The following is a 54,476-nucleotide window of genomic DNA, read 5'->3' as shown; positions in this document are numbered from 1 at the left end:
GATGTAGATGGCGTGTTGAATACGCAAGGCTATTGTAAACATACCATAAAAGGAAAAACGCAGGAATGCATAGTGATACATGTACCCGGCAGACCGCTGGATCTACGCACAGAAGGTGTACAGCTGGAGGTAAAACTAGATAGAGAAGAAACCGCCCAGATCACAGAAGGTGATGGCGATGAACCATTTTAAACCCTTGAGATATGGAACATTTTAATGATCAAGCAAACCGCGAGTTATGTGAAGCGCATGGCATCACGATCTATCCCATAGATATTGCCTGGCATACCTACATAGAGGTTGACAACAATGGCAAGAAAAAGACGGGGACACAACGCTGGTTGCAATACACCATGATGATAAGAGGCAAATGGGTGAAGGGTTATGAAGATAGAATTAAAGAAATGTATGCCTTTTACGCGTCAAAAATTAAAAAGCAGCTTCGTAAAAAGGAGCTGCAGGCCGCTGCCTTTTTACCCCTGCTACAACACAAGCCGTTGGGAGACTGGTTTTATGTTACCGCACTATTTGTAAGTATATGTGCCATAGTAGCATTAATCCTCCTGGTTGCCGTGTTGATAGTAAAAATTGTAAACCTGAATTCAAAACGCAAAAATCTATAAACATGCATGTTATCAAAGCTTTACTCATTGTTATTGCCGCATTGATCGCATTGATGGCCCTGTTGTATCACTTTAGCAAGTGGTATGTGCGGTGGTATATCGAAAAGAAAAAACAAAACGATGAAAAGAAACTAGGGTATGAGCGCTATGAAATAGGGCTGGCAGATCATCATACCATTATAAAAAGTAGAACCGGTGCGCGAGCTGCAAAACGGTTTTATATAAAAGCAAGAAAAAGAGGAGACTACGGGCGGGATAAAATGAATTTTAATCTTAAAAATGAAAAGCTATGCTGCAAAAAACTGAATTAAGACCGCTACCGTACAACCCTACTAAAACAGAGTTGAAAAAGATGTTCCCTAAGGTTAATCATTGCACACTTATGGATGAAGTAAACGCTGCAATGAAAGAACATCGTGGTGAGCGCTTCAACGCGCATGATCGCATATTGTTTAAACCTGAGTTTGAAAAGGTGATCGCTTTATATGGTTACCCTAAGGGCTATGAAAAAGAGTTTAGGGAATGAAATTATTAGTTCCTATTAGTGGTGGTAAAGACAGTCAAGCAACTTTATTATGGTGCATTGAAAAATATGGTGTTGAAAATCTTACTGCTATTTTCTGCGATACTAAATGGGAGCATCAGATTACGTATGATCATATTGAATATTTAGTAAGTAAATCTGGTGTTTCATTTAGAACACTTAAATCCAAAAAGTACGATGGATTTGTAGATCTGTGTAAAAAGAAAAAGCGGTTTCCTTCATTTACGACAGGCTTTTGTACGGAAGAACTGAAGATAAAACCTATGATCGACTACTTGCTGAAGATCAAGGACCACGTTACAATTTTTCAGGGTATCAGAAGGGATGAAAGTGAGAACAGGAAAAATGCTAATGAGCAATGTAGATACTTCAAATATTATTTTGAACCCTACGCATCTAATAACCTCACCATTCAAAAATACTTTTATAGACGTCATAAGATTTCCCATAAGCAAAAGGAAAAATTGAGAAAGGCAGTGCAGAGATTGAAGCTTGGTAAAAAGGATGAAAAGTTCTTTACATACCGTAAAAAGGAAGTTTTTGAGTGGTGTAAGAATTACGCAGATGATATTATGAGACCATTTGTATATAGCTCAGCTGAAGACGTTTTGTATTATAGTTTAAACAGAGGATATAATATTAATCCACTTTATTTTATGGGGGCTTCACGTGTCGGCTGTTTTCCTTGCAAGAATGCTCGTCAGGATGAATTGAAGATGATCATTAACAATTTTCCTAAAACAATAGACAGGATTAGGACTGCTGAAAAATATGTAGGAGGAACATTCTTTGCACCAGATAAAATACCACTAAGATACAGAACTGGTTTAGATCCAAAAAGCGGTAAAAGGTTAGCGACTATGGATGATGTGGTGAAATATTTGGCCGATAAGAATGCTCAATTTGATTTAATGTATGGTTTAGGCCTAGAATCAAAATGTAAATCAGTCTATAGCATTTGTGAATAGAAAGGAAACTTCCCTTTTTGAGTTAAAACAGGTAAATTAGTAAGGTAACTATTTAATTTTCAAGGTATGGACTTTACTGTTTTTATTAAGAGCCTCTCAAAAAATGAGAAAAATGAACTGCTTACAGCGCTGCTTAAAGACGCTGGTCATGAGGTGGAATACTTAACATCCATTAGAAGTTTTTATAAAGCACACAGGGATAAAGCCTCTGTACGATTGCTCAATATTTTGCATCACAATTTTGATAATGAAGATATGGCATTTATAGAGCTGGTGGCCCGCAGTGACTTTATGACACTTAGAAATGCAGGTCAAAAGACTTGGGAAGAGTTTTGCGCGTTGCGAGGCTCATAATCTTAAATAGTAATCAAAATCAACATACCATGAAAAAGTACAAATTCAAGATCAACAATTTCTTTAAAAAGATTTTTGAAGCCAGTAATTATAAGCTGGCGCTAAAACTAGCAAACGACTGGCGCGATCAACACGCTCCCGGTGGCAGTGTAGAACTTATAGAAGAAGTAATTTAAAAACCAGTTGTATGAAATCGCTAGAATTTATTTACCAGGAAACCCAGATCCATTTTCTTGTTAACCCGCTTGATAAAAATGTAATGGTCAACGCTACTGAAATGGCAAAGATATTTGACAGAAAAACTGCAAAATTTTTAAGGACAGCTCATGCAAAGGCTTTTATTGAAGTCGCTAAACGAGACCCAAAAGGGTCTCAAATAATTGACGATAGAGGGCGAAATGGGATATATTTCAATAAACGCCTAGCTTTAAAATTTGCTGCTTGGCTAAGCCCTGAATTTGAATATTGGGTGTATTCTACCATTGATGAAATTGTCTTTGGTAACTACAAGAAACATTGGGAAGCCCACGCGTTGCAAGAAGCGGCAAAAGAAGAAATGAAAGCCTTAAAAAAGCAACTACTTACTAAACCTACCGTGGAGGCTACGCAACAATACTTTGAGGCAGAGCAACGCGTTAAACAGGCTAAAAGCGCAAAACTCACCGCCATACGTGGCCAGTATAAATTGTTTAAAGAGCTGTAGCGCATATCCCGCAATGCGTAAGTAAAAACACGCGATCCTGCACGGTCTAATATATTGGTGTATTTTAGCGCACAATGAGATTAGAGGGCATGTTGAGTATAATCCTTTGAATTTCAAAAATTAAACGTATATTCGTTAACGACAAACCTATCTGTGACCAATCACAGATTTATATTTATTAACGATAAGGGGCAATCCTATGGTGGCCGCATAGCAGTAGCTGTGTACCGAAAGGTATGGCGACTCTATCTCAGATAGGTTTGTCACACCTAAGGGGTTGCCCCGCGTTTAATTTTGGAGTCATGACAAACTCAAAAGAATTCGAGCCGCAACACGCGGCATTAACACCAGCCCAGCTGGAGCTTATAGATTTTTGCTGCCATCTGGACATTCCCTCAATTGTAGAAGCTGTAGAAACCACGTTGAAACAAGCAGCTTTCTTTAACAAGGAGGACATTACCCCGCTTATGGCTGAAAAATTTCAGCACACAGATTATTTGCTTGAGATCCTCAAGCGCATACAAAGTGAAGGCAGTAGTCCGCTACTCGCCACCGCTTAAAAACAAGAAACCCCCGCAACACGTTACGGGGGTTTTTTTATGAAGCAATGCTTTTTCTTGATTTTTTGGATTTATAGATTATCTCATTGGAAGTCTTTTTGCGTTTTAATTTAAAAAAGAGTGGATTCCAATCGGGAATATCTGGCTTATGTATGTTGTCACTAAAGAATAGAATTTCTTTGCCTTCTCTCACTTTATAGGCTGTATGTTTAAACTCAAATTCTTTCTTACTACAATCTGAATATAATTCTTTTATCTGCTTAACATTATCATATGAAACAATCCATTTAATATTGTCTATAGCTTTAATTTTATCACTTACAACCTTATGATTTTTATCTTTATAATGATTAAGATATAGACTGTTAGCTTTTAAATAATATGGAGGGTCAAAATAAAAAATAACATTGTTATTTTGAGATTCAAGTTGAATTTGATCAATTAAATCAATTGCATCTTTTTGATAAAGATTAATATTACTTTTCTTTTTTTCAATTTTTCTTATTCGATCAATTAAATCTGGTTTATTAAACCTACAATCCATTAAGTAATTTCCTGTTTGCTTAATTCCGCCTATAACTCCTGCATTTATAATACCTGATCTATTTGTCCTATTTAAATAAAAGGTAGAAAAACCTAAGGTTAGTAAATCAATAGATTCTTTTTGGCTTTGGATTTTTTTTTGTTTGTTCCATTCATCAATTGATAATTCAGCACTATCAATCATTGAACATAGTTCGTCAGTCCTATTTAATACAGAATACCAGAAAGCATAAATTGATCTATCCTTGTCATTAATTGTGATATTTTCTACAAAGCCTTCTAATAATAAGAAAAGAGCAACAGATGCACCGCCAGAATATGGCTCAACATAGTGGCCATTTATATCATTATCAATGCAAATTTTTGCAATGAATGCTGAAAGTTTGTTTTTACCTCCTGGATATCTTAATGGTGAATAAAGCATTATTCCTGAGTATAAATATTATTACTTAATATGTCAAAAAGAGGTTCTAAATGTATCCAAGCTCTTTTATTGTGAGATAAGTCTACTATCGTTTCGATATTGTGAACTGCCAAATCTAAACCATCTTTAATTCTTTCAATATAATGTTTCAAATTTCTAAGTTTTTGTGAGTCGAGATGGTTTTCTAATTCATTATTTTTCACGTAATCCAGCATTATTTTAAGTGATGCATTTGAATAATCCTTGGTGCTATTAAAGCGGAGAATACTCATTATTTCTGATGACTCAATTTCATCTTTAACATGGTGCTTTTTCTTTATATATTGAATTAGGGTTTGTACTTTTCTGAGGCTGTTCTTGTTAGCTTCTGAATTAGTTTTATGACTTAAATCTTCAAACAACTTCTTTTCTTTAAGATAAAAGTATAAAGATTGTTCTAGATAAGTTCGTAATAAAATTGCAAAAGAATATACTTTATCAATGGGCAAATGCTTCAATTCAGCAAAGAGGTAATCTAATTTTTCGTTATCAAAGATTATCTCTTTATCCGGTGCAATTATACGATTCTCATAGGCTTTCTTTCGTGAAGTTTTTCGTCGTCGTGTAACCTTCTTTTTTTGAGCCTCTAGATCTGATTTTTTCTTGGAAGTTTTGCTTTTAGTTTTTTCCTTTTTATTGGCAGAGAAATCAAATTTTGGATCATTATTTAAGCGATCTACAAACTTTTTTTTGTCTTCATCTTTATTAAAATCACGAGAAAAGCGTTCAGCATCTATTAAAATTTTGAATAATTCTAATAGGCGCTTTTCAAATTCCTCTTGCTCTAGATCTATGATTAATTCACCACTTTCGTTATCAAACTCAATTCCTAAAAATTTTCTAGCTGGTTCGTAAGAATAAAATCTTTCGAGATTAGTAATTTCAAATTCAGTAATTTCGATAATGATTCCTTCTTCTTTTTCAAGTATATCCTTTCCTTCAAGAAAAAGGTTATATGCTTTTAAAGGTTTGAGAATTTTAGCTCTACTTTCATTTAGGACTTCACCAATATCCTCGACAGATAAACCATCTTCGTAATACATTTCTGCAACGAAAGCATATTGATTTCCTGTTTTCCACCTTTTTAAGGTTTCTCCATTATGTCTTTCATATATAATAGGGTTTGCTAAAAGACGATTAGGAGCTATATAGCATCTTAATTTTCGGTCAACGGGAAAATTGTTTTTCAAAATATTTTGAAGAAGAGTATTTGCTTTAGATGTTGATAGATACTTTTTTGGATTTTGTAATAATTTTAATGCAGCGGTTCTTCTATTTCCTTCTAGAACAACTTTTTTGTTATTTTCAATGCAAATAATAGGTTCCTCACCTACAAAAAATCCTTCTTCTGAAATTTTCTTGGCTAACTCATAAACTTTTTCATTTTTGATGAGAAACTTTAAAATCTGTGTTTGATTAAGTGTATTACCTCTATACTTTATTCTAGGATTGTTTAAATCAAGTTGGAGGGTTTTGATACTATATTCAAATGTTTCCCATGAGGCGTAATCTATATACATAATTTATTGGTTGGATGGTATTAAAGCTAACATGGAAATATAGAAAAATGATTTTAAATTATAAAACAATTACTTTGTTATCAGTTATTTATGGTTTTCCGTAATTTGAAGGGCAACAGGCGTGTTGGGTGAGGAGTTTTTTGGCGTAAGCCTTAACGAAAAAAAGGCAAGACCCTACATCTTGCCTTTCTAACATACCTAAAACCTTAAGGGGTGAAAGCATGTCGACCAACACGTTAAATGTAACCATTTAATTTAAAGTACTTTAAAATAATTGTTGTTAATTAGAGAAATGCAGATTGCCAACTAAAAAAGAAAAACCTCGCGTGTTGCGAGGCTTAGCCTTAAACAAATTCATAACTTAAAAAAAGCGTGAACGCTTTAAATGCAGTAGAGCAGATCTTACCCCTAAGAAAACCACTCAATATATTAGTTGAAGAGATACAATTAACACTTAGTATCTTTTCTATCGATAAAACACCCCTGCTAAACCGATAGATCAAATGTAGGGGGTTAGTTCTTCATACATAGAGGTGTTTTCACCCGTTTTGTCTTCAAAATTTAACATTTGGTAATTATAGCAACGGGTTAAAATATTTTGCAACACGCTAAGCATTATTGCAATACGTTGAAAATCCTGTGCCTTTCATTTCTGCTTAATCTTTGTCATCACGATTCTTTGATGTATTGATTGGATGGATGATAAAACCCTTATTTCTCAGGCCCTGCACCGGCCGGTTGTTAGTAAATCTAAATATGCCCGCTATATGCAGGGTACCGCTTGTGCGGTTACTGATCTGGGAGAGGGAGATACATTCTACACGGTAGAGAATATGCAAGACTGGGTTATGCAGCATGTGCACCACACCCAGAAACTTGCCCCACTACTTAAGGGCAACACGCTAAAGCAAACGGCAGATAATGTGTATCAATTTTTATATGATCACTTGCAATATGTAGCTGATGGTGAGTTACAAAACCTTTTAAGCCCTGGTTGTGCCTGGGCAAAACGTTTTGAGGGTGCAGATTGTAAGACCTTCAGCATTTTTGCCAGTTCAATACTTGTTAATCTAGGCATACAACATGCGATCAGGCAAGTAACACAACCCGGCTACTACCCGGATGATTTTACCCACGTGTATGTCGTGATTCCTGCAAATCAAAAAACCAAAGAGATCAAGAAAAATGATGTAGTCTATGTTATAGACGGCACAAGGCATCACAACGATGAAGTGATCTATTTAAAAAAACACGATACGCTTATGCTTAGCCATCAAGGACTTTCTAGCCCCAGACCCACTAAAAGTATGCGCACCATGAGCGGCAGGCAACAGGCGCGTTGCCGTGGTCTCAACGCGGCAGCAACAGGTCACACTGAGCTTGTTGAAAATCTCAATTTATTTGTAAACGTATTGCATAGTTTCTCAAATGTACCGCTGGCAACATGCCAGGCGATACAAGCGGAAGCGATGTATTATATCAATCAAGGTGTAGAGCCGCGCTTTAATATCAATATGCGTGGTGTAACGGTAGGTTCTAAGTTCTTTCCGTACAATCAATCTTCACTTAACGCACCTGGTCTGGGTATCGCTTTTACTGCAATAGCGGGCATGGCGAGCACTGTTTTAAGCAGTGGTAATGGTGAAGGTGGTGGATGGATGAGTAATGTTTTGGGCGGCCTTAATCTTAAAGAGAATATCTCTCTAGTAAAAGAGTTTGGTCTTAACAGTTGGGGTGCCAGCGGTAGTCCTAGCAAAGCTCAACAGGAATTTGCAGATACTACAGCGCAGCCATTACAGCAGCTGGTAGATAAAATTAAAACCGCTAGCGATTTGGGTAAGGCACTTACAGATGTAGGCGTTTTTCTTGATGTGGTGTATTTAAAGGCCGTTGATGGTTTGAATAACCATAGTAAGGCAAACAGCACCAAAGAGGCTAACAAATGGCGTATGCAGAATGCTAAAGATCTAAAGGCAGAATACGTTGATAAGATAGTTAGTCTAGTTAAGAGCAAAGGTGCAATTGTGCAAGAAACAAAAGTGCCGCTTAGTTCTTTTTCTTACCGTGTGCCTACGCACCCTACACAAACATGGACACAAAGCAACCCGGTACCTGGTGGGCAAAATCACTATGTCACGCAATATACGGTTCAATTACCGCCAAACGTACAAATACCATCTTCTCCTAGTGTAGATTCTACACAGCCCAAAAACAACCAGCAACAGGGAAGCAACACGGGTTATACAATAACCAGTACGCCCACTTACACGGCTACGCCAGATAATACAAACACCTATCAGCCCACAAGTGCAGCACAGCCGCAAAAGGCAGGTTTTGGAATGGTACCAGCAATCTTATTAGTAGGTGGTGCGGCCACAGCATATTTCGTAAACAAGAAAAAGAAAAAATAGTGAAGCTGGGCGCACAACATATCGCAACATTGATCAATAGCCTATCTAGTCTTAATCTAGGGCTTTTAACTACTAGCCTAGGTAATAGTATTAAGCCTATTGCTTTAAATCTTAAAGGCAATGCACTAGAGTATATTGACAGCCAGTTTTTACCAGAGGTTTTAAATGATCTGCGTAAAAATTTACAAGCCTTGCCAGCTGTTACTTCAGTGGCACAGCTTACAAGTGCAGATTATGTGGGCGCGATCAATAAACTGATAGAACGTTACTCGGTTGCGCATAAATTTTACTGTACACAATCTAAGAGTACAACAGGCAATCAACAGGTTACGGCTTTCGCCAAAAAAGCAATCATTGCACATATTCTTAACTGGATTAATAAAGCCTATGTGATGGCTCTTAAAAGTGCCGGTGCAGCTGGTGTAAGTGTAGTAGATCGTCAGATCAATGCTGCGCAGTATGGAAATGGGTTAGAACCTTATAAATGGGATTTTGAAACCTTACCAGTAACCGTTAGCCTTTTTGGCCTTACCCAGACAGGGCAAAACGCCCCGTTGAACATTGGTGATACTTCACTTGTAATATCAGAAATACCAGTTGATGATATTGATTTTGAAAGTTTGATCAACTCTTTTGAAATAGCTGGTAAAGATCAGATCGCAGATAAAGTGAAGGGGGGGATTGATCAAGTAGCTAAAAATCCAAATATTCTTATGTGGATCGTTGGCGCGGCCGTGGGCGGTTATGCCTTGGCTAAAATGAAATAGCATGTAATTTAATTTTAAATAAAACCATGAAGACAAAAAAGTTGAACAAAAAGAACACCATTGATGCCCTTGTCACAGTTGGCGGCGTGATCGTAGGTGTTATGGTATCTGGAGCCGTTAAAGCCCTTGTGCCAAATGACAAAAAGAAGCTGGCCAGTTTGGGAATTACAGGTGCAGGTACGGCAGGAGCTATTTTCCTTCCTTCAACTGACCCACTTTCCACAGCGTTAAGAAGTGTATCACTGGGTATGGCTGCAAAAGAAGGTTATGAGCTTTCTCGTGAGCAGCTGGCTAAAATAGTTAACCCTGATGCAACCAGTGAAGAAACTGGTCAAAAGCTGATCAGTGGTGCGCTAGGTCTTAGATGTCCTAACATGCCATTGCGCGCGCCAGAATTTACAAGATCAATCGCCTTGCCTCGTGTTCCTGCCAGAACAGTAGAAACACAGTGGGATGAAAACAGTCAGGCATTTGAGCCAGTAAAAGAGAGCGCGAAATCTGCCGCGTAAAAGAGCAGTAAACTCAATTATTCAGTACAAACAAAACATTTTTTAACACTAATTATTTAATTATGGAAACTTGGAATAAAGCAATTTTCTTCATAGCATTTTCCTTCTTGAGTCAGATGGCACAACTAGGTAGATTTTCGCCAGGGCTTAACTCAGAAATTCAAGCGGGCAACGTGTATCTCGATGATCACACCATGATGATTCGTAAGAATATCTCTGGTGCTGGTGGTATCTATGATATAATTGATGAAACCACAAAAAAGGTAAGTGGTATTAGTACCCTTAACGAAAATAAACTGCCTAGTGGTCAGGGCTTCATCTTTGATCGACTTTCAGTTTCTTATGCTAAAGGTGCATTGGCGAATGGAGAAAAAGATCAGTCTTATGGAACTGGTGCCGTGCCTCAAGAATTAAGGAATTCTTTCTTGGTGATTCGTCAAAAAGGGCGTGAAATTCTTAATGAGCCGGTGGCAAACTTTATTAAAGGCGATGCAACGGCAAGTGCAGCCGATAATTTTGTGGAGCTCTTAGGGTATAAAGTACTTCAAGATGAAGAGGCTATTACCATGCAGTTGGTTACCCCTAACGGTGTTTCAATTGATGCAGCTGATGCAGCAAACAACCATTTCTTAGAGATCAGGTTGAAAGGAGCAAAGACCACTCGTAAAGCATAATCTCATTATCAATGAAATTTAAAAAGCCTTGCTTTCTTAAGGAAGGCAGGGCTTTTTTTCATTCTCAAAAATCTAGACGATGAATAAACCCGAAATAAAAACGGTAAGAATGAATCTGGCAGCGGCTGCAACAATAGCAACTGGCAGTATTAAGATACCGGCTGCAGCACAGGTTTTTGTAGGAGCTGTGGCATTGCCAGCGCCTAATAAACTTATGCGTTTGAGTATTGAAGAAAACGGCAATACAATACATGATCCATTGCATATTGGTTGGTTTGATGGCAAACTAGGCACATTTCAGCAACGCGGTAGATTATTAAGTTATGCCGGTGGTACTACACTTGATCTTAAGGTGCAGGTATCAGAAGCGCTAAACACAGCAACGGAAATTGAAGTTGCATTTGAAATTTATAAACAACCAGTTGTGGCTGTAAATGGTGACAACATTTATGTACCAGGAGCATCATGCGAGTAGCAACACTTGGCGGTGATGTGATCACCGAAAACGTCGATAATTACGAATTAGATTATTGGGTGGATGCTCGTTTTAAAAACAACGGCACTAAACCGGTATATATCTTAAATGATGATTACGCACCTGGTGAAGTGTTTTCTGCCGGTGTAAGCGATGTTCCTGTAAAAGATAGTATAGAAATAAGATTTGATCCAGAAGATACCGCGCCAAAGGTTACGGTTACTTACGGACGAGTAAAACAGGGCTGTTAAAATGAAAGATTTAAAGGAAATTATAAAGTGGGTCGAGCAAAAGGCAACCAATACGTTAGAAGTTTTCGACGCAACTAAGCAAAAGGAAATTGAGCATTATCTTAATAAAGATCTTGCGCGTGAAACTAGTGATTCTGTTGAAGGGTGGTTTTTAGACCTAGCAAACAATGGAGTTACCCAAGTAACGGTAATTCGTAAAGTGCGCAACGGTTCATCATATCACAGTCGCACATGCCCGTTAACCTTTAAAATTTCAGATAAAAACAATCAATCCCAGCCCGTAGGGAACGCAACCAGCCCAGCCACTCTTCCAGTGGCAAGCGTTCCCTCTCCTGGGCTTGCTGGTGGGCTTTCTTTACCAGACATGGTAAGAATGAGTGCAGCTGAAACACTACTTGTAAAGGCTGAATCAGAAAACCGTGAATTAAAGCAAGAAAACAAAGATTTAAAAGCAGAGAATGAACGTCTCAAAGACGAGCAGCGCGACGAGAAGGCGAGTAACAACCGTATTGAGGGTTACGCAAAACTTGCTGAGGGTTTAGCCCCAGCTTTAATGGGATTTTTGAGCAAAGCTCCGGGGAGTCCTACAGCTCTCAATGCTCCAGCTAATAATTTAGAAGGGCATTTAAGATCGCTTCTTGATTTTATAGAGGCTAACGCTTCATTGATTGATAAGCAGATGTCTAGTAGTATTTATTACATCCTTTCATTAACAATTAGCGGCAATGAAAAATTTGTTGAAGAAATTAATCAAGTGCTTGCTAAATACACAAAAAACAACGCAGCATAATGGCACACGTAACAGTTAAAGCGGATAATCCTATTTCGCTAAACGAAAGAACAAAACAACTGCAATACATAGCAGACAACTTAACTGATAAAGAGTTAAGCAATTTACACGAGCTGGCTAAATCTCCAAAAATGAGAAATATGCTAACCTCTAAATTTTCAATGTTAAAAGCATTCGCATAATGAGTACAAAAAGCAAGACATCTAAAAAGCTGGGCAATATTGAAGAAAAGGCCAGTAAGGCTGTTAGTGTTGTAAAAGCCAATCCTAACACGGTTTTGATCGTTGGGGGTGTTGCTGTTTTAGCTTTCTTGCTTTACAAATTAAACAGGGGGTTCAATTCTGTTGGAGATAAAGTAGGAGATATTTTTGAGGGAGATACCAAAACAGGTTTAGAGTATAATCCTTCAAAACCTTCTCCTGTAATTTCATCAGCAAAAGCTAACAGTATAGCTGAATCTCTCTATACCTTAATGAGCAGCTTTGGTAAAACAGATCCTTCACAAATAATATCGATTCTACAAGGCTTTACTCATAATGATTTTGTGAAAATTGAGCAGGCTTTTGGCGATAAGCGTTATGTAAAACTTACCGGGAAAAATGGAATCTGGCCAGCAGATCGATACAGGTTAGGAGAATGGATTTCAAACGAGGTGGGAGCTACGGGATACCAGAAAATAATAAATGAACTACCATTAATTTTTAGGTAATGAGCGTAAGAAAACAAATACAGATCGTTGACGATTATGGCACACCGCTACCGGGTGCCAATGTTTATACTCCAGATAAAAACTTCGGCAGTATATCAGATTTTGATGGTAACGTTGTTGCGGAAGCTCAAAGTCCTAGCGCGCCTGTAATTATTTCTTATGTGGGTTTTGCCACACAGCAACAATCCTGGGCAAACTTGCCTAGTAAAATTGTTTTGCGCCCTTCAGCTGAAATGCTTGATGAAGTTGTGATCGTAGCAAACAAACCAAAAGAAAAAACCCCGTGGCATGTTTACGCTTCATTAGGTTTAGGAATTATAGGCCTACTTGTTGCATTTTCTGGCGGTGAAACTCCCAAAAAAGTAAAATTATAGATCATGGCAACACCTTACGATGCACAACACAGCCAAACGTTAAGCCGCATTTATCACTATGCTGATAAGTACGGTATTGATCGTGAAAAAGGCGTTAAGCAACTTTGGCAAGAAAGCCGTTTTAAGATTAACGCAGTAAGCCCAGTAGGCGCAAAAGGTATCGCACAATTTATGCCGACCACTGCACAAGAATGGGGTGTAAATACTTCTGATCTTGAAAGCAGCTTAGATGGCTGGGGACGATACATGCGCTGGCTACTTGACAGGCCAAAAATTGCCGGTGATTATGCAAAAGCCCTAGCGGCTTATAATTGGGGTATTGGTAATGTGGAACGAAAAGGCCTTGCTAAACTACCAGCAGAAACCGCAAACTATCTTGATACTATTCTAGGTAAAAACTGGCGCACCGCTGCAAAATATTCTTTAGGTCTGGGAACAATTCTTGTCCTGGGCTTTGCCACGTATTTTTTATATAAAAACATAAACGCTTAATAATGCCAGGTCCTTCTAATAGATTTAGCCAGGGTGCTACTGTAATAAACAATACCGTTATCAATGAAATTCTTAACCAGGAATTTCTAACTGAAAACGGTTATACTTCTATTACTGAAATTCTTAACCAGATCAATGATAATGGTGGCAAAACTATTGACCTGGGCGATATAGGCAATGAAGATGATACCACAATAGAAGGGTTTATCAACGCATTGCCAGCAACTAGCTACGATCTTAAGGCCGCAACAATCTATTTTTTTAAAGCTGCTTCGGGCAATTTTGATCAATTGTATTCTTATGAAGGTGCTACACCAGTTAAGATAGGGGCTGGCGGTATTAATGTAACCAGCGATAATTTTAAATTATTAGCCGCGGTTGATCGCACAGATCCAGTTATTCCCGATTATTCTTTACCAGCTGGTTCAGCTGGCCAGGTGCATTATATTACTTCTGGCAAAGATGTAAAGCCAGATTATACATTAAAACGTGGTATAATCACTGAAACCGCTGAAGAATTTGCCCAGGCAAGCGCAAACGGTCTGACACTTGAAGAAATTTTTAACCGCTGGGATATATTCGTACACAGCGGAGTAAGCAATATCAATTATGCTTCACCGCCTAATTTTCCTGGTTTGGGTGGTGGTGTGACTCAAGAAATGATTGATCAGCGTAAATTATGGGGTTTTGACAGCCAAAATGACCGCATATTTTTAACGCAAAACTTTGGTGTTTTTTCTGGTTTCATTTCTCCTAAAAAATACATTAGTTACACCCTTGCGGCTTCCTTAAGCAGCACGAATGGGGATGATGATTGGATGGGGTTAATTCTGGCTTTTTATAAAGATCCAGTAACCGGATTTGAATATACAATAAGCGCACACCGTTTGTTAAATGAACTAAGCGGCCAGGGCGATATAACCTATGCGATTTATTACAATTTCTCGCAAAATGGCAATAGTGGTTTTAATGCTGTTACCAGCCCATATCATGAGAGCCGCCAGATATTAATTGCTAACGGTACTGCACTTGCTCCAATTGTAGAAGGACAAGGTAACGGATGGATTGGCAATAATTCAAAATTACAAGTTGAGCGTAACGGTGATAACTTCACCGTAAAGTGTAGCCAGTTTGGTAGTGATGTGATTGACGATGCCACATTACTAGAGTTTACTTTAAATGATCTGCCAGAGCTTGCCAAATTCAAAGAAGGTGGTAATGTTGGCTTTTGTGCCATGAGCCAAGCTAACGCTTTCTTCAGTAATTTGGTTTTTTCTGGCTTTACAGATTATATCATTGACCTTCAGCAAGCCGCGCCCAGGGTTTTTGAATTTGATTTAGATGCTGCACAGTATGCAGAAAATGTAAATCTTACTTATGCAGATATATTTGGGCTTAACCGCTTTGTAAATAGCTATTTGTTTGATAAAACTTTTTACCTGGCTCCAGATACTATTATAAAAATTTCAGAACCGCCAGCCGGTGCAGCATCAAAAACATTATACGCTAGAAGTACAGATGATACTTTGATAGGTACTAGGGATGGTATCAATACTGTTTTTACGCTACCTGGTAACATAAAAGATAGAGAGATAACAGGCAGTGTGGGGGGTATGCAGATTTATATAGATGTAGATTTTGAGATCACCGGGCTAGACGAAATTACACTTTTGGTTGACCCACCGGCTAACGATGAACATATAGAATTTGTATTTGAAGCAGTAATATAATGGAAACTAGAATAAAATCAAGCAGAATTAGAGGTTTAGCCAGGCAGTTTGCACCGCTATTGGTAGATATTATTCCAGACAGTTATTTGCCAGATAGTACAGGCGATGTTGATCTGTATGGCGAATTTTTTGTACCAGATATGGATGTGATATTTGAGGGGCAAACGGTTAATTATATGACATTTATAAACTCACAGCATGTAAGAGTAAATGTTACTAGAGGTAGTGTTGAAGGCACTTTTGAAGTGATTTTAAATAATGGTATAGAGAGTGTTTGGACTGATGCGATTTTGGTTGTTCTAGGCGATGTTACTGTTCCTTCACTAGAAAATTATTCAACTTTAAATTTCTTAACTGCACCTAATCCCGGTGAATTATCGATTACAAATATTAATGATAATGGTATTGCGGTAATTGATTCAAACTTTATAACTATTCCACCAGATATTGATTATGAAATACGATTTAAGTGGAAGATTGCATCAATTTTAAATGGTACTTTCCATACATCAAAGGATAATCATTTTATAGAATTGTTATCGCTTAATGATGATTCTTTAAAGTATAAACTTTATTGCAGTTATATTCATAGTAAGTCATCTGATGAATATATTAACACGTATTGCACAATGTCATCCGTTTCCCCAAATGGTACGAATACACCGTTAGGGGGTGGTTATCCTAGTTTTGATCAAATGTATCAAGGCCTTTCTTTCAAAATACAAAGGGTTGACAATGTTACACGAATGTTCTCATATAATGGCCAGGTTACAATGGATTCAGAATTTAACGATAATATGTATATCAAACTGCAATTAAACTGTTTAGATGTAGTAGGAATAAAATATATAGAACTAGCAGAGTAATTATGAAATTAATAGCAAAGAATGGTATTTATACCAGCCCTAAAACTGATCAAGGCACGTTTGACAATGCTTTTATTGAAGATATAGCCACTATCCACAGGCGCAATGATAATTATTTAGCAGTTACGTTTGGGCTTAATTATGAGGTTGAAGGTAAGGTTGCGACAATAGCAAAAGCGCAATTAGTATTTTTTGGCTTAGATAGCGAAATAAATATCAAGGGGAAAACTTCAAATCGTACCAGCCTAGTAGATATTCCTAACCCAGATTATGATGCATCTTTTGTTCCTGGTGCCAATGCTTCAAGTGAAGAAATTGAGCGTAAAACAATGCAGTATAAGCGTTTCGTTTTAGTGGAATATTTAAGCCAGAATAATGGTGTATTGCCAGAAGGTGCAATTGTGGTTTCTTATGGATTCCCAACCTATGAAAAAGTTAAGCAATTCTTTACAGGTGGTGAAATTAATGCGCCAGAGCTTAACGTAAATAATCCTGTTGCTCGCGGTTTTCTTCTTGAAAATTTAATCATAAATGGAGAACCGGCCAGCAAGCAATTTGAATTTGAAAACTAAATATAAAAACCATGTGTAAAACAGAACCCACAGATCCAGCAAGCTCAAACCAGCCATCAAAAGAGGTACAAGAGTACATTAAGAAAAACCACACCGAAGGTACTAAGGAGCTTACAGAGCAACACAAAAACAAAGAAGGTATCGCGTAAAAAATTAAATTTTGATCTTACTTTTTCTTATAGAACAAGCTGTTAATACTGCACAGCTCACACCGCCCAATAACTTTTGGGCGATTCTTATTCCATCACTGGCGGCCATAATCACCGCGCTTAATCTTAAGGGTATTATTGCCGAATGGAATGCACGCAAAGAGATTAAAGTAAACGAGATCAAAGCCTCGCTTCAAAAGAGTGAACAACTCACACAAGAGCTGCGCATAAAGTGCAGGACAGAACGAGAGGCGAGAAAACGTGCAGAAATTCAGTTGCGTGATCATGAGGCACAACTTAACAATATGAAGTTAAGGCTTTCAATTGCTTTACCATTGTTGGAAAACGCAAATCTCAATGACGATAATACGCTGGAGCTTATTCAAATTATTAAAGACGGTTTGAAAATGAACACCTTTCCAGCTGATAAATAAAGCTTATGAAAAAAGTAATCTTACAACGCCACTGGCAAGACAATAACCAGGCAACCGGCACGCTCATGGTATTAAATCGCCATGGCCAGCCCATTTTTGCATGTTTGTGCATAGAGCGTGGAGATCGCAACAATGCAAAGAGCGTGAGCAATGTTCCTGCCGGTGAATATCCTTTAATATTAGAGCCTTCACCTCGTTTTGGGCAGGACTTATGGGAGCTTAAAAATGTACCTGGTAGATCAGAGTGCAAAATACACCCTGCAAACCATTGGCACCAGCTTAATGGTTGTATTGCTCCAGGTGTTAGCCTTACAGATTCAGACCGCGATGGTTATTATGATGTAACCAGTAGTCGCAACACGCTTAGAGAATTTCACAATGCGCTAAAAGGTGAGAGTAAGACCAGTATTATAATTCACAATCCATGTTAGTAAGAATATCATTGATATGTATGGTTTTGCTTCTGTTGAGTTGCGATGTAACAAAGCAAGCCACTAAAGGCAAAACAGATCGCCAGCTCATTGAGAGCTATGAAACGATAACGCACCGCCAGGGCGACACTGTTTTTTATGAAATTCCTAGTGTGCATTTTAAAGATACTACGATCTATCGTAAGAATTATGAAACTGGTACAACACAAGTCGTTAAGTATGATAAGGAAGGTAATATTGATTTACAGTGCATCAGCGGTTTAATAGAAGAAATACAGCGCACTAACCGAAACCTGGTTGAAGCTATTTTAACTAAGCAAAGCGAAAAAGAAGAAAACTTTGATAGCTCCGTGATCATTTACGCTTTCGTTGGTCTGGGTATTTTGGTTTTGATGGTGGGAGCTGGTTTTATTTACGCATTTAGAAAACAAACTAAGACGGTTGAAGCTGTCTTGCAACAAATAACAAAATGACAAAAAAGAAAGACAATACAGGCCTTAACGTTGGCGGAATTTTAGTGTTTTCGGCTATTGCAGCTTTTACCCTTGATCACTTCTTAAGCAAACCAAAACTTAAGATTAAAGAGTACGATTATGACAATGACCGCGTGCTGGTTTCTTTTACCGGAGCTAAAAATGATGTGTGGGCTAGCCTTGATAATCAAGAAATGGAAATCAGTGGGAAACTAGATTGGAAAATGAAAGTTTACCCAGCACCAGGAACCACAGATACACTTCAATTTGATCTTTATAAAAAAGATGAAAAAGTGCGTGATTACTTAACACTGACACTTTAAGCCATGCCAAAAAAGAAATCATCAAACGCAAAATACTTACTGCTCCTGGCATTGCTAGGTGGCGGTGGGTATTATCTCTATAAAAAGAAAAATGAAGCTGGTGCGCCAGCCATTGCCATTGATTTAGATACCGGAGAAATGGACGTTGTGCCGGAAACTGAAAGCACTATACCAGTTAGCACAATAGTTGACGATGAGCCATTGCCTTCAACTCAAAAAATAGCTTCTTCAGCAACTAAACCTGCTGTAAAAGTTGCGCCTAAGCCAGTGGTTAAAAAAGAGGTAATTGCAGAGATCACAAAACCAGAGAAAGATTTAGTAATACCGGTTATTCCTAAATCACAAACAAATGAAGATCCAGTGCCGCGTAGTATTAAAGTAGAGAATCGATCTAATACCGGAAGCACAACGCGAACCGCTGGCGGTACTAGGACTGTTAATAGTGCGTCAAAGGCTTCTTCTCATATTGATCAAGAACAACGCAGAGTTGTTGACGATCAACCAAGACAAGTTTTAAGGCGAGAACGCGTCTCGTTGTCAGCATACTAACACAAAAATTATGAATAAACTTATCATATACGGTGGGCTGGCTCTAGGAGCTAGTTACTTCCTTAAGCGTAAAGTGGGTAACACTTTATCAGTTGCAAATAATTTAGAAGTAAGCATTGAGAATTTTAAGCACCTGAAGTTGCAAAATAGTGGTGTTCAATTCCAGATCGATGCCAGGATATATAACCCCACAGATATTGATTTGAGTGTGCAAAGTGGTGGACTTTTAAAACTTAAGCAAATTGATTTTTATGATCAGTCTGGCCAGCAGCTTGGCCAATCATTCCCTTCAGTTGATAGCGTAGAGATTTTAGCTAAAAGCGGTATTGTTCTGGCAGGAATCCCGGTTACAATTCCTTTCGCAGATTTAGGCGGTGCCATTGAAGCTGCAATGCAACCGGCTAACCTCAATTATAAATTACACTTTGAAGCACTAGGCAAAACTTTCACGATAGACGCATAAAATGGATATAGCAGGTAAAATAAACGGGCTCAACGGCTCTGTGGTAGATAGAGAAGCATTGATCAAAATATTAGAAGAAGCTAAGACACACGAGCAGTACGAAGCCGCTAAACGTATTGCAAACATTCTTGATACATACCCAGACGAAACCAGTTTTGAAATTGAGCTTGAACAGCCATTTTTTGAAGAATTGCCGGCCTATATTTTACAAGCGTTGCCAGAAGATCAAACCGATGAAAATTTTACTGGTTTAAATAAGGCTGTGTCACCAGATGAAATTTACCAGTACATAACTGATTTAATGATCCAGACTATTAAAGAGGTTGGGCATTTGCCTTGGCAGATGGAATGGGATAAAACAGCAATGTATCAAGGTTATCAAGCGCTTAATTTTGATTCTAAAAATGGATACAGAGGCGTGAATTTTTGGTTGACAAATTTTGAGCAAAAAATAGTTAATGGTAAACTCACTCTTGTTCATCGAGATCTTAGCAACCCTTACTTTCTCACGTTTAATCAAATTGAAAAGCATGGCGGTAAATTAAAAAAGGGGAGTAGAGCTACACGTGTAGTCTATTTCACAAAACTCTTTCATTTTAGTCAGGCAAATGATGATGGTTCTACACTAGAATTTGGTAGTTATAATCAAAAAAAGTTCCGTGCCTGGTTACTTAAGCATAGATCTGAAATTAATGTGCTTAGAGAAAATGTTATATCACTTGATAGGTTGGCTAGTGAGTATATACCCATTCTTAAATACTACAATGTTTATTCTGGTCATGATGTAGAAGGTATTGACTGGGGCGAAATTCCTAAGAATGAAAATGTAGCAAAACCTGAAAAAGAGCGAATAACTATTTGTGAAAAGATGGTTGAAGCGATGCCAAAACGTCCAAAGATTATTTATGCAGGCAATCAACCTGCTTATTCTCCGGGGATCGATACGGTAAAAATGACTCCTATAAAACAGTTTAAAAGTGAACAGGCTTATTATTCTACTTTATTTCATGAGCTAGTTCATGCTACAGGACATCCTAAAAGGCTACATCGTTTTGAACCACTTGAAAAGCCGACGGCAAAGGAATATGCTTTTGAAGAACTCATTGCAGAAATGGGAGCTGTCTATATGTGTTCTGAGGCGGGTATTCTATTTAAAACTCTTCATAATTCTGCAAAGTATCTAAAAGGGTGGAATAGTCGCCTGGTTAAAACTATGGAAAATGATAACCGCTTTTTCTTTAGAGCTTCAAGCCGTGCGCAAGCAGCTGCAGATTTTATGCTGGATAGAAATAATAACGGTATCGCTGCTTATGTAAACTTTTTGGCGAAAGCCAAAAATAAACCTGTGGAGAAGAAAGTGAAGGAAAAAGTAAAGCCTGGAGAACAATTAGAACTGGGCTTAGCTTTACCTGTTGAGATCTTACATGATACTAAAAAGGCAGAGAAGTTTTTTATTAACTGGTCGCAAAAGAACCTGCTAGATAAAAAGGTGTTTATGCCTCAGATCAATAAGCAGGTGCAATTTGACCTTAAGGGGATAAATAAAAATATAAGAGGCGGTATGAGTATCCCTATGGCCAGCTTGATCACACAGGCAGAGCAATTGCTTAAACGTGCTAGTCTGGAGAGTAAAAAGTCTGGAGGTTCTAAGGCTAGAAGGATTTACAACTTTAGAAGTAATGGATACATACTCACAGTTGATACCCCGGTAAAATTCACATTGATTGAAAAGAAAAACGGGAACATTCACTATGCTCATGACATTAGTGAAATTAAAGAGCAAAAGGAGGTTGAGAAAAAACCAGACCTCACGTTTGCTGTAGTTCCTGTAAAAAAGAGTGGTAAAATTTACTATGCGCCTTTTGTGAATAATCTGCGTGTGGGTTCTACAAACTGGCTTACTTATGATAAGGCAAAAAATGAGCTTTCTAGGTTTACCAGGCTTTTTACTGAAAAAGAGATCCTACAACAAATAAAGGAGCATGGCAATAAAAAGGGCGCGTTGAATATGCCTGTTGAAAAAGCGAAGCCCTCTTCACAAGTAGATTTAACCCATACACAACAACCTACCGTTGTAAAGAAGACTTCTAAACGCGAAAGTAGGAAGAATGGTTTGAATCAACCTGCAAATATCGCTGAATCTAATATAAATACTATTGATAATGATGATAATAGGATAGATACGCCTGTTGAGCCGCCTAGAAGTCGCAACACGGTGGCTGCAAATATTAACCGCGGGAGTAATGCGCCACTAGAGTTTTATAAAATGCCTGATCCAGAGATTGCAAATTTTCTTGACAATATTGAGATCAAACCAAAGGAAAGTGTGGTGATTACCCTTACCGGTGAAAAGGGGAGCGGTAAAACCCATGCGATATTTAAATGGATCAATGCTTTTGCTCAGAATTATTATGTGGGGCATGCTTCTTTAGAAGAACATCCTGAAAGCTACTTGTATAGACAGAAGGCTGAAAAGTATTTTAATGAGCGCGCTATGACTACGGTAGAAGCGCCAGATGTTACAAGTGTGCAGCAGCTGGATGATTTAATACGCAATAATGATGTGATCTTTATAGATAGTTTTGCAAAACTGCAGGAGTTGCAGTCTAACTTTCAGGTGGATAAAGATCTGCGTAAAAAATATGATGGTAAACTGTTTGTGGTGATTTTTCAGCAGACCTCCAGCGGTAAAATGCGAGGCGGTAGTAAAAGTGAGTTTGATGGTGATGTGATCTTGTACACCGAGAAATTCTCAGACTATAGAGAGAATTATATCTATACTGAAAAAAACAGATACACCTCTAAACCTATAGATGGACTAACGTATAATATCTATGAGCGGAAAACATCGTTTACTGAGGATCAAAAAAATGATATAAAATCAAAAACAAAGAAATTAGTTGCAGAGAAATTAAGTTCAAGATTAGTGTCTGAGTTGATGTAGTAGATTAATTTGGAAATACATCTACGAAAATATTCATTAATTCAATTTCATAACTTGGCATATAAACTATGTGCTGCGCTTTGATTTTAAATTGTTCTCCCTGAGTTAATTTTTCAATATTAGTCTTAATTTCTTCAATACCTTGTTCAATTTCGGGATTATATTTAAGTTCAGGGGAGAATCGCATATCATCCCAAATTTCTCCATTATAGCTCAAATCAAGACCTACTTTATGTTTTGAATAAAAATCTTCTAACATTTTATATATTTTTTCTCTAAGTACTGGGATTTCAGGCATATCGTTCTCTTATTTAAGAGTAAGATATTAAAAAACCGCCACAGTGGGCGGTTTTAAATAAACTTTAATATCCGGTTGCTAAGCTACTGCCTGGCCGGAGCCTTCATCCTTGATGGCTTTTACTTTATCAATAAGCATCTTTACCCACCACATTTTACTGCGGTCTTCTAGTGATAAATCGTCTTGCGATTGAAAAAGTGCGATTTGAAAGGTGGTTTCTAACCCTTCTAAAACATCTGGTGCATCCAGATGACACCAAAGCTCAAGCAGCTGGGCTTGTGCGGGTGATAATTCTTGTGTTTTCATGTCCAAGATATTATAAGGGAAGTCATCCCTTAGGGTTGAAAACACAATCAGGTGATTGGACACTGCGCTTTCGCCACAGTACCCATAGGATGACTTCTTATTATAATTTTCAGGATTTCGCCTGACCGTGTTTTCATTTCAAATATATGAAATTATCTGATATTCAGTATTTTTTTTAATTTGCAGCCTTGCAAATATTTCACTCTTATGAAAAAAAATAACTGGATATATATTAATTTCTTTTGGTTACTTATTCTGGTTGGTGTTGTGCTGTTGTATATATCTAGCATTGTGACTAACACTTGGTGGATAAATATTTTAGAAAAGGCAGGCTTGGCAATTCTTTCTTCAGGAGTGTTTGCTTCAGTGCTTAAATCCTTTCAATTTGCTGGTTTATTTAAAGAAGAGATTGAGAAAATTGTGTTGGGAACAGAATTTATAGAAAACAGGAACGATTTACCACAGTTATGGAGGCAGGTTTCTAAGAGTGTTTATAATCAGAAGTTTCCTGAGATTAGTGATGAATTACAGGATATAATTTTAAACAACTATTTCCCTATAAAACATAAGTTTTATTATGAAGACTTTAGATATACTTTAAATATAGGGGAGTTGTCTGATGATCATATAATCAAATTTACTCAGTGTACTCATTATTATGTTGTATTAGCAAAAGGTGATGAAGAAACAGTATTAGAAGGAAGTTGGACATATGATAAGAGTGAGGGTTTAAGATTAAAAAGAAAGATAGAATATTTTAAAATAGATGGTGAGGATTATATTAGTTCTGATCAACTTGAACAACATGAAGAGGAGGGTGATTTTGAAAAAACTGTCCATTGGAAAGCAACGATAAAAAACAAAAAGAGATTTTTAGTTGAAATTAAGGAGTATAGAGAATATCATATGCATGATGATAACTATAAGCTAGTTAGAGTTAATGCTATAACTAAGGAAATGGATGTAAGTATTCAATACCCAGAAAATATGAAGGTTTCTTTCATAAATATAGGTCTTGTAGAAAAGTTTGAAAGAAAGCATATTGATCATGGACGAACTATTAGTAGAGTTCATAAAAATGGACTAATTTTGCCATATCAGGGTTTTGGTATCGTATTTGATGTTTAATTAGCAAAATGATAAAATATCTTAAATACTAGTAATACTAATGTTTAAGTACTATATTGTCAATCCTAAATAAGAAAATCAACAGTAATGAAAATGGGCAAACTTAATCAAGTACATGGAGAAGATGACTTGTTCTAAGTCATATTAAAAGAATGGCAATTCGCTTAAAGCGAAATTAAAAAATCAAAAAGCCCCACATTTAGTGGGGCTTTTTTTATTATGTATTTAGATATTAGTATAAGTCAATACTTACTCCAGCATTTAAGCTGCCGATTTCTTTTGTGTTTATTCAACGGTGTAGGGTTATAATAAGCTTAAGTGAGATGGATAATTCTATACTAGCGCTTGAGGGCGCTTTACAAAGAGTAAAAAGGGTACCTCCAGATGGAGCTGAGGATTTATTGAAGGGGATGAGAAATATTATAAAAGATACTGATAAAGCATACGAATACTATTTAAAGCATAACTTTTTTAATATCGATCAATTCAAAGAAAAATTCATCTACACTCAAAAGTTGATTTACAAGATAGAATCTGTTTTGTATCGTATAGTTTACAAAAAGAAAGAAATATATAATGCAGGTAAGTCTTAATAGCTATTGTTGAAGCGTTAATCTTTTAATAATTACAAGTAATTTTTAATATGCTGTAGTTATGTTTGTGTTCTACAATCGCGTAGTTGTCACTATCTAAGTGGCAAGGGGCATAATCCTCGTACTTTGTGCGGGGATTATTTGTTTTATTGAGTTAATAAAATATTTAAAGTCAGAGATTTAAATAATGAAAAAGATTTATCTTTAGTGAAGATTTCTAAATAGGAAGCTTCTTAGATGAAGTTAGTTAGGTTAGTAAGGCCCTGCATTAATGTAGGGCCTTACTTTTTTTAATGAAAAAGTCATCCTAGCAGTAAGGATGACTTAGTGGGTATAGGGGTATCAAACTAATGTTGGTAATCAACATGTATAGTTTAAAATAATAACGTAAAATAGAAGGGATTGGTTTTCTTAAAATTACCAATTAACAGTTTTTAACATTTTTTAAGGGGTTGTCGATCCTTCCTTTCTATCGCTGAATATTGTGTTTTGTAATTTACGAGTGGTTTAAATACAAAAAATTAATTTTGTATTTGCATTTAAATATCTGTAAATAAGTTTTTTAAGTATTTGTAAAATACAAATTACAGAAATACACTTAAAAATAATTATTCTAGAAAGTTGAAATTGTCTGCTGCATTAAAAATAGTGTCATCCCGTTGAGAATTTCTGGGTGTATAAGTTTCAGTAATTTTTATATCGTGATGCCTTGCTTGATCTCTTATCTTAATGGTTGGTATTCCCATCAAGAATAATTTTGTGATGCCGGTATCCTTTAGTGAGTAAAATTGATAGCTGTCTTTAAACTCTAAAGTCTTTCTAATTTTAGCCCATTGATCCGAAATATATTTTGGCTGCAGCTGTATTTCTCCAGGCTGTAACCCTTGGCCAAAAACGTAATTTTCTTGCTTAGCTTTTAAAAGATGTTCTACTAGATAGGGGATAAGTGGTTTAGGGATGGTGACAGTGTCATCTTTTTTGTTTTTGCTTATTCCTGCTGGTATAAAAATGGTAGCGTCTTTTAAGCTAATATTTTCTACTTTCAGCTTTGTGAGTTCAGTTCTGCGTATAAAGCAATAATATACTAGAAGGCAAAGCGTGAGATATGCTCTATTATGGTTTTTAAGATGGGATACAATATCACGCAACGTGTGATCGTCTATTATTTCCCTTTTCTTTTTCTGCTCTATCATTTTAGGGATCTTAGAGATTGTATTGGTGGTTAAATAACCTCTATCGACCATATAGTTGCCTATGGTAACGCAAACCTTCAAATAATTGTTTGTAGTGCGCGCAGATCTCTTTTTGTCAATATAGATGTGGTCTAGGTATCTTCTTACGAACTTCTGGCCATACTCCATGCTTAACATGCCTGCCTGGTCAATTGCTTTGCAGTACTTTTTTAAGAGTTCTGCCATTGAGGTGTATGTGTCAGCTGTTCTGGCGCGTAGTGCATTTCTTTTCTTCAGCTCGTTGCAATGCGCAATGTATTTATCCAGTACATCTAAAAACCTGTGGTATTCTCCAGTAGATGATTCGTCAATAAGTGGAGACCATCCCTGAGCTAACTTCTGATTGATTTTTTCACAGATACGCTTTGCGTGTTGCAAACGCGCTTTTCTGTTTGCCATGGGCTTTACACGCCTACGAAAACGCTTCATTTCATTCTTCCCAGGAATCTTAACGCGGAAGACGATACGCCAGTTACCGTTGGTCATTTCTTTAACCTCGGCTGGCTCGTAGTCAATAAATATTATTCTGCTTGTAAGTGGCTGCTTTGATAAAGGCATTTTTTTTTAACCCATGGCCAGTTTTTGATTTTGACCTGGTTAAAAGTTTATGACCCAATTTTGACCCACTTTTTTGTGGAGAATCACGCAAAACCCTTTATTTACGGGGGTTTGCGTGATTGTAGTACCGGGAATGGGAGTCGAACCCACACGCCCTAATGGACACATGGCCCTCAACCATGCCTGTCTACCAATTCCAGCATCCCGGTAGAAATGTATGGAGATAAAAAAAGTTAAGCGAATGCTTAACTTTTTTTCTTTGTGACTTGGCTGGGGCTCGAACCCAGGACCCTCTCCTTAAAAGGGAGATGCTCTACCAACTGAGCTACCAAGTCCTAATAAATAACTGCTTTTCTACAGTTGCAATCGCTGACTCTTTTTGCGAATGCGGGTGCAAATATACAGCCATTAAATTGATTATTCAAAGGGTTTTTTGATATTTTTATTGAAAATTTTTGACGCCGCCATAGGTGTCTGTTTTTCAGTTAAAAAGAATTATGACAATTTTATTTTTAGGATATATGGGTAGCGGAAAATCTACTTTAGGTAGACTTGCTGCAAAAAAATGGGATTATAAATTCGTGGATTTTGACGATCTCATCGAAGAAGGAGAAGGTATTTCTATCCCAGAAATTTTTAAAACTAAAGGAGAGATCCATTTTAGAAAGCTAGAATCTCAATATATAGATAAGGTATTGCAGTTAGAAAATACGATCGTATCGCTAGGAGGTGGTACGCCGTGTTATGGTAATGTGATGGATCGCATAAAAAAATCTGGTGCGAGCAGTGTATATATTAATGTGCCTGTAAAACCATTATCAGACCGTTTATGGAAGGCAAGGTCATACAGACCCGTTTTACAGCATCAGGATACACCAGAGAAACTAGAGGAATTTGTGAGAAAACACCTTTTTGAACGTGCATTCTATTACAACCAGGCAGATCACAAAGTGATTTATACCGGGCAATCAGAAGATGAAATGGTAAAAGAAATAGAAGATTTACTCTTCTAAAACCGCGCTGTCGCCAGTTTCTTTAAAACGCACTTTTACATTTTCTTGCATAGATGTGCTAAGCGAGATGCCTTTAAAGTCTGCTTTTACAGGATATTTCTTGTGATTGCGATTTACTAAAACCGCAGTTTTAAAACGCTTTAATGGAACATCAAGAAAATGCTTAACGCCATAAACTAGCGTGGTGCCAGAGTTAAGAACATCGTCAATAAGAACGATAGACTTGTTTGCATAATCTGCGGCAGCCATTGAGGTTTCAACAGTTCCTAGCGGATTGTTCTTGTCCATCGTTACTTTGCAAAGCACACATTTAATAGGCGAGATCTCTTCAAGGATTTCTTTGATCCTGCCAGCGATCACAAAACCATTTTTTGCCACGCCGGCAAGAATTAGCTCAGTTTCATCAACATTGCTCTCGTAAATTTGATAAGCAATTCTTCTTATTTTATGCTGTATGCTGCTGTGATCTAATATGATTTGCTGGCTCATTTTTCGGTTTTATCTCCTGTTTTTAGAAGTAGGTTCAAAGATAAAAAACAGTTCTTTACCATTTCTCGGTTTTATAGAATTATAGCAGCGTTCTAGTTTTTTGATCTTAAAGCTTTCGCTAAAAAGTGTTTCATATTCTATCTGGCTTCCGCCAAAAGGTGGCCCATCTGCTGTCAATGGGAAGTCAAAAAGTAATCCGGCGAGTTTACCATTTTCATTGAGTAGCTTATGCATTTTTTGCACATAGGCTGGCCTTTGCGAAGGATGAAGCGCACAAAAGAAGGTTTGCTCTAAGATGAGGTCGTACTTTTCGCTGTAGCGAAAAAAATCTTCTTGAATTAATCGAGGTGCAAATTCTAGATCTTGTGTAGCTTTTGCGATATGCTCTAAAGGTTGTTTTGCAAAATCAATTACAGTTACATTGCTAAAGCCATTTTTACAGAGATAGATCGCCTCGTGGCCATTACCCGCACCGGGAATAAGGATTTTGAGATCTTTATTCTTCAGTTGGTCAATATATGTCGCGATAGGCGTGCTGGCATAACCGATGTCCCAACCTGTCTTTTGATCTTGATATCTGTCTTCCCAATATTTTTGATCAAATGTCATCCCACTCATCGTTGCTGTCTTCATGAAAATCTTCTAGATCGCGTCTATCTTTTTTAGTAGGGCGGCCGGTGCCTTTTTTACGATAGTAATCTTTAGAGTATTTAAGGAGATCTAGTTTTTCTAGATTTTCTTGAGGGGTTATGTCTGTGCAATAGATGCTCACTAATTTTGCGCCCACCCGATTAGGTGGCAGATCAAGAACTTCAACTTTGTAGTCGATCTGGTTTTTTCTCACACTTATTACATCAGTAGGATAAACTTCTCGTGAAGGTTTTACTGCAACATCATCAATTTTAACCTGTCCTTTTTTACAAGCCGCTGTAGCAATGCTGCGAGATTTAAAATATCGTACTGACCACAAATATTTATCTACTCGCATAATTTATAGGGATTATAATAGTTTAAAGTAACAAAAATAACGCAAAATCGTATCTTGCGCGACTTAAAAGTAATGATGATGAAAAGCTATAAGATAGCACTTTTGGTCCTTGTGACCGTCGTAATGTTTCAGGCATGTAAGAAGGATGATAATGGAAGTCTTGAGCCGTTTGTACCTAGAGATAGACAAGAGGTGCAAGATAGTAGTGCCTTAAATATCCAGACATTTCTTGAAACTCATTTTTATAACTACGAGGAGTTTGAAAACCCGCCTGCAGACTTTGATTATATCGTGCGCTTTGACGAGATAACCGGTGAGAATTCAGATAAGACTCCGTTGATAGATCAGGTTGTTACAGAGCAAAAGACCGTAGGCGATGTAGATTATGATCTTTTTATTCTTGAAGTAAGAAAAGGTGAGGGGCAGCCTGTAACTTTTGCAGATTCTGCTTTCTTATCATATAGAACTGGTGTGATAGGTGGTGATCTTATAGATTATGCGCCTAATCCATTGTGGTTGCCTTTATCAGGTACTATTAGAGGATTTAGCAACTCTGTAGATAATGTAAGAGCGGCAACTTCAATTTCACAAAATTCTGACGGTACAATCACAGCTTCTAATGATTATGGTATTGGTGCTGTTTTTATTCCTGCAGGATTAGGTTACTATAATACGGTTCAAAGCAGTACTTATATTTACACTGATCTTTATATCACGTTTAAAGTTTTTGGTGTTAATGGAGGTATAGATTCAGATGGTGATGGAGTTATTGATTTTCTAGAAGATGTTAATGGTAACCAAACCATAAATGATGACGATACAGATGGTGATGGAATAGCAGATGTTGTAGATACTGATGATGATGGTGATGGTATCTTGACTATAGATGAGATCAACATTGCAGAAGATGGTACGGTAACGTATCCTGATACAGACAACGATGGAACTCCAGATTATCTGGATCCTGATAATTAGGCCTTTTGGCTACAGCTTAAACATTAAAAAAAGGCCTTCGTGAGAAGGCCTTTTTATTTTTATTTATTTGGCTTTAAGCCAAATTATAAATTAAGTGATAAACTTAAGATCACTTGATCTGGTCGTGTATCTATTTTCTCATAAGAAAGTCCGCCGTTTGTATTTACAAACTCTGCTTCATTCTCACTAAGACCGCGCTCATAGCGCATATCAATTCCTAGTTTTCCTAATGATACGCCAACGCCAAAAGTTGCGCCCACGGTAAAATCATTTTCCACATCATTGAGTTCAAGACCTTCAAAGTCTGTGTCCATAATGTATTGCAATGACGGCCCGGCAAAAACATTGATCGGTCCAAGAACTTCAAGGCCTATAAGAAGAGGCGCGTCAAGTTTTTTCATTGTAAAATCATTACTGTCGTAAGAACTTTTAAGCTGTGTATACACAAGCTCTGGTCTAAAATACAGTTTGTTCTCACCTATGCGGCCAAAAAGACCAACATGATACCCAATGTTGCGATCAGGATTGTCTACTACATTACCAGCAGAATCTGTAACATCACCGTTACCAGCATAGTTGAGACCTGCTCTAATACCTACGCCAGGTTCTGATTGTGCAAATGCTACTGTGGTTGCCAGGAACATGATGCCTAAGAGTACTTTTTTCATAAAAATTAGTTTTTATTTCAAGCGATGCTTGAAGGTTTAAAAAATCATTTTGAGGAATATCCCTCTAGGATTTTTTTATTGCTTTCTATGAATAGGACAACTCAGGCCGGTTTTACCCTACCTGAATTTATTTTCTATCCAATACCTTCTTAACGGCTTTCACGATGGCTTTATTATCAAGGCCATACTTTTCCATAAGTTGGTCTGGGCTTCCGCTTTCGCCAAAAGTATCCTTAGTTGCAACAAACTCTTGAGGAGTAGGGTGAGAAGCAGCAAGTTCTCTTGCAACACTTTCTCCTAAACCACCTAGGTAGTTATGCTCTTCACAAGTTACAACGCAACCTGTCTTTTTAACCGAAGCTAAAATTGCTTCTGCGTCAAGAGGTTTTATAGTGTGAATATTAATGATCTCTGCAGAAACGCCTTCTTTTTCTAATTCTTCAGCGGCGATGATCGCTTCCCAAACAAGGTGACCTGTTGCAACGATGGTTACATCAGTTCCTTCAGTAAGTTGTACTGCTTTACCTATTTCAAATTTTTGATCTACAGGAGTGAAGTTTGCTACTTTTGGTCTACCAAAACGAAGGTAAACTGGTCCGTCGTGCTCAGCGATCGCAATTGTTGCAGCTTTAGTTTGATTAAAGTCACAAGTATTGATCACAGTCATTCCTGGAAGCATTTTCATCATCCCTAGATCTTCAAGGATTTGGTGAGTTGCACCATCTTCACCTAGTGTTACACCGGCGTGAGAAGCACATATCTTTACATTTTTTCCGCTATAAGCGACACTCTGACGAATCTGATCATAAACGCGACCAGTAGCAAAGTTTGCAAATGTTGTAGCAAAAGGAATTTTACCACCTATAGTAAGACCAGCAGCCATACCTATCATGTTTGCCTCAGCAATACCAGTCTGGAAAAAGCGCTCTGGATGATTTTTCTCGAAGTCGTTAAGTTTAAGAGAACCTGTAAGGTCTGCACAAAGGGCAACTACATTTTCGTTAGTTTTTCCCAGTTCGTCCATTCCTGCGCCAAATCCTGAACGCGTATCTACATTTCCCTGATTTTCGAATTTTTTCATTGTTCAATTAGTTTTTTAGTAATCGCCTAGCGTTTCTGGGTTTTGTGATAATGCATCTGCAAGTTGCTCGTCGTTAGGAGCAGAGCCATGCCATTTGTGTGTGTGCATCATAAAGTCTACGCCATTACCCATCTCAGAGTGTAGTACCACGCAAACTGGTTTGCCATTACCGGTTCTTGATTTTGCTTCGTTAAGACCTTCAATAACCTTAGCAAGGTCATTTCCTTCTTTAACTTTTACAACATCCCAACCAAAAACACTAAACTTCTTACCTATATCGCCAAAGTCTAGAACTTCTTTAGTAGAACCATCTATCTGCTGACCGTTACGGTCTATTGTTGCGATAAGGTTGTCTACTTTGTTTGCAGAAGCATACATGATCGCTTCCCAGTTTTGACCCTCTTGTAATTCACCATCACCTAGAAGTGCAAAAACGGTATGATCATCATTGTTTAGTTTTTTAGCTTGAGCTGCACCTAGAGCAACACTCATCCCTTGACCTAAAGATCCAGAAGCTACACGAATACCTGGAAGTCCTTCGTGAGTTGTAGGGTGGCCTTGAAGGCGGCTGTCTAATTGTCTAAAAGTATTAAGCTCTTTAACAGGGAAATATCCTGCACGTGCTAAGACGCTATACCATACAGGAGAAATGTGACCGTTAGACAAGAAAAATAGATCTTCACCTACTCCGTCCATGTCAAATCCTTCTTTGCGGTCCATAATATCGAAGTAAAGTGCAACAAGAAATTCTGCACATCCTAATGAACCTCCCGGGTGCCCGGACTGGCAGGCGTGTACCTGCCTAACTATATCCCTTCTGACCTGTACAACAAGGTCTTCTAATTCTTTGATGTTTGGCATTTTAGTTTATTTACGTTTCTGCCAAAAATACCCTTTTTTACTAGGGTTTCCAATCTATACGGGGGTTTTTGCGATTATTTAATACTTTGGGCGAAAGCCTTAAGAATTGTGCGGTTTCATCTTTGGCTTAAAGCCAAATAGATTACCCAAATAACACTATCTTTGCCAGCTCAATTTATAGCATGCAATTTGACCTTTTAAAGACTGATCAGGCAACATCTGCCAGAGCCGGAACGATAACAACAGCACACGGAACCATTGAAACTCCCATTTTTATGCCTGTGGGTACTGTGGCAACGGTAAAAGGTGTGCACCAGCGAGAATTGCGAGAGGATATTAATCCTGATATTATTTTAGGGAACACGTATCACCTGTTTTTAAAACCGGGTATAGAGATTCTTGAAAAAGCTGGTGGTCTGCATAAATTCATGAATTGGGACCGTAATATCCTTACAGATAGTGGTGGTTATCAGGTGTATTCACTTTCGGGCACAAGAAAGATCAAGGAAGAAGGTGTGAAGTTTAAATCGCATATTGATGGTTCTTTGCATACTTTTTCGCCAGAGCGCGTGATGGAAATTCAGCGTACAATAGGTGCTGATATTATCATGGCTTTTGACGAGTGTACACCATATCCTTGTGATTATAATTATGCAAAACGTTCTATGCACATGACGCATAGATGGCTAGATCGCTGTATAAATCACTTAGAGAAAGTGCCGGTTAAATATGGTTTTGATCAGGCGTTCTTTCCTATTGTGCAAGGGAGTACGTATAAAGATCTTAGAAGACATTCTGCTGAATACATCGCAAATGCTGGCGCTGTAGGAAATGCTATTGGTGGTCTATCAGTTGGTGAACCTGCTGAAGAAATGTATGCGATGACAGAGGTTGTGACAGAGATACTTCCTGCAGATAAACCACGTTATCTAATGGGTGTGGGAACACCTATCAATTTGCTTGAAAATGTTGCATTGGGTATTGATATGTTTGACTGTGTGATGCCTACGCGTAACGGTCGTAACGGGATGCTTTTTACCGCTCACGGCACGATAAATATCAAAAATAAAAAGTGGGAAGATGATTTTTCTCCGCTTGACGAGATGGGAATCACTTGGGTAGATACTGAGTATTCTAAGGCGTATGTAAAGCATCTTTTTTCAGTAAATGAATATCTTGGCAGACAAATTGCAACCATTCACAACCTAGGATTTTACCTGTGGTTAATGCGAGAAGCAAGAAAACACATTCTTGCAGGTGATTTTAGAGAATGGAAAGAAAAAATGGTAAAACAAATGGACAAAAGACTCTAGATGAAAATTCTTGACTGGTACATACTCAAGCGGTACCTGGGGACTTTTACCATGATGCTTGTGCTTTTTATTCCTATTGGGATAACGGTAAACCTTGCTGAGAAGATCGATAAGATCCTGGCAAACGAAGTACCGTTTATTGAAGTTGCAAAGTACTATCTTGACTTTACCATTTACTTCGCAAACCTTCTTTTTCCGCTATTCCTTTTCCTTTCAGTGATCTGGTTTACATCAAAGTTGGCAAACAATACAGAGGTTGTTGCTTTCTTGAGTAGTGGAGTTTCTTTTTACAGATTTTTGCGTCCTTATTTAATAGGAGCTTCTATCGTGTGTTTTGGTGCTTACATCATGGGTACATATTTAGCTCCCGCTTCAAGTAAAGGATTTAATGAGTTTACATATCAGTATTTAAAACACGGTAAGAAAGATCGCGAAACGTCTGATGTTTACAGGCAGATCAATGATAACGACTATATTTATGTAAGTCGCTTTAATCCTATTCGCAATAGCGGAACAAAATTCACTTTTGAGCATTTTGAGAATGATGAGTTAAAATATAAGATCTCTGCGCGTAGTATTTTTTACCATCCAGAAGATTCTTCATACACGCTTAATGCATACAAAAAAAGAATTGTGGGTAAAGAAGGCGATATTTTACAGAGCGAGACAAAACTAGATACTACATTCTCATTTGATCTAGAAGATCTTACACCGGTAGAATATATCGCCGAAACACTTACCACGCCTAACCTGCGTAAATTTATTGACAAAGAGCGCTCTAGAGGAAGCTCTAACATCAATCGTTATGAGGTGGTGTTGCACAAGCGTTACAGTTTGCCAGTAAGCGCCTATATTCTTACCATTATTGCGGTGGCAGTTTCTGCGATGAAACGCCGTGGTGGGATGGGTATAAATCTGGCTTTTGGTATTTCGCTAGCGTTTATTTTTATTTTCTTTGATAAAGTTTTCGGGACTATTTCAGAGCAATCCAGTTTCTCGCCCATAGTGGCAGTATGGTTGCCTAATATCCTTTTTGGTATTCTTGCAGTTATTCTTCTCAACCGTGCAAAACGATAATTTAAAAAGCTACCTGCTCTTTCAGGTAATTGTATTCATCTGGGGGTTCACAGCAGTTTTAGGAGCATTGATCAGTATAGACGCGTTACCGCTTGTGTGGTTTCGTATGCTCATGGCGTCAATCGTTATTTTCTTATATATAAGGTATAAGAAGATTTCGCTTAAAGCGAAAAGGTCTACCATAATAACCCTTTGCATCGCCGGTGTGCTGATCGCTTTGCATTGGTTAGCATTCTTTGGGGCGATAAAGATCTCAAATGTGAGTATCACACTTGCGATGATGAGTACAGGTGCTTTTTTTACCAGTATTCTCGAGCCTATTTTTTATAAGAGGAAAGTTATCTGGTATGAGATCGTGCTTGGTTTGCTAGTGATTTGCGGTTTATACATCATTTTTGAAGTAGAAACACGCTACGTCAACGGAATGCTGGTAGCGCTAGGTGCTACATTTTTGGCTTCGATCTTTACACTTATTAATGGTAAAGTGGCAAAGAAGCATAGACCTACGATGATCTCGTTTTATGAGCTTACAGCTGGTATGATCTTTATCTCACTGTATTTGCTTTTTACATCACAATTTGATGCTAATTTCTTTAAACTCCCCACGATGGACTGGGTTTATATTTTGATCCTTGCCACTGTGTGTACGGCTTATGCCTTTATAGCCTCTGTAAAAGTGATGAAACATCTTACGCCGTATACAATAATGCTTACTACAAATCTTGAGCCTGTATATGGAATTATTTTGGCTTATTTTATTTTAGGAGATGCAGAGAAGATGCAACCGCAATTTTATTATGGTGCAGTCTTGATTCTCGCTACTGTAATAGCAAACGGTATCTTAAAAAACAAAAGAAGAAAGCGTCCCGTTGTACCCACGATCATAGAATGATTTGATTGTGTGTAATTTAAATGTTAGTAAGTTTTAGGGCTTTTCTCGTTGTCCATACCGTACTAAATCCCGTATATTTGCCTCCACTGCTAAAATTTTCCAAATGGAATATCTAGAGTTTGAACAACCCATAAAAGAACTGGAAGAACAGCTTGAAAAATGCTCTGTAATAGGAGAAGAAAGCAATGTTGATGTTAGCAATACATGCAAACAGATCCAGAAGAAACTTGACGAAACAAAAAAAGAGATCTATAAAAACCTTACCTCATGGCAGCGGGTTCAACTTTCTCGCCACCCTAACCGCCCTTACACGCTAGATTATATCAACGCGTTGTGTGGTGACACTTGGCTAGAGTTGCACGGTGACCGTAATGTGAAGGATGATAAAGCGATGATAGGTGGTCTAGGTAAACTAGGTAATCAGAGCTTTATGTTCGTAGGTCAACAAAAAGGATACAATACAAAAACAAGGCAATACAGAAACTTCGGGATGGCAAATCCAGAAGGATATCGTAAGGCATTACGTCTTATGAAAAGTGCAGAGAAATTCAATCTGCCTGTAGTATGCTTTGTTGATACTCCGGGAGCTTACCCTGGCCTTGAAGCTGAAGAAAGAGGACAAGGAGAAGCGATCGCGAGAAATATATTAGAGATGACACGTCTCTCTGTGCCTATTATCGTTGTGATCATTGGTGAAGGTGCCAGTGGTGGAGCATTAGGTATAGGTGTAGGAGATAGAGTGCTTATGTTAGAAAATACATGGTACAGTGTGATCTCACCAGAGTCTTGCTCTTCTATTTTGTGGAGAAGCTGGGAGTTTAAAGAGCAAGCTGCAGATGCGCTTAAGCTTACCGCAAAAGACATGAAAAAACAATCGCTTGTAGATAAGATCGTAAAAGAACCACTAGGTGGTGCGCATAGCGATCGTAACAAGACTTTTGATACCGTAAAAAAAGAAATTCTGCAAGCCTTTGATGAACTCAAAAACTTATCACCAGCAGAGTTGGTTGATAAGCGCATGGAGAAATATTCTAACATGGGCGTGTTTAAAGGATAAACACAAACCTTTACCGACATTTTATGAAACCGTGGATTTTAATCCGCGGTTTTTTTACGCTTATCAACAATAAATTAAAGTTATCCACATTACAATTGTTAACTTGTAGTGAATAAGAGTAGACCATTTTATACCTCGGTCGCTTAACAATTTTTTTACATTCGTTGTCATGGAAAAAGTGCAAGCTCCTCAACAATATTCATATAGTTCTAAACCAGTGATTTCTCTCGAAAAAGGGAAAATACCTCCGCAAGCAATTGATCTTGAGGAGGTTGTGTTAGGAGCGATGATGATTGATAAAAAGGGTGTAGATGAAATTATAGATATTCTTAACCCTAGCGTTTTTTATAAAGATGCGCATCAATTCATCTTTGAGGCCATCATGACGCTTTTTGAAAATGGTGAGCCTATTGACTTATTAACGGTTTCAGAGAAACTGCGTTCAATGGGTAAGCTAGATGTTTCAGGTGGAGACTATTATCTTGTTCAGCTTACGCAAAAAGTATCCTCATCTGCTCACATTGAGTATCATGCGCGTATCATTTTGCAGAAGCATATTCAGCGTAGCTTGATCAAAATTTCAAACGAAATTATCGAGGAAGCTTACGATGAAACCGCAGACGTTTTTGATCTACTGGATGATGCCGAGAGTAAACTGTATGAAGTAACTCAAGGTAACATTAAAAAGAGTAGTGAGACCGCTCAAAGTTTGGTGATCCAGGCGAAGAAAAAGATTCAGGAAATTTCAAACAAAGAAGGACTTTCTGGTATTCCTACTGGTTTTGATAAACTAGATAAATTGACCTCGGGATGGCAGCCCAGTGACTTGATCATTGTTGCAGCACGTCCTGGTATGGGTAAAACAGCATTAACCTTGAGTATGGCGAGAAACATCGCTGTAGGGCAAGGTATACCGGTGGCTTTCTTCTCTCTGGAGATGGCTTCTGTACAGTTGATCACACGTTTGATATCTTCAGAAACCGGACTTTCGTCAGAAAAGTTACGTACCGGTAAACTTGAAAAACACGAGTGGGAACAACTCAACGTGAAGGTAAAGGACCTTGAGAAGGCACCACTTTTTATTGATGATACTCCGTCTCTTTCAATTTTTGACCTTCGGGCGAAAGCCAGACGTTTATCATCGCAGCATGGTATTAAAATTATTGTGATTGACTACTTGCAGTTGATGACTGCCGGCGGTAGCCAGAAAAATGGTAACCGTGAACAAGAGATCTCGATGATCTCGCGTAACCTTAAGGCGCTTGCAAAAGAACTTAACGTGCCAGTAATTGCGCTATCGCAGTTATCGCGTGCGGTTGAAACACGTGGAGGTAGTAAACGTCCATTACTTTCTGACCTTAGGGAATCTGGAGCGATCGAGCAGGATGCGGATATCGTATCGTTCATCTACCGTCCAGAATACTATAAAATTGATGAGTGGGATGATGAAGAAAGAAGTCCAACACAAGGTCAAGCAGAATTTATCATCGCAAAACACCGTAACGGTGGTCTAGAGAACATTCGTCTTAAATTTATCGGTGAGCTTGGTAAGTTTGATAACCTTGACGATTTCTCAACGCCCTACCAATTTGAGTCTAGCATGAATGCAGGTGAGAAGGGTAATGACGATCCATTTGGAGGTCCTGGCCCTAACGTTTTCCCAGATGCAGATCAAGCCTTTGGTAGCTCGATGAATGACGATGACGACGGCGTGCCGTTCTAATCACAAAACATAAAGATCTTAAAATCGCAACCCGTGTGTATCTTCAGTTTGAAGAATGGCGCAGGTTGCGTTTTTCTTTTATTGCCTTTCGGCGAAAGCCTTAATTGCATCATACATCACCTGCTGAATCTGAGTGCGTGTGTTTAAACTGTAAAGTCTCGTGTTGTTGCGAGTAGGCAAAACCCTATTGGAAAGAAACACATATAGCAAGTCTTCTTTTGGATCCATCCAAACCATAGTTCCTGTAAAGCCTGTATGCCCAAAACTCGCCATGCTTGCATCTTTTGCAGTATTGTTGTCAACGCCTTGATACTCTAGATTTGGTTTGTCAAAACCTAGTCCGCGGCGATTGTCGTTATCAGGAAATTGAACGGTGGACCACTCCTTCAAAGTGCTTTCTTCAATATAGCGTTCGCCGCCATACTCGCCCATGTTGAGGTACATTTGCATGAGTTTTGCCAGATCGTTTGCATTTGCAAAAAGGCCTGCATTACCAGAAACTCCGCCCATCATGATAGCGCCTTCATCATGCACGTTCCCATGAATAGGCTCATGGCGAAAATTATAATCATGCTCTGTAGGGACAATGCGATTTAATGGAAATTTTTCCATAGGGTGATAGCCTAAGGTTGTGGCACCAAGCTTGTCATAAAAATGGCTTCTAAGATATGTTCTGTAATCAGAATTTGTGATCTCTTCAATGATAGTAGGCAGCAAATAAAAAACCAATCCTGAATATTTATATTTTGCCTCAGCCTCTAGCGGTGACTTCTCGATCGCATTAAAGATCTTCTTTTTGTAATTGTGATGAAGCCACATATCTTCTGAAATACGAACGGGATATCTAGCCGAAGAATCTTTTTTAAACGTGTTCCATTTGTACGAACCATTATCGCGCAATGTGTTTTGCCAAAAAGGAATCCAAGGCTTAAATCTCGCTTGATGCGCAAGGATTTGTCTAAAAGGAATTCCTGCTTTATTTGAGTTTTTAAAATCTGAGAGATAGGTGTCTATGCCAGCGTTGAGGTCAAATTTTCCTTCGTCATACAATTGCATTAAAATAGGTAAGGTAGAAGAAATTTTGGTCACAGAAGCAAGGTCATAAAGATCGCTTTGCTCAACCGTTACCGTATCGCTGTATTGATGTAAACCGTAGGCTTTTTCAAAAACAATTTTGCCGTTGTGAGCAACTAGCACAACACCACCCGGTATTGCTTTTGCATCCATTGCTTGTTGCATAAGCGAGTCAATACCGCGATGCAAAAGCTTAGAATTCATCCCTGCATCTTCAGGAACGGTGTATTCAAAACGGCCGTTTTTTTTTACCGTAAGACCATCGCCAGATTTAAATTTCTCGCCAATGCCCACAGGTAATTTCCCTGAAGCGCCAATGCCGCCAAAGATCAATTGAGCAGCCAATTCTTGAGTAAGTTCGCTGTCTTGATACGCTTCGATCAAACCATCTGCCGCCTCAAGATCATCTATCTTATCAATGGCATACGGATTTTTAAAGAAGGCAAAAACCGTGTTTTCTTGTTGCGCTAATTGCGAAATATATTCCTGCAGATCCTCAGAATATTTTACCACATTATTAGGGCGAATGCTGCTATCATGCAATCCGCCAATTATAATATTATAACCCGATAGAGAATCGCTTACTGCTTGAATTTTTGTCGCATCAACATCAATAGGTAGTTGAAAATGCTTCACATTCGTGTATAAACTCAGTGTTTCTTGAAATTTAGTTTTTTGGCTTGCACCAAAAGAGATCGAAGCGATCTTAACAGAGTCTAGTCGTTGAATGGGAAGAATATCATTTTCATTTTTAAGAACAGTAAGCGTGGCTTTTGCTAGCTTTCGTTGTAATAAAATAGCTTCGGGCGAGTGTAATCGTTCGTTTAGATTTTTCGCGGAAGCGGGAGCATAATTGTTTAAACCTACCCATTGCTTTGCTGCCAAAACCTTGCGACATCTAGCATCGATCTCTGCTTGGGTGATCTTACCTTGCTTGATGGCTTTTTCAATTTCTGCGATGGCTTTTGGGAAATCTTCTGTCAATTCAAGAATGTCATTTCCTGCGAGAACAGCGCGCATGTCAACAACGCCAGTTTCATTGCCGGCAGTAACGCCTTTCATGTCCATCGCATCTGTGATCACAAGGCCTTTAAAGCCTAGTTCTTCTTTGAGAAGCCCAGTGATAATAGGCTTTGAAAGTGTAGAAGGCGCCTGGGTAGAGTCTAGCGCTGGGATGTTAAGATGGGCAACCATCATCCCGGTGATTCCAGCTTCGATCGCTTTTTTGAAAGGATATAGTTCTAGCGAATCTAGCCGCGCTTTATCATGATTAATTTGCGGTAATGCGTAGTGAGAATCTGTCGCAGTGTCGCCATGACCAGGAAAATGTTTTGCGGTAACAAGCAGATTTTCGCTTTGCATACCTTTCATATACGCGATGGCTTTTTCGGCTACATTTATTTTGTTTTCACCAAAGGAGCGATAGTTGATCACAGGATTTAACGGATTATTATTCACATCCATAACCGGCGCAAAATTGAGGTGCATGCCCACCGCTTTGATCTGGCGAGCGACTTCTTTACCCATTTCTTCCAGTAAAGTGTCATCATCAATAGCGCCCAGAGCCATTTGATAAGAGAAGCTCATGGTATTGTCCAGACGCATTCCTAAACCCCATTCTGCATCTATCGCGCCCAGTAACGGTACATTTGAAGCTTCTTGATATTCATTCATCAGCTCGATCTGCTTCTCAGGAGTTCCTTGAAAGAAAACGAGTCCGCCTATTTTTTGTTCCTTAACTAACTTTAAGATGAAAGCTTTGTGATCTTCTCCTTTGTTAGAATATGCTCGCGCCATAAATAATTGCGCAATGCGCTGTTGCGGCGTTAAAGTTTGCATCACAGAATCTACCCAAGCGCTATTTGTGTATTGTAAAAATGCCGGAGTTTTATCTTGGGCTAGTGCAGAAAATTGGGTGATCAGTAAAAATAGCAGTAGAGTTAGGAAGCGTTTTTTCATCGTGTGGTATAATAATCAGCTTTAAATTTAAGCAAATACGAGGTTCTAAGTTTTAGTATATTGTATTGAAAACAAATTTCTTTTGGCTTAAGCCAAAAATATACTAGGCATAGTCTTTGCTACGTTGTAAATTCACACTATGACGCACACTACATTGAAAACTTCTGGTAAAAGATCAAGCAACACTAAAAGATGGAGTGCGACGCTTTTTTTACTATTTCTGTTCATTCAAGCGCATGCTTCTTACATCTTGATCCCGATGGATGCTGATGGGCAAAAAGAACATCTTAAAGCCTACGGAATCACGTATTGGATCCTTTCGCAGCAGCAAAATGTAAAATGGTTGCTCAACTATCGCGGCGGTTCATTTTTAATTCCTGATGCAGAATTGATAAGAAAAGAATGTAAAATACGCGGCGTGAGTTTTGAGGTGATGAGCGATTCTAAAACAGAAGCTCTGCTTGCAGAAATTGAGAGTCCGTCGCAAAACATGGAAGCCGTGGTTCTTGAAAAAGCGCCAAAAATCGCTGTGTACACTCCAGACGGTTCTGTGCCTTGGGATGATGCGGTTACAATGGTTTTGACCTATGCAGAAATTCCGTACACTAAAATTTATGACCGCGAGGTGCTCGCAGATGAGTTAGTTTTATATGATTGGCTGCATTTGCATCACGAAGATTTTACTGGGCAATACGGTAAATTTTATGGTAGATATCGCTCGGCACCATGGTATATAGAAGAGAAAAATCAGGCAGAGGCGTTGGCCAAAGAATTGGGCTATGATAAAGTCTCTGACGAAAAAGGAGCGGTGGCGTTTAAGATCAGAGATTATGTTGTGGGCGGCGGTTTTATGTTTGCCATGTGCAGCGCTACAGATAGTTTTGATATTGCCTTAGCGGCAGAAAATGTAGACATCTGCGAACCGATGTTTGACGGTGATCCTTCAGATGCTGGTTATCAAAATAAGATGAACTTTGCAAACACGTTTGCGTTTACAGATTTTTTGCTGGAGCGAAATCCACTAGAATATGAGTTCTCGAGTATTGACATGACCTCAAAGCGTAGAATTCCTTTTGAGACTGATTATTTCACGCTGAAAGAATACAGCGCAAAATGGGATCCTATCCCAACCATGCTTACGCAAAATCATACAGCTCTTGTTAAGGGTTTTATGGGGCAAACCACCTCATACGATCCAGAATCTATAAAGCCCACGGTTTTAGTTATGGGAGAAAATAAAACAAATGGTGAGGCGCGTTACATTCACGGAATTAAAGGAAAAGGATTTTTCACCTTTTATGGTGGTCACGATCCTGAAGATTATCAACATCGCGTGGGTGATCCTAAAACAGAACTTGAACTTCATCCTAACAGTCCCGGTTACAGGCTGATCTTAAACAACGTACTTTTTCCTGCGGCTAAAAAGAAAAAACAAAAAACCTGATGTTAAGAATTACCGTTCTTTTAATCTGTTTTTTATTCAGTTTTCCTAGCGCTCCAGAACCTCCCAAATTTGAATGGCAAGCGGGTAGGCCACTTACGTGGAAAGATTTTAAAGGTCGCCCAGCTCGTATAAATGCTTACGCTGCAAGTACAAGTTCTGGCATTAGTCATGGATATTCTATAAATAATAGAGGAGTTCTAGTGAAAGAAGAAAGTTGGGTCAAAGCCTATTTTTACCCTTCGCTCAGTTGGTTTAGGCGCGGTAAAGTCACGCCCAGAACCTTGCGTCACGAGCAGACACATTTTGATATTTCAGAACTTCATGCGAGGATTTTGCGCAAGCGAATAGCGGAGTTTCAATTCTCAAACAGAAGCAAACAAGAGATCAAAAAAATATACGCTGAAGTTGAATCAAAACGACATGCAATGCAAGATCGTTTTGATCAAGAGGCAGAGCATTCTCTTAATGAAAAAGCAGAAGCAGTCTGGGAAAAGAAAATCGCTACGATGCTTTATAGATATCGCAGATGGGCTGAGTAATTACAGCTGTGCGATCTTTTCTAAAGCAAATTCTATCAACCTTTCAGTAGTTTCCTGCGGATTCTCGCTAAACGTGCCAAGCGCTCGGTTTGCTAATATCGCATTAAGCGAAATTGCCTCGTGTCCCAGTAATTTTGAAAGCCCATAAATCCCTGAAGTTTCCATTTCAAGATTTGTGATTCGAGAGTTGTTAAACTCAAAACTCGCGATCTTATCGTTAAGCTCAGGATCTTCTAATTTGCCACGTAAAACCCTTCCTTGTGGACCGTAAAAACCAACGTTTGTCGCTGTGAAGCCAGAGTAGATTTCGCTTGAAGCGAAATGATCACACAACCTCTCGCTGCCTTTTATGACATAAGGAGTGCTTTTGTCTACATTCCAGGAAGAATGTTTTATAAACGCCTTTTGCAACTCATCATCCTGAATAGATTTGCTATCATAAAATTGCAGCAAACTATCAAAACCGATGGCCTTTGTGCTTATTAAAAAACTATCTACAGGAATATCTTCTTGAATCGCGCCACTGGTCCCGATGCGGATAATGTTAAGCTTGGTAAGCTGTTTTTTTATCTCGCGGGTTTTAAAGTCTATGTTTACCAGTGCATCGAGTTCGTTAAGCACAATATCAATATTATCTGTGCCGATGCCAGTTGAGATCACAGTGATCTTCTTGCCTTTGTATAAGCCAGTTTGCGCTTTAAACTCGCGTTTATGTTTAGTGAGAATTACCTCGTCAAAATACTTTGTGACTTTCTCAACGCGATCAGGATCGCCCACAGTAATTACTGTTTCAGCTAGATCTTGAGGTAATAAATTGAGGTGATATATACTGCCATCCTCGTTAAGGATGAGTTCTGAAGATTGTATTTGCATTGCTTATAATTTCAGCAATTGATGACTTTCTGGGTTGTACAAGTAGTCGTACTTGTTTGTTCCTCCCAATGTGTCATCAGATTTTAATTGCTGGTAAAAGTTTTTGGCTCCAGCCAAAACTAATTCGCCTTCTCTAGTAAGGACAAAACGTTCGCCGTTGTGCTCATAGAAAGGTTTTAATTTTTTAATAATGTGCATGATCTGAATATCGCCATAACCATAATATCCTTGATAACTTAAGGCGTAACCACACAACTGGATCTCTGAGGTGATCAGATGTTCTTTGATCAATTTAAGAACGTTAGTTTCGAGCGTATTTAAGCCAGTAAGTGCGTTAGGGTAGCGTTCTAGATGCGCACGGATGCAACTTGAAAGATATTTGAAATTGCTGCTTTTACGAATTTCTGGTTTGAGTTTATTGGGGTTTTGACCGCAATATAATTCCCAGATAAAAGCTGCCATCTCAATGTCATCTTCGGTGAGATGAATTTTACTTTCATAATGTGCGAGCAATTGTTTGTCGCTAAGTTCAGACAGGCCTTTGAGTTCTTTTTCACCTTTTACACGACCGCTACATACTAAATAAATAGGTTCTGTGCGTTTATGCTGCACAAGATAACTTATGGCGGCAAGCATGTTTATATGACAAAAAAGATCAAACTCGAACCAAAGGATTATTTCATCATAGGTTTCAAGTTTTTCAAGCTTGTTGAGTTGAGAGACAAATTTTTCTTCATAATCACCTTCTGGGATATTGTAAGACTCTTGTAAGAACTTTTCGCGCAAAGCGATAAACTCATTAGAACCTACTTCTTGAACGGTGGGACCTTCACAGAGCATCTCTCGCCACACGATGATCTCGCCGTCTAGGCTGATCTGGGTTAGTCTATCCGTTAGCGAATCACCATTAGTGATATGAAGAATTTTCTTGCTCATAATAAAAGTTTTAGCCTCCCACGCGCTTCACTTTAAAACCTTTGTCTTTTAAAAAAATCATGATCTTATCGCGATAATCGCCTTGTATGAGGATTTGTTCTTTTTTAAAACTTCCGCCTACGCCAAGCATAGTCTTGAGCTCGCGAGCAAGTATTTTAAAATCATCATCAGCGCCTGTGTAACCTTCTATAATGGTTATGGGTTTGCCGCGACGTTTTTCATACTTGCAAATAAGCGGATCGTCTTGCATCCAGATATCCAGACCATCGTTCTCAACCTGTTCTGGCTGTTCTTCCTCATGGTCTGGAAAAAGATTTTTTAATTGATCTCTAAGATCCATAGTTTATTCTTTTATCAACCCGATCTCTACCAGACGCTGGTGTAAAAATTCGCCAGCTGTGATGTCTAGATACGCTTTAGGGTGATCTGTATCAATACATTCTTCTAAACAGTTTAATTTCATGTCACTGCGAGGGTGCATAAAAAATGGGATAGAATAACGTGGTGTGTGCCATTGTTCCTTTGGTGGATTTGCCACACGGTGAATCGTTGAGCGCAATTTGTTATTTGTGTGTCTTTCTAGCATATCGCCTACATTGATCACAAGCTCATCTTCATTAGGGATCGCATCGATCCACTCACCATCTTTTCTTAATACTTGTAAACCACCGGCTGATGCTCCCATCAATAATGTGATAAGGTTGATATCGCCGTGAGCTCCTGCACGTACGGCTCCTTTAGGTTCAGTTTCAATAGGTGGGTAGTGAATAGGTCTTAAAATGCTATTTCCATTTTTGATCCATTTGTCAAAGTAAAATTCATCAAGACCGATGTAAAGCGCTAGCGCGCGAAGAACATAAATACCGGTTTTCTCAAGCATTCTGTATGCTTCCATACCTGTTTCATTGAAGTTATCAAGTTCTTCAACTTCTACGTTGTCTGGATATGGCTCAGGGAGATTTGCATCTTCATCAACGTCCTGGCCAAAATGCCAAAACTCTTTTAAATCTCCTTCTTTCTTGCCTTTTGCATGCTCTTTACCAAAAGAGATATAACCGCGTTGCCCGCCTAGACCAGCGATCTCGTATTTCTCTTTTACATCAAGAGGAAGATCAAAAAAAGATTTTACTTCACTATATAGATTGTCAACAAGTTGATCATCCAGAAAATGATTTTTTAAGGATACAAAACCTATTTCCTCATAGGCTTTACCAATTTCTTCTACAAATTTCTGTTTGCGTTTAGGATCTTCACTTAAGAAGTCTGCAAGATCAACACTAGGGATGTTGTTCATTTTTTATCAATTTTAATACTTACAAATATATTGAAAAAGCCCACGACGGCGTTCTAAAGCAAGCTTAAAAGCTGTTATAAAGAAGTTATAAAAAGCCATATTTTTCATAAATTTCTTTATTAGCTTAACATAACTTTTGTAAATCACCTCTATATGCAGTTTGATCGATCTAATCTTAATGATTCACAGTTAGTTGAACTTTATACGGCAATGCTGTTGCCTAGATTGATCGAAGAAAAAATGCTTATTCTCCTGCGTCAAGGAAAAATTAGCAAGTGGTTTAGCGGGATGGGGCAAGAGGCGATCGCAGCAGGAGTGACCTCAGCGTTAGAAAATGATGAATACATCTTGCCCATGCATCGCAATCTGGGAGTTTTTACAACACGCCGGGTTCCTCTAGAACGACTTTTTGCGCAATGGCAGGGTAAGGCGTCTGGTTTTACAAAAGGTAGAGATCGTAGTTTTCATTTTGGCACGCAAGAGTTTAAGATCATTGGGATGATCTCGCATCTTGGTCCGCAAATGGGTGTGGCAGATGGTATTGCTTTAGCTTCTAAGCTTAAGAACGAGAAAAAAGTCACTGCGGTTTTTACTGGTGAGGGCGGCACGAGCGAGGGTGATTTTCATGAAGCGCTCAATGTCGCGGCTGTTTGGCAATTACCAGTGATCTTCTGTATTGAGAATAACGGCTACGGACTTTCAACACCCACAAACGAACAATATAATTGCAAGAAACTTGTGCATCGCGCCGTAGGCTACGGGATGGAAGGTCATTCTATAAAAGGTAATAACATTCTTGACGTTTACACGAAAATCACTCAGCTAGCTCAAGACTTGCGTCAAAATCCTCGTCCTGTTCTCATTGAATTTGAAACCTTCCGTATGCGGGGTCATGAGGAAGCAAGCGGTACAAAATATGTTCCTGAAGAGCTCATGGCAAAATGGGCGAAACTTGATCCAGTAGACAACTACAGAGAATTTTTGATCGCAGAAGATATTATTTCGCTGCAGCGAAATGAAGAAATAAAAGCTGAACTACAAACACAAATTGATCAAGCCTGGGAAATCGCAAATGCAGCACCAGCAATAGAATCTACTATTGAAAATGAACTCGCCGATGTTTTTGCAAAAGATGAGCAGCGGTTTGAAAAACCACAAGGAGAAAAATCCGAAATACGTTTTATAGACGCGATCTCGTCAAGTTTGCGTCAAAGCATGGAGCGTCATGATGATCTTGTGATCATGGGTCAAGATATTGCAGAGTACGGCGGCGTTTTTAAGATCACTGAAGGTTTTGTGGAGCAGTTTGGTAAAGAACGCGTGCGCAATACACCCATTTGTGAGTCGGCTATTGTTGAAGCCGCATACGGTCTCTCTTTGCAAGGAATGAAGGCTGTGGTCGAAATGCAATTTGCAGATTTTGTTTCGTCTGGTTTTAATCCTATAGTGAATTTACTTGCCAAAAGTCACTACCGCTGGGGGCAAAATGCAGACGTTGTTGTGCGCATGCCTTGCGGCGCTGGCGTGGGCGCTGGGCCTTTTCACAGTCAGACAAATGAGGCTTGGTTTACGCACACTCCCGGGCTCAAGGTTGTATATCCCGCATTTCCGGAAGATGCAAAGGGTTTGCTTGCTGCATCTATAAATGATCCTAATCCTGTGCTGTTTTTTGAGCATAAGGCGTTGTATAGAAATATACGTCAGGAAGTGCCGATTGATTATTTTACGTTGCCATTAGGTAAGGCGGCAACTGTCGCTCATGGCGAAAAGATCACCGTCGTAACTTATGGCGCTGGCGTGCATTGGGCATTAGCTGTTTCAGAGGCAAATCCGCAGTTTTCAATAGATATTATTGATCTAAGAACATTAATGCCTTTAGATTTTGAAGCCGTAAAGTCTTCACTAAAAAAGACGGGAAGGATCATAATATTGACTGAAGATGTCTTCCACGGAAGCATAGCTTCAGACATTGCAGCTCGAGTGGCAGATGATTGTTTTGAACTTCTGGACGCGCCTGTTAAAACGGTGACAAGCATAGCCACAGCAGTACCTTTCGCCGAAAGGCTTGAAAAAAATTACCTACCTAAAGACCGTTTTGTAATAGCGATCGAAGCGCTTCTTAACTACTAAAAGTTAAAATTTTATCGATTTCTCAGTAGAACACTATTTCTCCTTAACTCAATTTAACAAGAGCTAGTTAAACGTTATTAATAATCGCATTGGCGATAGATTGTCTTTATAATTTAGCCGTGACTAATTAATCTAAAACTTTATACTATGTTACGTTGGACAATAATATTCGTGATAATCGCAATTGTAGCCGCAGCTTTTGGATGGGGTGGTATTGCTTCTGGTGCTGAGAGCATCGCAAAAATTCTATTCTTCATCTTTATTGTACTGTTCTTGATCAGTCTTGTATCAAGATTATTTAGATAGAAGAATACATACACTTTACTAATAAAAACTATTGAAATGAAAAAGATATTAATTCTACTTCTTGTGGGTGTCTTTGCTGCTTCATGTGGGCCTAGCAAGGTTGTACAGCAATCTAGAAAAACCCTAAAGGGATATTGGAACCTTGACAGCATTAATTATGGCGATGCGCCAGGTGTTTATGATGTAACACTTTTTGGTGATACTTCTTCAGAGTGTCTAGTAGGAAGTACATGGAGGTTTATCCCTAATAACAATTTTGGTAACTACGAGATCACAAGTTCTGGTTGCCCTGTAGGTCAGCGTTATTTTGTTTGGACCATTCCAGATGTTGATAATACTGCTACTTCTTCATATGATATTTTATTGAAGCCTACTGATGAGAAAATGCGTTCTACAATGAACAATAAAGGTTTCAGATTGAGTATTGATTACTTGTCTGAAGATTCTTTGACCTTTACACAAACCGTTCAATATAATGGTAAGCCTTTTAAAATTGTAATGAACTTCTCTAAGCTTCAAGAATAACAATCTCAATTAAAAAGAAACAGATGAAAACTATATTTAAATCTCTTGCTGTAGTAGTGCTTTCGGCGATGCTTTTTACAAGCTGTGAGGCTACTCGTAACGCAAATAATAAACAAAAAGGTGCCGTGATAGGTGCTGCAGGTGGTGCCATTATTGGTGCTGTAATAGGAAACAATGTGGGTAGTGGTGACAACTCAGAACTAGGTGCCGTGATAGGTGGTGTTGTGGGTGGTAGTGCCGGTGCGATCATTGGTAACAAGATGGATAAGCAAAAGCAACGTATCGAGGAAGAAATTCCTGGTGCTGAGGTAGAGCGTATTGACGACGGTATCGTTGTGAACTTTGATGAAAATAGTGGTGTGTATTTTGCTACTGAAAAGTACAATATTAACGCCGCTTCTCAAGAAACACTTAATGGTCTTGCGCAGGTGATGATGGAGTATCCACAAACTAACGTACTTGTGGTAGGTCACACAGATAGTTCTGGTAGTGATTCTTACAACATGACCTTGTCAAAAAACAGAGCAGAGGCAGTGACAAACTATTTAGTGGGTCGTGGTCTTGATGCTGGTAGATTTACAACACAATGGTATGGTGAAACACAGCCAAAATACGATAACAGTACTGCCGAAGGTCGTGCTAAAAACCGTAGAGTAACACTTGCGATTGTGCCTAATCAGCAGATGAAAGAAGAAGCTAAGCAACAAGCTGGCGAAGGACAATAGTCATACGTCCATTTTAAATTTGAATTATAACACTAAAATCCCGTGGCGCTTTGCGCTGCGGGATTTTGTATTTTTAAAAGGTGATACAACAAGATATTCTCATCATAGGTGGCGGCCTCGCAGGTCTTACAGCAGCCATTCATCTTTCTAAAGCTGGATTTGCGGTAACACTTATAGAGAGATCAGAATATCCGCGTCATAAGGTTTGTGGAGAATATATCTCTAATGAAACATTGTCTTACCTCAATTTGTTGGGTATAGATCCTTTTGCAAATGGAGCTGTTAAGATCAATTCTTTTAAATTTACGCATACTACAGGAGATGCTTATACGGCAGATCTGCCGTTAGGTGGTTATGGCATTAGCCGCTTCAATATTGATAATATCCTTTATCAAAAAGCAAAAGCACAGGGCTGCACCTTCATTTTTGATAAAGTAGCTGAGGTGTTTTTTGATAAGAGTTCATTCTCGGTGGAAACTGCTTCAGGGAAGATATTACAAGCAGATCTTGTTATCGGGGCATTTGGTAAGAGAAGTAATCTGGATGTCTCGCTTTCGCGAAAATTTATCAAAAAGAAAAGCCCGTGGCTGGCCGTAAAAGCTCATTACACATGCGACGTGCCAGAAAATGAAGTGGCACTTCATAACTTTAAAGGAGGCTATTGCGGAATCTCCAAAGTAGAAAACGATGCTGTGAATGTTTGTTATTTGGCAACTTATGAGAGTTTTAAAAATTACAGAGACATCGCAGAATATCAACAACAGGTGCTTTACGAAAACCCTTATTTAAGAGATTTTTTCGCTACAGCGAAAATGACTTTTGCAAAACCACTTACCATAAGTCAGGTTTCGTTTGATAACAAGGAGTTAGTTAAAGACCATATTCTAATGTGTGGCGATAGCGCAGCACTTATTCATCCGCTTTGTGGTAACGGCATGGCAATGGCAATAATGGGAGCAAAAATCCTGTGTGAAACTATTATTGAGCATTTAGAAACAGGCGCGTTAGATCGAGAGAAGTTAGAGGCCAATTATAAAAAAGCATGGAGAAAACAATTTAAAAGTAGAATACGCACGGGTAGAATGTTGCAGTCTGTTTTTCAAAATGACACACTCTCAGGTATAACGGTAAATATTGCAAAGACTTTCCCATCTTTAATACCTAAGGTTATCCAACTTACACACGGCAAAGCATGAAAACAAGAAGTAAAGAACCTGAGTTGATGGATGATCACACCCTGCCAGATGATCAGCTACAGGCGGCACTTAATGATATTTCATTGGCTAATAAATATCTGGGCGGAAATAATATCACCATAAACGGCTTACAGTACTTTTTTAAAAAATACTCGCAATCTAAATATACGATCGTCGATATGGGATGTGGCGATGGCGAGGTGTTACGTGAGGTCGCCCGTTACTGTCGCAAGAAGAAAATAAATGTAAATCTTATAGGTGTTGATCTTAATGCTAAGAGCATCACGTTAGCTAAAAACAATTCTAAAGCATTTCCCGAAATTCGGTTTTTGCAGCAAGATATTTTGCAATTAAAGTCTGAAGATCTGCACTGTGATATTGTGACCAGTACGTTGACTATGCATCATTTTGAAGATGATCAGATCCTAGATTTTCTTAAACATTTTATGCGTTTGTCAAAGCTGGGCGTGGTAATAAATGATTTACATCGAAATCGTCTGGCGGCCATGCTGTTTCAACCGTTAAGTCGTATTTTTATGAAAACCCATGTCGCCCGGCATGACGGACTGGTTTCAATACAACGGGCGTTTAAAAAGAAAGAATTACAGCTATTCTCAAAAAAACTTAACCTTACATCTTACCAGATACGCTGGCGGTGGGCATTTAGATATTTATGGATAATAGACAGCAAAGCGTAAAAGTCGTTGCCGCGGCTAAAGAACTTCCGGCATATTCAAAGAACACAGAAGAGATCATAGATTTTCTTGACATCTGGTTAGAAGGTCAGGAAGAACGCTTTGTGCGAAAGGTAAAAAAGATCTTTCAGGGGGCGGGAGTTGATAAACGCTACAGCGTCATGGCTCCAGAAGAAGTCTTTACAGAAACGAGTTTTGCTCAAAAAAATAATATTTATACCCGCGAGGTAAAAAAGCTAGGGGAGAATGCCTTAAAAAATGCTTTGGCAAATGCCGGCTGGGATCCCACAGATATAGATTATATTATCACGGTAAGCTGCACTGGGATTATGATTCCCTCACTGGACGCATACTTAATAAATGCGCTTAAACTTCGTCAAGATGTGGTGAGGCTTCCGGTTACAGAGATGGGTTGCGCGGCCGGCGTATCTGGTATGATATATGCACAAAACTTTCTCAAGGCAAATCCCGGTAAAAGAGCCGCAGTTATCGCGGTAGAAAGTCCAACAGCTACTTTTCAACTCAATGATTATAGCATGGCAAATGTGGTGAGCGCGGCGATCTTTGGTGATGGTGCCGCTTGTGTTTTGCTGTCATCAGCAGAGGAAGATGCAGGACCAGAGATCATCCATTCTGGGATGTATCACTTTTTTGACGCTACACATATGATGGGTTTTGATCTGGTGAATACAGGCCTTAAGATGGTGCTTGATAAAGAAGTGCCTAATACCATCGCCACGCATTTTAATGACATAATCCTGCCTTTCTTAGAAGGGGCAAATCTTAATATAGAAGATCTGAATCACCTTATTTTTCATCCCGGTGGTAAGAAGATCGTGCAAACAGTTGAGGAACTTTTTGGTAAAATGGGTAAGAATATAGATGACACAAAAGAAGTGCTCAGATTATACGGAAACATGAGTAGCGTTACCGTGCTTTATGTGCTAGAGCGTTTCTTAGAACGCAAATTACCTAAGGATGATTATGGATTAATGCTTAGTTTTGGACCAGGTTTCTCTGCACAACGCACCCTTTTAAAATGGTAAAAGAATTCAATCTTAACAACAATAATGAGTGGGCACTTATCTTAGGAGGTAGCTCAGGTTTGGGTTGGGCTTCCGCCAAAAAACTTACGAGCCACGGACTTAACCTTTGCATAGTGCATCGCACGCGCCGCAGCAAACTGGCCGATTTTAATGAAGGTTTAGAAAAATTCCGTGAAGACGGAATTCAGGCTGTTGACTTCAACATAGACGCACTCAAAGCAGAAAATATTAAGCAGGTGCTTGATTTTCTTAATGAGCAAAACGCTAAAGTGCGGTTGCTGCTACACAGCATCGCAAAAGGAAATTTAAAACCTCTAGTTGCTTCGGAAGAAACGAAGAATCTTTCAACTACAGATTTTACATTGACGATAGAAGCCATGGCAACCAGTTTGTACACTTGGGCAGACGCAGTGATCAAGGCAGATCTTTTTTCGCCGCAAGGCCGAATAATAGCATTTACCAGCGAGGGAAGCTCAAAACCAGCGCCTAGTTATGCAGCAGTATCTGCGGCAAAAGCCACGCTAGAAGCTTTAGTGCGCAGCATGGCGTTTGAATATGCGTCGCTGGGTCTCACAGCAAATTGCATACAAGCGGGAGTGACAGATACTGAGAGTTTACAGATGATACCGGGCAGCGATAAACTGAAAGAACAAGCGTTGATGCGCAATCCTTTTAAGCGGTTAACCACGCCAGAAGATGTGGCAAACGCCGTGTATTTACTAACAAAAGATGAAGCCAAATGGATCAACGGTATCGTGCTTAAAGTAGACGGTGGCGAACATTTGCGATAATACCCTAAAATAGAATTTTGATGAAAA

The 54,476-nt window shown here is 38.6% G+C and carries 67 protein-coding genes and 2 tRNA genes (2 of these 69 only partly in view); 51 read left to right on the top strand and 18 right to left on the bottom strand.

Features of this window, described 5'->3' with window-relative positions:
* The 9 genes from ACZ5L8_RS10215 to ACZ5L8_RS10175 all read left to right on the top strand — a co-directional run.
* On the top strand, positions 1-192 hold the 3' end of the coding sequence (locus tag ACZ5L8_RS10215) for a primase-helicase family protein (protein ID WP_464437187.1). It extends 2,769 nt beyond the left edge of the window; the window shows 192 of its 2,961 coding nt (coding positions 2,770-2,961); its start codon lies beyond the left edge, outside the window; the stop codon is at positions 190-192.
* A gap of 11 nt (positions 193-203) precedes the next feature.
* Entirely contained in the window at positions 204-623 is a 420-nt protein-coding gene (locus ACZ5L8_RS10210; protein ID WP_464437185.1) for a hypothetical protein, read from the top strand.
* A gap of 2 nt (positions 624-625) precedes the next feature.
* Positions 626-934, top strand: coding sequence for a hypothetical protein (locus tag ACZ5L8_RS10205; RefSeq protein WP_464437183.1), 309 nt, complete (start codon positions 626-628; stop codon positions 932-934).
* Positions 913-1,149, top strand: a complete 237-nt coding sequence (locus ACZ5L8_RS10200) for a hypothetical protein (protein ID WP_464437181.1) — start codon at positions 913-915, stop codon at positions 1,147-1,149. The genes ACZ5L8_RS10205 and ACZ5L8_RS10200 overlap by 22 nt, the downstream gene beginning before the upstream one ends.
* Positions 1,146-2,135 (top strand): phosphoadenosine phosphosulfate reductase domain-containing protein, encoded by a 990-nt coding sequence (locus ACZ5L8_RS10195; RefSeq protein ID WP_464437179.1) that lies wholly within the window; start codon positions 1,146-1,148, stop codon positions 2,133-2,135. The genes ACZ5L8_RS10200 and ACZ5L8_RS10195 overlap by 4 nt, the downstream gene beginning before the upstream one ends.
* Before the next feature lie 66 nt (positions 2,136-2,201).
* On the top strand, positions 2,202-2,489 hold the full coding sequence (locus ACZ5L8_RS10190) for a hypothetical protein (RefSeq protein WP_464437177.1): 288 nt from the start codon (positions 2,202-2,204) through the stop codon (positions 2,487-2,489).
* A gap of 29 nt (positions 2,490-2,518) precedes the next feature.
* Positions 2,519-2,665 carry a hypothetical protein gene (locus ACZ5L8_RS10185; protein ID WP_464437176.1) on the top strand — a complete coding sequence of 49 codons (147 nt, stop codon included), beginning with the start codon at positions 2,519-2,521 and terminating at the stop codon, positions 2,663-2,665.
* 11 nt (positions 2,666-2,676) lie between these two features.
* Entirely contained in the window at positions 2,677-3,192 is a 516-nt protein-coding gene (locus tag ACZ5L8_RS10180; RefSeq protein ID WP_464437174.1) for a KilA-N domain-containing protein, read from the top strand.
* 302 nt (positions 3,193-3,494) lie between these two features.
* Entirely contained in the window at positions 3,495-3,752 is a 258-nt protein-coding gene (locus tag ACZ5L8_RS10175; RefSeq protein WP_464437172.1) for a hypothetical protein, read from the top strand.
* A 37-nt stretch (positions 3,753-3,789) separates the two neighbouring features.
* Here the strand turns inward: ACZ5L8_RS10175 and ACZ5L8_RS10170 are convergent, their stop codons facing one another.
* Complete coding sequence (locus tag ACZ5L8_RS10170) at positions 3,790-4,719, bottom strand: DNA adenine methylase (RefSeq protein WP_464437170.1); 930 nt, start codon at positions 4,717-4,719, stop codon at positions 3,790-3,792.
* Positions 4,719-6,278, bottom strand: coding sequence for a ParB N-terminal domain-containing protein (locus ACZ5L8_RS10165; protein WP_464437168.1), 1,560 nt, complete (start codon positions 6,276-6,278; stop codon positions 4,719-4,721). The genes ACZ5L8_RS10170 and ACZ5L8_RS10165 overlap by 1 nt, the downstream gene beginning before the upstream one ends.
* 767 nt (positions 6,279-7,045) lie before the next feature.
* Between ACZ5L8_RS10165 and ACZ5L8_RS10160 the strand changes: the two genes are divergently transcribed.
* From ACZ5L8_RS10160 to ACZ5L8_RS10055, 22 genes are all read left to right on the top strand, one after another.
* The gene (locus ACZ5L8_RS10160) at positions 7,046-8,689 is read left to right on the top strand and encodes a hypothetical protein (protein ID WP_464437166.1); all 1,644 of its coding nucleotides are present in this window, start codon (positions 7,046-7,048) and stop codon (positions 8,687-8,689) included.
* Positions 8,689-9,456: a hypothetical protein gene (locus ACZ5L8_RS10155; RefSeq protein WP_464437164.1), complete on the top strand. Its 768-nt coding sequence runs from the start codon at positions 8,689-8,691 to the stop codon at positions 9,454-9,456. The genes ACZ5L8_RS10160 and ACZ5L8_RS10155 overlap by 1 nt, the downstream gene beginning before the upstream one ends.
* A 26-nt stretch (positions 9,457-9,482) precedes the next feature.
* Complete coding sequence (locus tag ACZ5L8_RS10150) at positions 9,483-9,965, top strand: hypothetical protein (RefSeq protein WP_464437162.1); 483 nt, start codon at positions 9,483-9,485, stop codon at positions 9,963-9,965.
* 62 nt (positions 9,966-10,027) lie between these two features.
* The gene (locus ACZ5L8_RS10145) at positions 10,028-10,639 is read left to right on the top strand and encodes a hypothetical protein (RefSeq protein ID WP_464437160.1); all 612 of its coding nucleotides are present in this window, start codon (positions 10,028-10,030) and stop codon (positions 10,637-10,639) included.
* Between the two features lie 79 nt (positions 10,640-10,718).
* Positions 10,719-11,114 carry a hypothetical protein gene (locus ACZ5L8_RS10140; protein WP_464437158.1) on the top strand — a complete coding sequence of 132 codons (396 nt, stop codon included), beginning with the start codon at positions 10,719-10,721 and terminating at the stop codon, positions 11,112-11,114.
* Positions 11,105-11,365, top strand: coding sequence for a hypothetical protein (locus ACZ5L8_RS10135; protein WP_464437156.1), 261 nt, complete (start codon positions 11,105-11,107; stop codon positions 11,363-11,365). Before ACZ5L8_RS10140 ends, ACZ5L8_RS10135 begins: the two co-directional genes overlap by 10 nt.
* Before the next feature lies 1 nt (position 11,366).
* Entirely contained in the window at positions 11,367-12,155 is a 789-nt protein-coding gene (locus ACZ5L8_RS10130; RefSeq protein ID WP_464437154.1) for a hypothetical protein, read from the top strand.
* Entirely contained in the window at positions 12,155-12,337 is a 183-nt protein-coding gene (locus ACZ5L8_RS10125) for a hypothetical protein (protein ID WP_464437152.1), read from the top strand. The genes ACZ5L8_RS10130 and ACZ5L8_RS10125 overlap by 1 nt, the downstream gene beginning before the upstream one ends.
* Entirely contained in the window at positions 12,337-12,864 is a 528-nt protein-coding gene (locus tag ACZ5L8_RS10120; protein WP_464437150.1) for a hypothetical protein, read from the top strand. The genes ACZ5L8_RS10125 and ACZ5L8_RS10120 overlap by 1 nt, the downstream gene beginning before the upstream one ends.
* Entirely contained in the window at positions 12,864-13,238 is a 375-nt protein-coding gene (locus tag ACZ5L8_RS10115; RefSeq protein WP_464437148.1) for a carboxypeptidase-like regulatory domain-containing protein, read from the top strand. The genes ACZ5L8_RS10120 and ACZ5L8_RS10115 overlap by 1 nt, the downstream gene beginning before the upstream one ends.
* Positions 13,239-13,241: 3 nt before the next feature.
* Positions 13,242-13,730: a lytic transglycosylase domain-containing protein gene (locus ACZ5L8_RS10110; protein ID WP_464437145.1), complete on the top strand. Its 489-nt coding sequence runs from the start codon at positions 13,242-13,244 to the stop codon at positions 13,728-13,730.
* 2 nt (positions 13,731-13,732) lie between these two features.
* Entirely contained in the window at positions 13,733-15,460 is a 1,728-nt protein-coding gene (locus tag ACZ5L8_RS10105) for a hypothetical protein (protein WP_464437142.1), read from the top strand.
* A complete protein-coding gene (locus tag ACZ5L8_RS10100) occupies positions 15,460-16,326 on the top strand; it encodes a hypothetical protein (RefSeq protein WP_464437139.1) in 867 nt (288 codons plus the stop codon). The genes ACZ5L8_RS10105 and ACZ5L8_RS10100 overlap by 1 nt, the downstream gene beginning before the upstream one ends.
* Positions 16,327-16,328: 2 nt before the next feature.
* Positions 16,329-16,898, top strand: a complete 570-nt coding sequence (locus tag ACZ5L8_RS10095; protein ID WP_464437136.1) for a hypothetical protein — start codon at positions 16,329-16,331, stop codon at positions 16,896-16,898.
* A gap of 11 nt (positions 16,899-16,909) precedes the next feature.
* A complete protein-coding gene (locus tag ACZ5L8_RS10090; protein ID WP_464437134.1) occupies positions 16,910-17,047 on the top strand; it encodes a hypothetical protein in 138 nt (45 codons plus the stop codon).
* 11 nt (positions 17,048-17,058) lie between these two features.
* The gene (locus tag ACZ5L8_RS10085) at positions 17,059-17,481 is read left to right on the top strand and encodes a hypothetical protein (RefSeq protein WP_464437132.1); all 423 of its coding nucleotides are present in this window, start codon (positions 17,059-17,061) and stop codon (positions 17,479-17,481) included.
* 5 nt (positions 17,482-17,486) lie between these two features.
* Positions 17,487-17,912: a DUF5675 family protein gene (locus tag ACZ5L8_RS10080; protein ID WP_464437131.1), complete on the top strand. Its 426-nt coding sequence runs from the start codon at positions 17,487-17,489 to the stop codon at positions 17,910-17,912.
* A complete protein-coding gene (locus ACZ5L8_RS10075) occupies positions 17,906-18,385 on the top strand; it encodes a hypothetical protein (protein ID WP_464437129.1) in 480 nt (159 codons plus the stop codon). Before ACZ5L8_RS10080 ends, ACZ5L8_RS10075 begins: the two co-directional genes overlap by 7 nt.
* Positions 18,382-18,708 carry a hypothetical protein gene (locus ACZ5L8_RS10070; protein WP_464437126.1) on the top strand — a complete coding sequence of 109 codons (327 nt, stop codon included), beginning with the start codon at positions 18,382-18,384 and terminating at the stop codon, positions 18,706-18,708. Before ACZ5L8_RS10075 ends, ACZ5L8_RS10070 begins: the two co-directional genes overlap by 4 nt.
* A gap of 3 nt (positions 18,709-18,711) precedes the next feature.
* Positions 18,712-19,257 carry a hypothetical protein gene (locus ACZ5L8_RS10065; protein ID WP_464437124.1) on the top strand — a complete coding sequence of 182 codons (546 nt, stop codon included), beginning with the start codon at positions 18,712-18,714 and terminating at the stop codon, positions 19,255-19,257.
* Positions 19,258-19,267: 10 nt separating this feature from the next.
* Complete coding sequence (locus tag ACZ5L8_RS10060) at positions 19,268-19,720, top strand: hypothetical protein (protein WP_464437122.1); 453 nt, start codon at positions 19,268-19,270, stop codon at positions 19,718-19,720.
* Between the two features lies 1 nt (position 19,721).
* Entirely contained in the window at positions 19,722-22,664 is a 2,943-nt protein-coding gene (locus ACZ5L8_RS10055) for a zincin-like metallopeptidase domain-containing protein (RefSeq protein WP_464437120.1), read from the top strand.
* A gap of 4 nt (positions 22,665-22,668) precedes the next feature.
* On the opposite strand, the gene ACZ5L8_RS10050 is transcribed toward ACZ5L8_RS10055, so the two are convergent.
* Both ACZ5L8_RS10050 and ACZ5L8_RS10045 read right to left on the bottom strand, forming a co-directional pair.
* Entirely contained in the window at positions 22,669-22,962 is a 294-nt protein-coding gene (locus ACZ5L8_RS10050) for a hypothetical protein (protein ID WP_464437119.1), read from the bottom strand.
* Between the two features lie 78 nt (positions 22,963-23,040).
* The gene (locus ACZ5L8_RS10045) at positions 23,041-23,268 is read right to left on the bottom strand and encodes a hypothetical protein (protein WP_464437117.1); all 228 of its coding nucleotides are present in this window, start codon (positions 23,266-23,268) and stop codon (positions 23,041-23,043) included.
* A 207-nt stretch (positions 23,269-23,475) separates the two neighbouring features.
* Between ACZ5L8_RS10045 and ACZ5L8_RS10040 the strand changes: the two genes are divergently transcribed.
* Positions 23,476-24,396, top strand: coding sequence for a hypothetical protein (locus ACZ5L8_RS10040; RefSeq protein ID WP_464437115.1), 921 nt, complete (start codon positions 23,476-23,478; stop codon positions 24,394-24,396).
* A 323-nt stretch (positions 24,397-24,719) separates the two neighbouring features.
* Positions 24,720-24,989 (top strand): hypothetical protein, encoded by a 270-nt coding sequence (locus tag ACZ5L8_RS10035; RefSeq protein WP_464437113.1) that lies wholly within the window; start codon positions 24,720-24,722, stop codon positions 24,987-24,989.
* A gap of 608 nt (positions 24,990-25,597) precedes the next feature.
* On the opposite strand, the gene ACZ5L8_RS10030 is transcribed toward ACZ5L8_RS10035, so the two are convergent.
* The 3 genes from ACZ5L8_RS10030 to ACZ5L8_RS10020 all read right to left on the bottom strand — a co-directional run bounded on the left by ACZ5L8_RS10030 (position 25,598) and on the right by ACZ5L8_RS10020 (position 27,114).
* The gene (locus ACZ5L8_RS10030; protein ID WP_464437111.1) at positions 25,598-26,779 is read right to left on the bottom strand and encodes a tyrosine-type recombinase/integrase; all 1,182 of its coding nucleotides are present in this window, start codon (positions 26,777-26,779) and stop codon (positions 25,598-25,600) included.
* A 125-nt stretch (positions 26,780-26,904) separates the two neighbouring features.
* Positions 26,905-26,988, bottom strand: a tRNA-Leu gene (locus tag ACZ5L8_RS10025).
* Positions 26,989-27,041: 53 nt separating this feature from the next.
* Positions 27,042-27,114: transfer RNA gene (locus ACZ5L8_RS10020), tRNA-Lys, on the bottom strand.
* Positions 27,115-27,276: 162 nt separating this feature from the next.
* Here ACZ5L8_RS10020 and ACZ5L8_RS10015 point away from each other — a divergent pair.
* Positions 27,277-27,792 (top strand): shikimate kinase, encoded by a 516-nt coding sequence (locus ACZ5L8_RS10015; RefSeq protein WP_464437109.1) that lies wholly within the window; start codon positions 27,277-27,279, stop codon positions 27,790-27,792.
* Here the strand turns inward: ACZ5L8_RS10015 and ACZ5L8_RS10010 are convergent.
* Genes ACZ5L8_RS10010 through ACZ5L8_RS10000 form a run of 3 tightly spaced genes read right to left on the bottom strand, consistent with a single transcriptional unit; the run spans position 27,781 to position 29,269 of the window.
* A complete protein-coding gene (locus ACZ5L8_RS10010; RefSeq protein ID WP_464437107.1) occupies positions 27,781-28,281 on the bottom strand; it encodes a phosphoribosyltransferase family protein in 501 nt (166 codons plus the stop codon). The two genes, ACZ5L8_RS10015 and ACZ5L8_RS10010, sit on opposite strands and share 12 nt — an antisense overlap.
* A 9-nt stretch (positions 28,282-28,290) precedes the next feature.
* Positions 28,291-28,914, bottom strand: coding sequence for a methyltransferase (locus ACZ5L8_RS10005; RefSeq protein WP_464437105.1), 624 nt, complete (start codon positions 28,912-28,914; stop codon positions 28,291-28,293).
* Positions 28,880-29,269 carry an RNA-binding S4 domain-containing protein gene (locus ACZ5L8_RS10000; RefSeq protein ID WP_464437103.1) on the bottom strand — a complete coding sequence of 130 codons (390 nt, stop codon included), beginning with the start codon at positions 29,267-29,269 and terminating at the stop codon, positions 28,880-28,882. Before ACZ5L8_RS10000 ends, ACZ5L8_RS10005 begins: the two co-directional genes overlap by 35 nt.
* A 54-nt stretch (positions 29,270-29,323) precedes the next feature.
* Between ACZ5L8_RS10000 and ACZ5L8_RS09995 the strand changes: the two genes are divergently transcribed.
* The gene (locus ACZ5L8_RS09995) at positions 29,324-30,244 is read left to right on the top strand and encodes a hypothetical protein (RefSeq protein WP_464437102.1); all 921 of its coding nucleotides are present in this window, start codon (positions 29,324-29,326) and stop codon (positions 30,242-30,244) included.
* 83 nt (positions 30,245-30,327) lie between these two features.
* On the opposite strand, the gene ACZ5L8_RS09990 is transcribed toward ACZ5L8_RS09995, so the two are convergent.
* From ACZ5L8_RS09990 to ACZ5L8_RS09980, 3 genes are all read right to left on the bottom strand, one after another.
* Positions 30,328-30,912 (bottom strand): porin family protein, encoded by a 585-nt coding sequence (locus tag ACZ5L8_RS09990; RefSeq protein WP_464437101.1) that lies wholly within the window; start codon positions 30,910-30,912, stop codon positions 30,328-30,330.
* Positions 30,913-31,039: 127 nt separating this feature from the next.
* The gene (locus tag ACZ5L8_RS09985) at positions 31,040-31,993 is read right to left on the bottom strand and encodes a transketolase family protein (RefSeq protein ID WP_464437099.1); all 954 of its coding nucleotides are present in this window, start codon (positions 31,991-31,993) and stop codon (positions 31,040-31,042) included.
* Positions 31,994-32,008: 15 nt separating this feature from the next.
* Positions 32,009-32,854, bottom strand: a complete 846-nt coding sequence (locus tag ACZ5L8_RS09980; RefSeq protein WP_464437097.1) for a transketolase — start codon at positions 32,852-32,854, stop codon at positions 32,009-32,011.
* A 182-nt stretch (positions 32,855-33,036) separates the two neighbouring features.
* On the opposite strand from ACZ5L8_RS09980, the gene tgt reads away from it, so the two are divergent.
* The 5 genes from tgt (at position 33,037) to dnaB (ending at position 38,916) form a co-directional block, all read left to right on the top strand.
* Positions 33,037-34,167: a tRNA guanosine(34) transglycosylase Tgt gene (gene tgt, locus ACZ5L8_RS09975; RefSeq protein ID WP_464437095.1), complete on the top strand. Its 1,131-nt coding sequence runs from the start codon at positions 33,037-33,039 to the stop codon at positions 34,165-34,167.
* Entirely contained in the window at positions 34,168-35,244 is a 1,077-nt protein-coding gene (locus ACZ5L8_RS09970; protein WP_464437093.1) for an LptF/LptG family permease, read from the top strand.
* Positions 35,231-36,136 carry a DMT family transporter gene (locus ACZ5L8_RS09965; RefSeq protein ID WP_464437091.1) on the top strand — a complete coding sequence of 302 codons (906 nt, stop codon included), beginning with the start codon at positions 35,231-35,233 and terminating at the stop codon, positions 36,134-36,136. The genes ACZ5L8_RS09970 and ACZ5L8_RS09965 overlap by 14 nt, the downstream gene beginning before the upstream one ends.
* Positions 36,137-36,239: 103 nt before the next feature.
* Positions 36,240-37,193, top strand: coding sequence for an acetyl-CoA carboxylase carboxyltransferase subunit alpha (locus tag ACZ5L8_RS09960; RefSeq protein ID WP_464437089.1), 954 nt, complete (start codon positions 36,240-36,242; stop codon positions 37,191-37,193).
* A 169-nt stretch (positions 37,194-37,362) separates the two neighbouring features.
* On the top strand, positions 37,363-38,916 hold the full coding sequence (dnaB, locus tag ACZ5L8_RS09955) for a replicative DNA helicase (protein WP_462597427.1): 1,554 nt from the start codon (positions 37,363-37,365) through the stop codon (positions 38,914-38,916).
* Positions 38,917-38,994: 78 nt separating this feature from the next.
* On the opposite strand, the gene ACZ5L8_RS09950 is transcribed toward dnaB, so the two are convergent.
* Positions 38,995-41,949, bottom strand: a complete 2,955-nt coding sequence (locus tag ACZ5L8_RS09950; RefSeq protein ID WP_464437087.1) for a glycoside hydrolase family 3 N-terminal domain-containing protein — start codon at positions 41,947-41,949, stop codon at positions 38,995-38,997.
* Between the two features lie 139 nt (positions 41,950-42,088).
* On the opposite strand from ACZ5L8_RS09950, the gene ACZ5L8_RS09945 reads away from it, so the two are divergent.
* Together ACZ5L8_RS09945 and ACZ5L8_RS09940 are read left to right on the top strand one after the other, a co-directional pair.
* Positions 42,089-43,393, top strand: a complete 1,305-nt coding sequence (locus tag ACZ5L8_RS09945) for an asparagine synthetase B (protein ID WP_464437085.1) — start codon at positions 42,089-42,091, stop codon at positions 43,391-43,393.
* Positions 43,393-43,932, top strand: a complete 540-nt coding sequence (locus ACZ5L8_RS09940) for a DUF922 domain-containing protein (RefSeq protein WP_464437083.1) — start codon at positions 43,393-43,395, stop codon at positions 43,930-43,932. Before ACZ5L8_RS09945 ends, ACZ5L8_RS09940 begins: the two co-directional genes overlap by 1 nt.
* Here the strand turns inward: ACZ5L8_RS09940 and ACZ5L8_RS09935 are convergent, their stop codons facing one another.
* From ACZ5L8_RS09935 to ACZ5L8_RS09920, 4 genes are read right to left on the bottom strand one after another with little or no spacing between them, the layout of a single operon-like run.
* A complete protein-coding gene (locus tag ACZ5L8_RS09935; RefSeq protein ID WP_464437081.1) occupies positions 43,933-44,805 on the bottom strand; it encodes a nucleoside phosphorylase in 873 nt (290 codons plus the stop codon).
* 3 nt (positions 44,806-44,808) lie between these two features.
* On the bottom strand, positions 44,809-45,741 hold the full coding sequence (locus ACZ5L8_RS09930) for a DUF1835 domain-containing protein (RefSeq protein WP_464437078.1): 933 nt from the start codon (positions 45,739-45,741) through the stop codon (positions 44,809-44,811).
* Positions 45,742-45,751: 10 nt separating this feature from the next.
* A complete protein-coding gene (locus ACZ5L8_RS09925; RefSeq protein WP_464437077.1) occupies positions 45,752-46,081 on the bottom strand; it encodes a translation initiation factor in 330 nt (109 codons plus the stop codon).
* Positions 46,082-46,084: 3 nt separating this feature from the next.
* Positions 46,085-47,035 (bottom strand): isopenicillin N synthase family dioxygenase, encoded by a 951-nt coding sequence (locus tag ACZ5L8_RS09920; RefSeq protein ID WP_464437075.1) that lies wholly within the window; start codon positions 47,033-47,035, stop codon positions 46,085-46,087.
* 153 nt (positions 47,036-47,188) lie between these two features.
* On the opposite strand from ACZ5L8_RS09920, the gene ACZ5L8_RS09915 reads away from it, so the two are divergent.
* The 9 genes from ACZ5L8_RS09915 to ACZ5L8_RS09875 form a co-directional block, all read left to right on the top strand.
* A complete protein-coding gene (locus tag ACZ5L8_RS09915; RefSeq protein ID WP_464437073.1) occupies positions 47,189-49,165 on the top strand; it encodes an alpha-ketoacid dehydrogenase subunit alpha/beta in 1,977 nt (658 codons plus the stop codon).
* 147 nt (positions 49,166-49,312) lie between these two features.
* Positions 49,313-49,471: a DUF1328 domain-containing protein gene (locus ACZ5L8_RS09910; RefSeq protein ID WP_462597436.1), complete on the top strand. Its 159-nt coding sequence runs from the start codon at positions 49,313-49,315 to the stop codon at positions 49,469-49,471.
* A gap of 36 nt (positions 49,472-49,507) precedes the next feature.
* Complete coding sequence (locus ACZ5L8_RS09905) at positions 49,508-49,996, top strand: lipocalin family protein (protein ID WP_464437071.1); 489 nt, start codon at positions 49,508-49,510, stop codon at positions 49,994-49,996.
* A 23-nt stretch (positions 49,997-50,019) separates the two neighbouring features.
* Complete coding sequence (locus tag ACZ5L8_RS09900; RefSeq protein ID WP_464437068.1) at positions 50,020-50,721, top strand: YiaD family glycine zipper/OmpA-like lipoprotein; 702 nt, start codon at positions 50,020-50,022, stop codon at positions 50,719-50,721.
* Positions 50,722-50,801: 80 nt separating this feature from the next.
* Positions 50,802-51,917, top strand: a complete 1,116-nt coding sequence (locus tag ACZ5L8_RS09895; RefSeq protein ID WP_464437067.1) for an NAD(P)/FAD-dependent oxidoreductase — start codon at positions 50,802-50,804, stop codon at positions 51,915-51,917.
* A complete protein-coding gene (locus ACZ5L8_RS09890; protein ID WP_464437066.1) occupies positions 51,914-52,615 on the top strand; it encodes a methyltransferase domain-containing protein in 702 nt (233 codons plus the stop codon). The genes ACZ5L8_RS09895 and ACZ5L8_RS09890 overlap by 4 nt, the downstream gene beginning before the upstream one ends.
* Entirely contained in the window at positions 52,591-53,658 is a 1,068-nt protein-coding gene (locus ACZ5L8_RS09885; protein WP_464437065.1) for a type III polyketide synthase, read from the top strand. Before ACZ5L8_RS09890 ends, ACZ5L8_RS09885 begins: the two co-directional genes overlap by 25 nt.
* Positions 53,652-54,449, top strand: a complete 798-nt coding sequence (locus tag ACZ5L8_RS09880; protein ID WP_464437063.1) for an SDR family oxidoreductase — start codon at positions 53,652-53,654, stop codon at positions 54,447-54,449. Before ACZ5L8_RS09885 ends, ACZ5L8_RS09880 begins: the two co-directional genes overlap by 7 nt.
* A 20-nt stretch (positions 54,450-54,469) precedes the next feature.
* Positions 54,470-54,476, top strand: partial view of a threonine aldolase family protein gene (locus ACZ5L8_RS09875; RefSeq protein WP_464437061.1) — the beginning only. The gene runs 1,007 nt beyond the window's last position; 7 of the gene's 1,014 nt are visible here — the first part of the coding sequence; its start codon is at positions 54,470-54,472; its stop codon lies off the right edge, out of view.

It is taken from the genome of Leeuwenhoekiella obamensis (assembly GCF_055391795.1).
The sequence above is the reverse complement of the archived record's forward strand: the minus strand, read 5'-3'. Positions and strand labels throughout refer to the sequence as shown.

What these genes read in the sequence shown, in the direction of transcription:
- ACZ5L8_RS09925 (WP_464437077.1), bottom strand. Translation starts at nt 46,081, where the DNA reads ATGGATCTTAGAGATCAATTAAAAAATCTTTTTCCAGACCATGAGGAA.
- ACZ5L8_RS10010 (WP_464437107.1), bottom strand. Translation starts at nt 28,281, where the DNA reads ATGAGCCAGCAAATCATATTAGATCACAGCAGCATACAGCATAAAATA.
- ACZ5L8_RS10160 (WP_464437166.1), top strand. Translation starts at nt 7,046, where the DNA reads ATGCAGGGTACCGCTTGTGCGGTTACTGATCTGGGAGAGGGAGATACA.
- ACZ5L8_RS09980 (WP_464437097.1), bottom strand. Translation starts at nt 32,854, where the DNA reads ATGCCAAACATCAAAGAATTAGAAGACCTTGTTGTACAGGTCAGAAGG.
- ACZ5L8_RS10080 (WP_464437131.1), top strand. Translation starts at nt 17,487, where the DNA reads ATGAAAAAAGTAATCTTACAACGCCACTGGCAAGACAATAACCAGGCA.
- ACZ5L8_RS09960 (WP_464437089.1), top strand. Translation starts at nt 36,240, where the DNA reads ATGGAATATCTAGAGTTTGAACAACCCATAAAAGAACTGGAAGAACAG.
- ACZ5L8_RS10105 (WP_464437142.1), top strand. Translation starts at nt 13,733, where the DNA reads ATGCCAGGTCCTTCTAATAGATTTAGCCAGGGTGCTACTGTAATAAAC.
- tgt (WP_464437095.1), top strand. Translation starts at nt 33,037, where the DNA reads ATGCAATTTGACCTTTTAAAGACTGATCAGGCAACATCTGCCAGAGCC.
- ACZ5L8_RS10125 (WP_464437152.1), top strand. Translation starts at nt 12,155, where the DNA reads ATGGCACACGTAACAGTTAAAGCGGATAATCCTATTTCGCTAAACGAA.
- ACZ5L8_RS10190 (WP_464437177.1), top strand. Translation starts at nt 2,202, where the DNA reads ATGGACTTTACTGTTTTTATTAAGAGCCTCTCAAAAAATGAGAAAAAT.
- ACZ5L8_RS09900 (WP_464437068.1), top strand. Translation starts at nt 50,020, where the DNA reads ATGAAAACTATATTTAAATCTCTTGCTGTAGTAGTGCTTTCGGCGATG.
- ACZ5L8_RS10040 (WP_464437115.1), top strand. Translation starts at nt 23,476, where the DNA reads ATGAAAAAAAATAACTGGATATATATTAATTTCTTTTGGTTACTTATT.
- ACZ5L8_RS10015 (WP_464437109.1), top strand. Translation starts at nt 27,277, where the DNA reads ATGACAATTTTATTTTTAGGATATATGGGTAGCGGAAAATCTACTTTA.
- ACZ5L8_RS09950 (WP_464437087.1), bottom strand. Translation starts at nt 41,949, where the DNA reads ATGAAAAAACGCTTCCTAACTCTACTGCTATTTTTACTGATCACCCAA.
- ACZ5L8_RS10095 (WP_464437136.1), top strand. Translation starts at nt 16,329, where the DNA reads ATGAAATTAATAGCAAAGAATGGTATTTATACCAGCCCTAAAACTGAT.
- ACZ5L8_RS10075 (WP_464437129.1), top strand. Translation starts at nt 17,906, where the DNA reads ATGTTAGTAAGAATATCATTGATATGTATGGTTTTGCTTCTGTTGAGT.
- ACZ5L8_RS09880 (WP_464437063.1), top strand. Translation starts at nt 53,652, where the DNA reads ATGGTAAAAGAATTCAATCTTAACAACAATAATGAGTGGGCACTTATC.
- ACZ5L8_RS10175 (WP_464437172.1), top strand. Translation starts at nt 3,495, where the DNA reads ATGACAAACTCAAAAGAATTCGAGCCGCAACACGCGGCATTAACACCA.
- ACZ5L8_RS09890 (WP_464437066.1), top strand. Translation starts at nt 51,914, where the DNA reads ATGAAAACAAGAAGTAAAGAACCTGAGTTGATGGATGATCACACCCTG.
- ACZ5L8_RS10060 (WP_464437122.1), top strand. Translation starts at nt 19,268, where the DNA reads ATGAATAAACTTATCATATACGGTGGGCTGGCTCTAGGAGCTAGTTAC.
- ACZ5L8_RS09985 (WP_464437099.1), bottom strand. Translation starts at nt 31,993, where the DNA reads ATGAAAAAATTCGAAAATCAGGGAAATGTAGATACGCGTTCAGGATTT.
- ACZ5L8_RS10070 (WP_464437126.1), top strand. Translation starts at nt 18,382, where the DNA reads ATGACAAAAAAGAAAGACAATACAGGCCTTAACGTTGGCGGAATTTTA.
- ACZ5L8_RS10035 (WP_464437113.1), top strand. Translation starts at nt 24,720, where the DNA reads ATGGATAATTCTATACTAGCGCTTGAGGGCGCTTTACAAAGAGTAAAA.
- ACZ5L8_RS09930 (WP_464437078.1), bottom strand. Translation starts at nt 45,741, where the DNA reads ATGAGCAAGAAAATTCTTCATATCACTAATGGTGATTCGCTAACGGAT.
- ACZ5L8_RS10185 (WP_464437176.1), top strand. Translation starts at nt 2,519, where the DNA reads ATGAAAAAGTACAAATTCAAGATCAACAATTTCTTTAAAAAGATTTTT.
- ACZ5L8_RS10100 (WP_464437139.1), top strand. Translation starts at nt 15,460, where the DNA reads ATGGAAACTAGAATAAAATCAAGCAGAATTAGAGGTTTAGCCAGGCAG.
- ACZ5L8_RS10050 (WP_464437119.1), bottom strand. Translation starts at nt 22,962, where the DNA reads ATGCCTGAAATCCCAGTACTTAGAGAAAAAATATATAAAATGTTAGAA.
- ACZ5L8_RS10005 (WP_464437105.1), bottom strand. Translation starts at nt 28,914, where the DNA reads ATGAAGACAGCAACGATGAGTGGGATGACATTTGATCAAAAATATTGG.
- ACZ5L8_RS10205 (WP_464437183.1), top strand. Translation starts at nt 626, where the DNA reads ATGCATGTTATCAAAGCTTTACTCATTGTTATTGCCGCATTGATCGCA.
- ACZ5L8_RS09905 (WP_464437071.1), top strand. Translation starts at nt 49,508, where the DNA reads ATGAAAAAGATATTAATTCTACTTCTTGTGGGTGTCTTTGCTGCTTCA.
- ACZ5L8_RS10140 (WP_464437158.1), top strand. Translation starts at nt 10,719, where the DNA reads ATGAATAAACCCGAAATAAAAACGGTAAGAATGAATCTGGCAGCGGCT.
- dnaB (WP_462597427.1), top strand. Translation starts at nt 37,363, where the DNA reads ATGGAAAAAGTGCAAGCTCCTCAACAATATTCATATAGTTCTAAACCA.
- ACZ5L8_RS10180 (WP_464437174.1), top strand. Translation starts at nt 2,677, where the DNA reads ATGAAATCGCTAGAATTTATTTACCAGGAAACCCAGATCCATTTTCTT.
- ACZ5L8_RS10000 (WP_464437103.1), bottom strand. Translation starts at nt 29,269, where the DNA reads ATGCGAGTAGATAAATATTTGTGGTCAGTACGATATTTTAAATCTCGC.
- ACZ5L8_RS09970 (WP_464437093.1), top strand. Translation starts at nt 34,168, where the DNA reads ATGAAAATTCTTGACTGGTACATACTCAAGCGGTACCTGGGGACTTTT.
- ACZ5L8_RS10210 (WP_464437185.1), top strand. Translation starts at nt 204, where the DNA reads ATGGAACATTTTAATGATCAAGCAAACCGCGAGTTATGTGAAGCGCAT.
- ACZ5L8_RS10120 (WP_464437150.1), top strand. Translation starts at nt 12,337, where the DNA reads ATGAGTACAAAAAGCAAGACATCTAAAAAGCTGGGCAATATTGAAGAA.
- ACZ5L8_RS10055 (WP_464437120.1), top strand. Translation starts at nt 19,722, where the DNA reads ATGGATATAGCAGGTAAAATAAACGGGCTCAACGGCTCTGTGGTAGAT.
- ACZ5L8_RS10045 (WP_464437117.1), bottom strand. Translation starts at nt 23,268, where the DNA reads ATGAAAACACAAGAATTATCACCCGCACAAGCCCAGCTGCTTGAGCTT.
- ACZ5L8_RS09915 (WP_464437073.1), top strand. Translation starts at nt 47,189, where the DNA reads ATGCAGTTTGATCGATCTAATCTTAATGATTCACAGTTAGTTGAACTT.
- ACZ5L8_RS10165 (WP_464437168.1), bottom strand. Translation starts at nt 6,278, where the DNA reads ATGTATATAGATTACGCCTCATGGGAAACATTTGAATATAGTATCAAA.
- ACZ5L8_RS10170 (WP_464437170.1), bottom strand. Translation starts at nt 4,719, where the DNA reads ATGCTTTATTCACCATTAAGATATCCAGGAGGTAAAAACAAACTTTCA.
- ACZ5L8_RS09990 (WP_464437101.1), bottom strand. Translation starts at nt 30,912, where the DNA reads ATGAAAAAAGTACTCTTAGGCATCATGTTCCTGGCAACCACAGTAGCA.
- ACZ5L8_RS10135 (WP_464437156.1), top strand. Translation starts at nt 11,105, where the DNA reads ATGCGAGTAGCAACACTTGGCGGTGATGTGATCACCGAAAACGTCGAT.
- ACZ5L8_RS10195 (WP_464437179.1), top strand. Translation starts at nt 1,146, where the DNA reads ATGAAATTATTAGTTCCTATTAGTGGTGGTAAAGACAGTCAAGCAACT.
- ACZ5L8_RS10115 (WP_464437148.1), top strand. Translation starts at nt 12,864, where the DNA reads ATGAGCGTAAGAAAACAAATACAGATCGTTGACGATTATGGCACACCG.
- ACZ5L8_RS10030 (WP_464437111.1), bottom strand. Translation starts at nt 26,779, where the DNA reads ATGCCTTTATCAAAGCAGCCACTTACAAGCAGAATAATATTTATTGAC.
- ACZ5L8_RS09940 (WP_464437083.1), top strand. Translation starts at nt 43,393, where the DNA reads ATGTTAAGAATTACCGTTCTTTTAATCTGTTTTTTATTCAGTTTTCCT.
- ACZ5L8_RS09935 (WP_464437081.1), bottom strand. Translation starts at nt 44,805, where the DNA reads ATGCAAATACAATCTTCAGAACTCATCCTTAACGAGGATGGCAGTATA.
- ACZ5L8_RS10065 (WP_464437124.1), top strand. Translation starts at nt 18,712, where the DNA reads ATGCCAAAAAAGAAATCATCAAACGCAAAATACTTACTGCTCCTGGCA.
- ACZ5L8_RS10150 (WP_464437162.1), top strand. Translation starts at nt 9,483, where the DNA reads ATGAAGACAAAAAAGTTGAACAAAAAGAACACCATTGATGCCCTTGTC.
- ACZ5L8_RS10145 (WP_464437160.1), top strand. Translation starts at nt 10,028, where the DNA reads ATGGAAACTTGGAATAAAGCAATTTTCTTCATAGCATTTTCCTTCTTG.
- ACZ5L8_RS10090 (WP_464437134.1), top strand. Translation starts at nt 16,910, where the DNA reads ATGTGTAAAACAGAACCCACAGATCCAGCAAGCTCAAACCAGCCATCA.
- ACZ5L8_RS09920 (WP_464437075.1), bottom strand. Translation starts at nt 47,035, where the DNA reads ATGAACAACATCCCTAGTGTTGATCTTGCAGACTTCTTAAGTGAAGAT.
- ACZ5L8_RS10130 (WP_464437154.1), top strand. Translation starts at nt 11,367, where the DNA reads ATGAAAGATTTAAAGGAAATTATAAAGTGGGTCGAGCAAAAGGCAACC.
- ACZ5L8_RS10200 (WP_464437181.1), top strand. Translation starts at nt 913, where the DNA reads ATGCTGCAAAAAACTGAATTAAGACCGCTACCGTACAACCCTACTAAA.
- ACZ5L8_RS09945 (WP_464437085.1), top strand. Translation starts at nt 42,089, where the DNA reads ATGACGCACACTACATTGAAAACTTCTGGTAAAAGATCAAGCAACACT.
- ACZ5L8_RS09885 (WP_464437065.1), top strand. Translation starts at nt 52,591, where the DNA reads ATGGATAATAGACAGCAAAGCGTAAAAGTCGTTGCCGCGGCTAAAGAA.
- ACZ5L8_RS10110 (WP_464437145.1), top strand. Translation starts at nt 13,242, where the DNA reads ATGGCAACACCTTACGATGCACAACACAGCCAAACGTTAAGCCGCATT.
- ACZ5L8_RS09910 (WP_462597436.1), top strand. Translation starts at nt 49,313, where the DNA reads ATGTTACGTTGGACAATAATATTCGTGATAATCGCAATTGTAGCCGCA.